Source organism: Hymenobacter coccineus (assembly GCF_001816125.1).
Taxonomy (GTDB): Bacteria; Bacteroidota; Bacteroidia; order Cytophagales; family Hymenobacteraceae; genus Hymenobacter; species Hymenobacter coccineus.
Genome location: NZ_MDZA01000022.1, coordinates 1 through 57,223, shown reverse-complemented (window position 1 = coordinate 57,223; position 57,223 = coordinate 1). Strand labels below are relative to the sequence as shown.

At 61.6% G+C, this 57,223-nt stretch carries 54 protein-coding genes and 2 pseudogenes (1 of these 56 cut by a window edge); 32 read left to right on the top strand and 24 right to left on the bottom strand.

The annotated features are described in order from the left end of the window. Nucleotides 1-479: the 5' portion of a hypothetical protein gene (locus tag BEN49_RS02005; protein ID WP_070740035.1), read on the bottom strand. It extends 307 nt beyond the left edge of the window; only the first 479 of its 786 coding nucleotides appear in the window; its start codon is at nt 477-479; its stop codon lies beyond the left edge, outside the window. 223 nt (nt 480-702) lie between these two features. Between BEN49_RS02005 and BEN49_RS02000 the strand changes: the two genes are divergently transcribed. Then, nucleotides 703-2,238 carry a hypothetical protein gene (locus BEN49_RS02000; RefSeq protein ID WP_070740032.1) on the top strand — a complete coding sequence of 512 codons (1,536 nt, stop codon included), beginning with the start codon at nt 703-705 and terminating at the stop codon, nt 2,236-2,238. Nucleotides 2,239-2,359: 121 nt separating this feature from the next. Here BEN49_RS02000 and BEN49_RS01995 read toward each other — a convergent pair whose 3' ends face one another. Next, the gene (locus BEN49_RS01995) at nt 2,360-2,812 is read right to left on the bottom strand and encodes a hypothetical protein (protein ID WP_070740029.1); all 453 of its coding nucleotides are present in this window, start codon (nt 2,810-2,812) and stop codon (nt 2,360-2,362) included. 158 nt (nt 2,813-2,970) lie between these two features. Between BEN49_RS01995 and BEN49_RS01990 the strand changes: the two genes are divergently transcribed. From BEN49_RS01990 to BEN49_RS01935, 13 genes and pseudogenes are all read left to right on the top strand, one after another. After that, a complete protein-coding gene (locus tag BEN49_RS01990) occupies nt 2,971-3,375 on the top strand; it encodes a hypothetical protein (protein ID WP_070740026.1) in 405 nt (134 codons plus the stop codon). 117 nt (nt 3,376-3,492) lie between these two features. Continuing rightward, nucleotides 3,493-4,506, top strand: a complete 1,014-nt coding sequence (locus tag BEN49_RS01985) for a hypothetical protein (RefSeq protein WP_070740023.1) — start codon at nt 3,493-3,495, stop codon at nt 4,504-4,506. Nucleotides 4,507-4,738: 232 nt separating this feature from the next. Continuing rightward, nucleotides 4,739-7,660 (top strand): 2-oxoglutarate dehydrogenase E1 component, encoded by a 2,922-nt coding sequence (locus tag BEN49_RS01980; protein ID WP_070740020.1) that lies wholly within the window; start codon nt 4,739-4,741, stop codon nt 7,658-7,660. Between the two features lie 74 nt (nt 7,661-7,734). Further along, entirely contained in the window at nt 7,735-8,058 is a 324-nt protein-coding gene (locus tag BEN49_RS01975; RefSeq protein ID WP_070740017.1) for a nucleotidyltransferase domain-containing protein, read from the top strand. Continuing rightward, nucleotides 8,045-8,281 (top strand): HEPN domain-containing protein, encoded by a 237-nt coding sequence (locus BEN49_RS01970; protein WP_070740014.1) that lies wholly within the window; start codon nt 8,045-8,047, stop codon nt 8,279-8,281. The genes BEN49_RS01975 and BEN49_RS01970 overlap by 14 nt, the downstream gene beginning before the upstream one ends. A 21-nt stretch (nt 8,282-8,302) precedes the next feature. After that, nucleotides 8,303-8,452: a hypothetical protein gene (locus tag BEN49_RS27490; RefSeq protein ID WP_158022718.1), complete on the top strand. Its 150-nt coding sequence runs from the start codon at nt 8,303-8,305 to the stop codon at nt 8,450-8,452. A gap of 40 nt (nt 8,453-8,492) precedes the next feature. Continuing rightward, a pseudogene (gene odhB, locus BEN49_RS01965) lies at nt 8,493-9,736 on the top strand (2-oxoglutarate dehydrogenase complex dihydrolipoyllysine-residue succinyltransferase); the annotation flags it as partial. A gap of 102 nt (nt 9,737-9,838) precedes the next feature. Next, nucleotides 9,839-10,387: a DUF4126 family protein gene (locus BEN49_RS01960; RefSeq protein ID WP_083325678.1), complete on the top strand. Its 549-nt coding sequence runs from the start codon at nt 9,839-9,841 to the stop codon at nt 10,385-10,387. Between the two features lie 326 nt (nt 10,388-10,713). Further along, entirely contained in the window at nt 10,714-11,211 is a 498-nt protein-coding gene (locus BEN49_RS01955; RefSeq protein WP_262490167.1) for a Crp/Fnr family transcriptional regulator, read from the top strand. Next, entirely contained in the window at nt 11,199-11,369 is a 171-nt protein-coding gene (locus BEN49_RS27485) for a hypothetical protein (RefSeq protein WP_158022717.1), read from the top strand. The genes BEN49_RS01955 and BEN49_RS27485 overlap by 13 nt, the downstream gene beginning before the upstream one ends. Before the next feature lie 305 nt (nt 11,370-11,674). After that, a complete protein-coding gene (lpdA, locus tag BEN49_RS01945) occupies nt 11,675-13,081 on the top strand; it encodes a dihydrolipoyl dehydrogenase (RefSeq protein ID WP_070740008.1) in 1,407 nt (468 codons plus the stop codon). 70 nt (nt 13,082-13,151) lie between these two features. After that, nucleotides 13,152-13,544, top strand: a complete 393-nt coding sequence (locus BEN49_RS01940) for a HEPN domain-containing protein (protein WP_070740005.1) — start codon at nt 13,152-13,154, stop codon at nt 13,542-13,544. A 17-nt stretch (nt 13,545-13,561) separates the two neighbouring features. Then, the gene (locus BEN49_RS01935; RefSeq protein ID WP_158022716.1) at nt 13,562-13,873 is read left to right on the top strand and encodes a nucleotidyltransferase domain-containing protein; all 312 of its coding nucleotides are present in this window, start codon (nt 13,562-13,564) and stop codon (nt 13,871-13,873) included. 57 nt (nt 13,874-13,930) lie between these two features. Here the strand turns inward: BEN49_RS01935 and BEN49_RS25210 are convergent, their stop codons facing one another. Continuing rightward, complete coding sequence (locus BEN49_RS25210) at nt 13,931-14,344, bottom strand: DUF3805 domain-containing protein (protein WP_158022715.1); 414 nt, start codon at nt 14,342-14,344, stop codon at nt 13,931-13,933. Nucleotides 14,345-14,393: 49 nt separating this feature from the next. On the opposite strand from BEN49_RS25210, the gene BEN49_RS01930 reads away from it, so the two are divergent. After that, complete coding sequence (locus tag BEN49_RS01930; protein ID WP_070740000.1) at nt 14,394-14,702, top strand: transposase; 309 nt, start codon at nt 14,394-14,396, stop codon at nt 14,700-14,702. Next, nucleotides 14,699-15,589: an IS3 family transposase gene (locus BEN49_RS01925; protein ID WP_070739996.1), complete on the top strand. Its 891-nt coding sequence runs from the start codon at nt 14,699-14,701 to the stop codon at nt 15,587-15,589. Before BEN49_RS01930 ends, BEN49_RS01925 begins: the two co-directional genes overlap by 4 nt. A 214-nt stretch (nt 15,590-15,803) precedes the next feature. On the opposite strand, the gene BEN49_RS01920 is transcribed toward BEN49_RS01925, so the two are convergent. Then, nucleotides 15,804-17,294 carry a nicotinate phosphoribosyltransferase gene (locus tag BEN49_RS01920; protein WP_070739993.1) on the bottom strand — a complete coding sequence of 497 codons (1,491 nt, stop codon included), beginning with the start codon at nt 17,292-17,294 and terminating at the stop codon, nt 15,804-15,806. Between the two features lie 103 nt (nt 17,295-17,397). Between BEN49_RS01920 and BEN49_RS01915 the strand changes: the two genes are divergently transcribed. Further along, entirely contained in the window at nt 17,398-18,123 is a 726-nt protein-coding gene (locus BEN49_RS01915; protein WP_070739990.1) for a DUF1345 domain-containing protein, read from the top strand. Between the two features lie 50 nt (nt 18,124-18,173). On the opposite strand, the gene BEN49_RS01910 is transcribed toward BEN49_RS01915, so the two are convergent. The 11 genes from BEN49_RS01910 to BEN49_RS01860 form a co-directional block, all read right to left on the bottom strand. Continuing rightward, entirely contained in the window at nt 18,174-18,836 is a 663-nt protein-coding gene (locus tag BEN49_RS01910) for a response regulator (RefSeq protein ID WP_070739987.1), read from the bottom strand. A 28-nt stretch (nt 18,837-18,864) separates the two neighbouring features. After that, complete coding sequence (locus tag BEN49_RS01905; RefSeq protein ID WP_070739984.1) at nt 18,865-19,197, bottom strand: DMT family transporter; 333 nt, start codon at nt 19,195-19,197, stop codon at nt 18,865-18,867. Between the two features lie 47 nt (nt 19,198-19,244). Then, complete coding sequence (locus tag BEN49_RS01900; RefSeq protein WP_070739981.1) at nt 19,245-20,276, bottom strand: sterol desaturase family protein; 1,032 nt, start codon at nt 20,274-20,276, stop codon at nt 19,245-19,247. 147 nt (nt 20,277-20,423) lie between these two features. Further along, nucleotides 20,424-21,308, bottom strand: a complete 885-nt coding sequence (locus BEN49_RS01895) for an N-acetylneuraminate synthase family protein (RefSeq protein ID WP_070739978.1) — start codon at nt 21,306-21,308, stop codon at nt 20,424-20,426. A 126-nt stretch (nt 21,309-21,434) separates the two neighbouring features. Beyond that, a complete protein-coding gene (locus BEN49_RS01890) occupies nt 21,435-21,929 on the bottom strand; it encodes a KdsC family phosphatase (RefSeq protein WP_070739975.1) in 495 nt (164 codons plus the stop codon). 132 nt (nt 21,930-22,061) lie between these two features. Then, nucleotides 22,062-22,868, bottom strand: a complete 807-nt coding sequence (locus BEN49_RS01885) for an SDR family oxidoreductase (protein ID WP_070739972.1) — start codon at nt 22,866-22,868, stop codon at nt 22,062-22,064. Between the two features lie 108 nt (nt 22,869-22,976). Then, a complete protein-coding gene (locus tag BEN49_RS01880; RefSeq protein WP_239691773.1) occupies nt 22,977-24,326 on the bottom strand; it encodes an aminotransferase class III-fold pyridoxal phosphate-dependent enzyme in 1,350 nt (449 codons plus the stop codon). Nucleotides 24,327-24,448: 122 nt separating this feature from the next. Then, complete coding sequence (locus BEN49_RS01875) at nt 24,449-25,402, bottom strand: transketolase family protein (RefSeq protein WP_070739966.1); 954 nt, start codon at nt 25,400-25,402, stop codon at nt 24,449-24,451. A gap of 103 nt (nt 25,403-25,505) precedes the next feature. After that, nucleotides 25,506-26,363, bottom strand: coding sequence for a transketolase (locus BEN49_RS01870; RefSeq protein ID WP_070739963.1), 858 nt, complete (start codon nt 26,361-26,363; stop codon nt 25,506-25,508). A 129-nt stretch (nt 26,364-26,492) separates the two neighbouring features. After that, complete coding sequence (locus tag BEN49_RS01865; RefSeq protein ID WP_070739960.1) at nt 26,493-27,293, bottom strand: cytidylyltransferase domain-containing protein; 801 nt, start codon at nt 27,291-27,293, stop codon at nt 26,493-26,495. Further along, entirely contained in the window at nt 27,290-28,411 is a 1,122-nt protein-coding gene (locus tag BEN49_RS01860) for a CDP-glycerol glycerophosphotransferase family protein (RefSeq protein ID WP_070739957.1), read from the bottom strand. The genes BEN49_RS01865 and BEN49_RS01860 overlap by 4 nt, the downstream gene beginning before the upstream one ends. Nucleotides 28,412-28,632: 221 nt before the next feature. Between BEN49_RS01860 and BEN49_RS01855 the strand changes: the two genes are divergently transcribed. The 10 genes from BEN49_RS01855 (at nt 28,633) to BEN49_RS01815 (ending at nt 43,570) form a co-directional block, all read left to right on the top strand. Next, the gene (locus BEN49_RS01855) at nt 28,633-31,455 is read left to right on the top strand and encodes a substrate-binding domain-containing protein (RefSeq protein WP_083325677.1); all 2,823 of its coding nucleotides are present in this window, start codon (nt 28,633-28,635) and stop codon (nt 31,453-31,455) included. Nucleotides 31,456-31,840: 385 nt separating this feature from the next. After that, nucleotides 31,841-32,671, top strand: a complete 831-nt coding sequence (locus tag BEN49_RS01850; RefSeq protein ID WP_070739954.1) for a PfkB family carbohydrate kinase — start codon at nt 31,841-31,843, stop codon at nt 32,669-32,671. A 93-nt stretch (nt 32,672-32,764) separates the two neighbouring features. Then, nucleotides 32,765-35,953: a SusC/RagA family TonB-linked outer membrane protein gene (locus BEN49_RS01845; protein ID WP_070739951.1), complete on the top strand. Its 3,189-nt coding sequence runs from the start codon at nt 32,765-32,767 to the stop codon at nt 35,951-35,953. A gap of 21 nt (nt 35,954-35,974) precedes the next feature. Beyond that, the gene (locus BEN49_RS01840) at nt 35,975-37,441 is read left to right on the top strand and encodes a RagB/SusD family nutrient uptake outer membrane protein (RefSeq protein ID WP_070739949.1); all 1,467 of its coding nucleotides are present in this window, start codon (nt 35,975-35,977) and stop codon (nt 37,439-37,441) included. Between the two features lie 281 nt (nt 37,442-37,722). Next, nucleotides 37,723-38,709 carry a glycoside hydrolase family 30 protein gene (locus BEN49_RS01835; protein WP_438831769.1) on the top strand — a complete coding sequence of 329 codons (987 nt, stop codon included), beginning with the start codon at nt 37,723-37,725 and terminating at the stop codon, nt 38,707-38,709. Continuing rightward, nucleotides 38,604-38,951 (top strand): glycoside hydrolase family 30 beta sandwich domain-containing protein, encoded by a 348-nt coding sequence (locus BEN49_RS31135; RefSeq protein ID WP_438831768.1) that lies wholly within the window; start codon nt 38,604-38,606, stop codon nt 38,949-38,951. The genes BEN49_RS01835 and BEN49_RS31135 overlap by 106 nt, the downstream gene beginning before the upstream one ends. A 45-nt stretch (nt 38,952-38,996) precedes the next feature. Beyond that, the gene (locus tag BEN49_RS01825; RefSeq protein ID WP_317040381.1) at nt 38,997-40,142 is read left to right on the top strand and encodes a glycoside hydrolase family 30 protein; all 1,146 of its coding nucleotides are present in this window, start codon (nt 38,997-38,999) and stop codon (nt 40,140-40,142) included. Continuing rightward, complete coding sequence (locus BEN49_RS30380) at nt 40,139-40,477, top strand: glycoside hydrolase family 30 beta sandwich domain-containing protein (protein ID WP_317040380.1); 339 nt, start codon at nt 40,139-40,141, stop codon at nt 40,475-40,477. The genes BEN49_RS01825 and BEN49_RS30380 overlap by 4 nt, the downstream gene beginning before the upstream one ends. A 39-nt stretch (nt 40,478-40,516) precedes the next feature. Beyond that, a complete protein-coding gene (locus tag BEN49_RS01820) occupies nt 40,517-42,043 on the top strand; it encodes a carboxylesterase/lipase family protein (RefSeq protein ID WP_070739942.1) in 1,527 nt (508 codons plus the stop codon). Between the two features lie 42 nt (nt 42,044-42,085). Further along, the gene (locus BEN49_RS01815; RefSeq protein WP_070739940.1) at nt 42,086-43,570 is read left to right on the top strand and encodes a glycoside hydrolase family 30 protein; all 1,485 of its coding nucleotides are present in this window, start codon (nt 42,086-42,088) and stop codon (nt 43,568-43,570) included. 323 nt (nt 43,571-43,893) lie between these two features. Here the strand turns inward: BEN49_RS01815 and BEN49_RS01810 are convergent, their stop codons facing one another. From BEN49_RS01810 to BEN49_RS01780, 9 genes are all read right to left on the bottom strand, one after another. Next, a complete protein-coding gene (locus tag BEN49_RS01810; RefSeq protein WP_158022714.1) occupies nt 43,894-45,432 on the bottom strand; it encodes a right-handed parallel beta-helix repeat-containing protein in 1,539 nt (512 codons plus the stop codon). 181 nt (nt 45,433-45,613) lie between these two features. After that, nucleotides 45,614-47,113, bottom strand: coding sequence for a lipopolysaccharide biosynthesis protein (locus tag BEN49_RS01805; protein ID WP_070739933.1), 1,500 nt, complete (start codon nt 47,111-47,113; stop codon nt 45,614-45,616). A gap of 90 nt (nt 47,114-47,203) precedes the next feature. Further along, nucleotides 47,204-47,719, bottom strand: coding sequence for a glycosyltransferase (locus BEN49_RS01800; protein WP_070739931.1), 516 nt, complete (start codon nt 47,717-47,719; stop codon nt 47,204-47,206). After that, entirely contained in the window at nt 47,716-48,159 is a 444-nt protein-coding gene (locus BEN49_RS25205; protein ID WP_083325675.1) for a glycosyltransferase family 28 protein, read from the bottom strand. Before BEN49_RS25205 ends, BEN49_RS01800 begins: the two co-directional genes overlap by 4 nt. 10 nt (nt 48,160-48,169) lie before the next feature. After that, on the bottom strand, nt 48,170-49,177 hold the full coding sequence (locus BEN49_RS25200; protein WP_125916413.1) for a glycosyltransferase family 4 protein: 1,008 nt from the start codon (nt 49,175-49,177) through the stop codon (nt 48,170-48,172). A 32-nt stretch (nt 49,178-49,209) separates the two neighbouring features. Further along, nucleotides 49,210-50,364, bottom strand: coding sequence for a glycosyltransferase family 4 protein (locus tag BEN49_RS01795; RefSeq protein WP_070739928.1), 1,155 nt, complete (start codon nt 50,362-50,364; stop codon nt 49,210-49,212). Beyond that, complete coding sequence (locus BEN49_RS01790) at nt 50,361-51,725, bottom strand: O-antigen ligase family protein (RefSeq protein ID WP_070739926.1); 1,365 nt, start codon at nt 51,723-51,725, stop codon at nt 50,361-50,363. The genes BEN49_RS01795 and BEN49_RS01790 overlap by 4 nt, the downstream gene beginning before the upstream one ends. Nucleotides 51,726-51,821: 96 nt before the next feature. Then, nucleotides 51,822-54,128, bottom strand: coding sequence for a polysaccharide biosynthesis tyrosine autokinase (locus tag BEN49_RS01785; protein ID WP_083325672.1), 2,307 nt, complete (start codon nt 54,126-54,128; stop codon nt 51,822-51,824). 6 nt (nt 54,129-54,134) lie between these two features. Further along, nucleotides 54,135-54,776: a polysaccharide biosynthesis/export family protein gene (locus BEN49_RS01780; protein WP_204376029.1), complete on the bottom strand. Its 642-nt coding sequence runs from the start codon at nt 54,774-54,776 to the stop codon at nt 54,135-54,137. A 902-nt stretch (nt 54,777-55,678) separates the two neighbouring features. On the opposite strand from BEN49_RS01780, the gene BEN49_RS01775 reads away from it, so the two are divergent. The 5 genes and pseudogenes from BEN49_RS01775 (at nt 55,679) to BEN49_RS01765 (ending at nt 57,136) form a co-directional block, all read left to right on the top strand. After that, nucleotides 55,679-55,903, top strand: a complete 225-nt coding sequence (locus BEN49_RS01775) for a hypothetical protein (protein WP_070739917.1) — start codon at nt 55,679-55,681, stop codon at nt 55,901-55,903. Between the two features lie 84 nt (nt 55,904-55,987). After that, nucleotides 55,988-56,125, top strand: a pseudogene (locus BEN49_RS30720) (esterase); the annotation flags it as partial. A gap of 62 nt (nt 56,126-56,187) precedes the next feature. Beyond that, a complete protein-coding gene (locus BEN49_RS29125; protein ID WP_070739915.1) occupies nt 56,188-56,391 on the top strand; it encodes a hypothetical protein in 204 nt (67 codons plus the stop codon). A gap of 33 nt (nt 56,392-56,424) precedes the next feature. Beyond that, nucleotides 56,425-56,571 carry a hypothetical protein gene (locus BEN49_RS29120; protein ID WP_239691771.1) on the top strand — a complete coding sequence of 49 codons (147 nt, stop codon included), beginning with the start codon at nt 56,425-56,427 and terminating at the stop codon, nt 56,569-56,571. A 292-nt stretch (nt 56,572-56,863) separates the two neighbouring features. Continuing rightward, the gene (locus tag BEN49_RS01765; RefSeq protein WP_125916411.1) at nt 56,864-57,136 is read left to right on the top strand and encodes a hypothetical protein; all 273 of its coding nucleotides are present in this window, start codon (nt 56,864-56,866) and stop codon (nt 57,134-57,136) included. The last annotated feature ends 87 nt before the right edge of the window (nt 57,137-57,223 follow it).

The following is a 57,223-nucleotide window of genomic DNA, read 5'->3' as shown; positions in this document are numbered from 1 at the left end:
TCGAACTGCCACCCAAACTGCGTGAGGAACGGGTTGAGGTCGTGGTAGCCCGCCTCCTGCCGGCCCCGGTTCAGGGGCCCGGCGGTGAGCACGGTGAAGCCAATGCGCGGGCCGCTGAGGTGCACTTCCTCATCGGGGAACACCACGTCGCCGGGCACGTCGGGGCCCGTGTGCGGGGTGGGCGCGGGGGCCGCGGGCCGCGGCGGGCCGGCCAGGTACGGGGCCCCTGGGGCGGGCGCAACCCCAAACACTTCCTTGGCGCCGTTGGCGTAGCGAATCATGAACACCTCGGTTTTGTACACGCTGATGAGCGGGCCGTCGGGGTTGTCGGTGCGGCGGAACTTCACTTCCAGCGGCGTGATTTCCAGGATTTTCACCTGCACCTCGTCGCCGTTGCGCTTGGTGAGTAGGTCTTGGGCGCGGGCCCGGCCGGCGGCGAGCAGCAGGGCCAGGGACAGGAAAAGTAGACGGAGCGACATGGGGGAGGGGGTTAGGTGAAGAGGTAGCCCAAAGGTGTGGGGCCCCCGGGCTCGCTCCGTTCACCAAAAAATCAGGTTGTCGGACTTTTGCACCAGCCAAGCAAGGGTAAAATACCCCATGATTATCAGCTATTTGAATGAATAATATTCGATATTTGGCCAAACCACTATATTCCCGGGCCTCGGTAAAATCGGGCCCGGTTGTGCGCTTCCTTTGCAGCCCATGGACGACCTCCGCACTGCCCTGCTCACCCTCAGCCCCGACGACCGCATTGAGTTCGCGCGCTTTCTGCTGCGCCAGCGCCAGCGGGTGGCCGGCCGGCAAGATGTGCGCCTCTACGAGCTGCTCACCGGCCCCGCCCTGGCGCCCGCCGCCCTGGTGGCGCGCCTCTACCCGGCCGCGCCCAACGCCGGGGCCTACTACGCCGTGCGCAAGCGCCTGCTGCTGCACCTCACCGATTTTTTAGTGCTGCGCCAGCGCCAGCACGATGCCACGGCCGCCGCCGCCGTGCGCGGCCACCTCACCCTGGCCCAGTACCTGTTCGGGGCCGGCGTGCCGCGCCTGGCCTGGGGCACGCTGCGCAAGGCCGAAAAGCAGGCCCGCGACCACGAGCAGTACGAGGCCCTGAACGCGGTGTACAACCTGCAAATCCAGCACGCCGGCACGCCCCACGCCGAGCCCCTGCCCGACGTGCTGCGCCGCCGCCACGCCAACAAAAAAGCCGCCGACGAGGAGGAGCGCGCCAACATTGCCGACAGCCTGCTGCGCCACCGCCTGCGCGAGGCCCGCACCCAGGGCCGCCCGGCGGCGGCGTTCGACGCCATTGTGCAGGAAATCCTGGCCGAGTACGACTTGCAGGAAGCCTTCGCCCGCTCGCCCTCGCTGCTGTGCCGGCTGCTGAGCATTGCGCGCAGCGGCATGCTGGTGCGGCGCGATTTTGCCTCGTTCGCGCCCTTTGCCGAGCGCTGTTACGGGCTGATGGCGCGCCGCCACGGCTTCGCGCCGGCCCAGCGCGGCTACCAGCTGCGGCTGCTCTACATGCTGGCCCATGCCCTGTACCGCACGCGCCACTTCGCCGAGTCGGTGCGTTACCTCGAGCAGGGGCGGGCCGTGCTGGCCGACGGCGGCCGGCCGCTGGCCGAGTTTGGGCCCCGGTTCACGTTTTTGCTGGCCGCCAACTACGCCTTTTTGCAGCGCAACGCCGAGAGCATTGCCCTGCTCGAAGGAGCCCTGCGCGCCGCGCCGGCCCTGCCCGAGCTGGCCGCCCTCACGGCCCGGCTCCAGCTCACGTTTCACTACTTCGCCGAAGGCAGCTTCCAGAAGGCCAACCACGTGCTGCTGCGCCTGGGCCGCACCGACCACTGGCTGGAGCAGCACCTGGGCCTGGAGTGGCTGCTAAACCGCAACCTCGGCGAGCTGCTCATCCAGCTTGAGCTGGGCGCGGCCGATGTGGCCCTGGGGCGCCTGCGGGCCATCGACCGCGGCCTGCGCGAGCGGTTCCCGGCCGGGCCGGATGGGGCCCCGGCGGCCGGCGGCCCCTACCGCTACGTGCTCAGCTACCTGGCCCTGGTGCACGAAATCCTGGAAGACCCCGCCGTGGCCCAGCGCCCCGCCTTTGCCCAAAAAGTGGCCCGCATGCCCGAATTCTGGCCCTTAGAGCGCGAAGACCTGCAAATCCAGAGCTTCTACGCTTGGCTGCGCGCCCGCATGTTGGGCCGCCCCTACTACGAGGTACTGCTGGAAGTAGCCACCAGCTGAGGGGCTGTTTGAATCAGCCAGGAAGTATCGCGGGCGGTCAGTATGACCAATTTTGACACATAAAAAAAGCCTGAACCCCACTGGGGCCCAGGCTTTTGGCGCAGCGGCGCGAGCCGGTTGCTTAGTTGTTCATGCTCTGCTTCATGTTGGCTTTGGTTTCGCGGGCCGACTTGGCGGCGGCGTCACCCATGGCGTCCATGCGGTTGCCGGCTTTGTTCAGGGCGTCTTTGGTGTCGGCTTTGGCTTCGGCAGCATTGGCGCTCATTTTGTCGCCGGCGGCGTCCATTTTAGCACCCATTTTCTCGCCAGCGGCGTCCATCTTGGCACCGGCCTCATTGGCCGTGGCTTCGATCTTGTTGCCAGCGGCGTCCATCTTGGCTTCCATTTTGTTGCCAGCGGCGTCCATCTTGTCACCAGCGGCATTCATGTCGGCCGAAGGCTCCACGCTGGTCGTGGTGGTCGTGGTAGCACCCTCGGGGGTCTGCTCGGTGGTTTTGGTGGTGTCGGTGCTGCAAGCGGTGGCGGACAGGGCAACGGCGGCGGCAGCAATCAGGGTTTTGAAGGAAACTTGCATGGTGCGGTAAGTTTAAATGTTAGTGGAGTGAGAATTCACCCGTTAATCAACCGTACTGCTAAAAGGTAACCCAACCGGGGGAGCGAGTGGTGGCTTTTCAACTTTTTGGGCGGCCGGCAAGTATAGCCCACCACATAATCCCTCTAAATACCCTCCCCATGGATTCTACCGCCGCCACCCCGTCCAACGCCGCCCAGCCCACCCCGCAGCCCATGCCCGTGAGCGACCAGCAGGCCACCGCCGTGCTCGACGATACCATCGCCCTGCTTAGCAACGGCTTGCCCGCCAAAGCCGAAGGCCCCGGCAGCACCGAAATTGAGCGCTGGGCCGCCGTATTGGCCGCCTCCGACCGCCCCGGCCTGGCCAAAATCACCCAGGAAGTGAGCCAGCTTGGCGAACTGCTGAGCAACCCCAACGCCGCTTCGCACGAAGTAGCCGAACTGCTGGCCAGCCTCAGCGCCGAAACCATCAAGGTAGCCGAAACGGCCCCCGGCAGCTACGCCGGCCCGCTCGGCAACCTGGGTCTGCTGCTGCGCAAAGCTGCTAACTCGCTCTCGCGGTAAGCCTAGGTTGCTGGTTGTTAAATAGTAAGACTATTTCGAGCAACCCGGCAACGGACAACTAAAAGCAGAAGCGCGAACTTTGCCGCCCGCCGCGGCTAGGTTCGCGCTTTTGCTTTTATGCCCGATTTCACCCCTGCCGACCTCACACCCTACGACCCGTTTGAGGGCATGCGTTTCGGCCCCGCCACGTGCTTCCTCAGCGGCCAGCCCGTGGGGCCCCACGATACCGTGCCCGTATTTGCCGACTGGCTACAAGCCCGTTACGACCTGGCCGACCGGCCCATTCAGCTGCTCGACCAAAGCACCGTGGCCTTCCGCGACCTGCGCTTGCCGACCAGCGCGGCCGTGCGCCCGCGCTTAGCAGAACTGGAGGAAACTGTGGCCGCCGCCGCTGCCCAGGGCCCCGAAGCCCTGCGCGCCCTGGGCGACGACACGCTGTTTTTGTGGCTAGGCAAAATGTTCTACGGCATCTTCATTACCGAGCTGCTCACCGAGTTCGAGCCCCTCATCCGGCCCCGCTACCCGCTGGCCGAAAACGCGGCGCTGCTGCGCAAGTTCCAGGTGTTTTTCCAGTTGCTCCAGGGCCTGCGCGTGCCCACCGAGTACGCCGACTTCGTGCCCGGCTCGGTGTTCGTGCTGGAAGTGGACCCCGCCGAGGACACCGTGCCGTTTGAGTACGACGACGACCTCAACACCTTGGTGTTCAGCATTAAAATGGGCCGGTCGGTGCTCGTGGCCTGCCTGGCTGATATTGGCCTGATTGGCCAGGCCATGCGCCAGGTGTACGCCGACGCCCGGCGGCCTTTGCACCCGGTGCAGGTGGCCGAGTTCAAGGCCAGGGTGTACTACGCGGCGCACCTGCTGCACATGGTGCCCGACCTCTACCCGCGCCACCCGCGCCCCGGCGATACCCACTTGGTGTTCGATGCGCTGATTGACGACGTGGGCGTGGCCATCTTCAACCCCTGGGAAAACGGGGCCTATGCCCAGGCCCTGGCCGAGCTGTGGCACCGCTGGGGCATCACCCCCGCCGACGTCAACCGCGACCCCGCTCAGCCCCTCAGCCTTTTGTACACGCCCGACGGCGCGCCCCGCACCGTGGCGCACTGGGCCGGCCCGGCAAGGGATTAAGGACCAGCGCAAACCATTTCCGTCGCAATAGGGGCCCCCAAGGGAGCATTAATAAACAAAATGACGTTTTATTAATAGCTTGCCAATACAAAGGGGCATCATCGGTAGTAAAATCGAATCATATTGGTTTGATTAGCAAGCCAATTTGTAAATCCGGTTATAGGTTTGGGCTTTGTTTTCAGGGCTTTTACTTTTGCGCTGCCTCACCCACCCAGCATTAGCACTTCTGCCCATGGATTCCTACTCTTATATCGCCAACGCCGACGCGGTGGCTATCGAAGCCCTGTACCAAGCGTACCAGCAAAACCCCGAATCGGTGGATTTCGGCTGGCGCAAGTTTTTCGAAGGGTTTGATTTCTCGCAGCAATTCCCGCCCGAGGGGGCACCGGCCACCAACGGCAACGGCGCCGCTGCGCCCGCCGGCCCGGTAACCACGCCCGCTGCCCCAGCGGGGCCCCAGCCCAAAGACTACGGCGTGCTGAACACCGTGGCCTCCACCAACAACGCCCCCGCAGGCCTGATTGGCAACGAAGCCGCGCCCAGCGACAAAGAAACGGCCGTCCGCAACCTCATCCACGCCTACCGCAGCCGCGGCCACCTGCGCGCCAAAACCAACCCGGTGCGTGAGCGCAAAGACCGCCAGCCCCACCTCGACCTGTCGGACTTCGGCCTGAGCGACGCCGACCTGGACACGGTCTTCCGCAACGGCGAAACGCTAGGCCTGGGGCCCCAGGCCACGCTGCGCGACATCATCGCGGCGCTGGAAAAGATTTACACCGGCACGGTGGGCTTCGAGTACATGTACATCCGCGACCCCAAGGTGCTAGACTGGCTGCGCGAGAAAATCGAGCGCGAAGCCTTGGCCTTCAACCCCGGCGTGGAGTACAAAACGCGCATCCTAAAGAAGCTGAATGAGGCGGTGGTGTTCGAGAACTTCTTGCACACTAAGTTCTTGGGGCAGAAGCGCTTCTCGCTTGAGGGCGGCGAAACCACCATCCCGGCCCTGGACGCCATCATCGGCAAAGCGGCCGACCTGGGGGTGCAGGAGGTGATGATCGGGATGGCCCACCGCGGCCGCCTGAACGTGCTGGCCAACATCATGGGCAAAACCTACGAGCAGATTTTCTCGGAGTTTGAGGGCACGGCCATCCCCGACCTGACAATGGGCGACGGCGACGTGAAGTACCACATGGGCTACTCGTCGGAGGTGGAAACGGCGAACGGCAAGAAAGTTAACCTCAAGCTGGCCCCCAACCCCTCGCACCTGGAGGCGGTGAACCCGGTGGTGGAAGGCTTCGTACGTGCCAAAATCGAGCACCAGTACGGCGGCGACTACCACAAAATCCTGCCCATCCTCATCCACGGCGACGCGGCGCTGGCCGGCCAGGGCATCGGCTACGAGCTGACCCAGATGTCGCAGCTGGAGGGCTACAAAACCGGCGGCACGGTGCACTTCGTCATCAACAACCAAGTGGGCTTTACCACTGATTTTGAGGATGCCCGCTCGTCGATTTACTGCACCGACCTGGCCAAGATGATTGACGCGCCGGTGATCCACGTGAACGGCGACGACCCGGAGGCGGTGGTATTTGCCGCCCAGCTGGCCGCCGAGTACCGCCAGCAGTTCCACGCCGATTTCTTCATCGACATGGTGTGCTACCGCCGCCACGGCCACAACGAGTCCGACGAGCCCAAGTTCACCCAGCCCACGCTCTACAACATCATCTCGAAGCACCAGAACCCGCGCGAGGTGTACAACGCCACGCTGGTGCAGCGCGGCGACGTGGACGCTGAGCTGGCGAGCCAGATGGACAAGGAGTTCCGCGACACGCTGCAAGCCCGCCTCGATCTGGTGAAGCAGAAGCCGCTGCCGTATAAGTACCAGGCTTTGGAAAACGAGTGGCGTAGCCTGCGCCGCAGCACCAACGAAGACTTTGCGCAGTCGCCCGAAACGGGCATTGCCGAGGAAGTGGTGGCGAAGGTGGCCAAGGCCCTGACCACGATTCCCGACGGCTTCAAGCCCATCAAGCAGATCGACAACTTGCTGCGCGAGCGCCGCAAGATGTTTTACGAAACCCGCGTGCTGAACTGGGCCGCCGGCGAGCTGCTGGCTTACGGCTCGCTGCTGACTGAAAACCACATCGTGCGCGTGAGCGGCCAGGACGTGCAGCGCGGTACGTTCTCACACCGCCACGCGGTGCTGCACGACGCCGAAACGAGCGCTCCCTACAACTCGCTTAACCAGCTGGAAGGCGAGCACGAGCAGTTGTGCATCTTCAACTCGCTGCTGAGCGAGTACGCGGTGTTGGGCTTTGAATTCGGCTACGGCATGGCCAACCCCACGGCCCTGGTGGTCTGGGAAGCGCAGTTCGGTGACTTCGCCAACGGGGCCCAAACCATGATCGACCAGTTTGTGGTGAGCTCCGAGAGCAAGTGGCAGCGCATGAACGGCCTAGTGATGCTGCTGCCCCACGGCTACGAGGGCCAGGGCCCCGAGCACTCCAACGCCCGCCCCGAGCGCTTCCTCCAACTCGCCGCCGAGAACAACATCGTGGTGGCCAACGTGACCACGCCGGCCAACTTCTTCCACCTGCTGCGCCGCCAGCTCACCTGGAGCTTCCGCAAGCCGCTGGTGGTGATGTCGCCCAAAAGCATGCTGCGCAACCCGCTGTGCGTGTCGCCGCTCGACGAGTTTACCAGCGGCCGCTTCCGCGAAGTGCTGGCCGACGACTACGCCGAAGCAAAGAAAGTGAAGCGCGTGCTGCTCTGCTCGGGCAAGGTGTACTACGACCTGCTCGACGAGCAGCGCACTAGCAACCGCACCGACGTGGCCCTGGTGCGCGTGGAGCAGCTGCACCCTTTCCCGCAGCAGCAGCTGCAGGCCGAGCTGGCCAAGTACCCCAAAGCCAAGGTGTACTGGGTGCAGGAAGAGCCCGAGAACATGGGCTACTGGAACTACTTGCTCCGCTTCATGCGCCGCGAGCTGGAGGACGTGGTGGCCCGCAAGCCCTCGGCCTCGCCGGCCACCGGCTACAACAAAATCCACGTAAAGGAGCAAAAAGACCTCGTGGCCCGCGCCTTCAACAAGCCCAAGGAAGCCGTGGCCGACGGCCAAATCAAGGAAACGGCGGAGCTGGCCAAAAAGCAAGACTAGCCCCAGTCGGCTGGGGCCCCAACCAGGGCCCCAGCCGGCGCTTTCCTATTTCTTCCATTCCAAGCTACCCGCTGATGATAACCGAAGCGCAAATCCAGGCCGTGGTGGCCCGCATCGTGGCGGGCTACTCGCCCGACCGGATTATCCTATTCGGCTCCTACGCCTACGGTACGCCCACCGACGACTCGGACCTGGATTTGCTGATCATCAAGCAGAACGCGGAGGCCAAGCGAATTGAGCGGGACCTGACGGTGCGGCACTTGCTTTGGGGGGGGGAGATGCCGCCGATGGATATTTTTATTCGGACGCCGCAGGAATTGGCTGAAGCAGTGGCCCGCATTTACACCGTAGAAGCCGAAGCGGTAGATAAAGGCCGGATTTTGTATGCAGCAGCCTAAGACGCCTATTCAAGCGCAAGTGCTCACTTTTTTGCGTGCGGCCGACCGCGACATGGAAACTGCGGAGTCATTGGCACAGCATTCGCCGCACCTGTACGAGAGCATCGGTTTCAGTTGCCAGCAAGCGGCCGAAAAATATTTGAAGGCTGCGCTGTTAGTGAACAATAAGCCCGCTCCGTTTATCCATGAACTGACCAGCTTGGCCACCGGCTTGGCTGGCTAGGTAGCGTTCAGCCAAGATGATGTGTCGGCGGCCACCATTCTCAACGCTTTTGCCGTAAAGTGGCGCTACGAGAATGACGATGCCCCCGACTTCGCCGTTACTGAATTACTCGGTATGGCGCACCAATTTCGCGATAAGCTCCGGCCGCTGGCCGTAGCTTTTTTACTCTAATTATTCTTCACGTTTTTGCCTCTAGCTTCCCATGCCCACCGAAATCAAAATTCCCGCCGTCGGCGAATCCATCACGGAAGTGACCATTGCCAAGTGGCTGAAAAAAGACGGCGACGCCGTGAAGCGCGACGAGGTAATTGCCGAGCTGGAGTCCGACAAAGCCACGTTTGAGCTGCCCGCCGAGGCCGAAGGCATTCTGCGCCACGCGGCGCAAGAGGGCGAAACCATCGGTATTGGGGCCCTCATTGCCCGCATCGAAGGTGGTGGTGGGGCCCCGGCGGCTGCTCCGGCTGCGGCGGCCCCCGCTGCCCCGGCGGCGGCCGTGCCTATGGCCCAGGCGCCCGCTGCGGCTGGTGCCGCCACGTACGCCACCGGCGTGCCCTCACCGGCCGCTGGTAAAATACTGGACGAGAAGGGTGTGGCTGCCGCCGACGTGGCCGGCTCGGGCCGCGATGGCCGCATCACCAAGGAGGATGCCCAGAATGCGCAGGCCAAGCCCGCGGCCCTGCCGCGCCGCAAGCTGCTCCGGCAGCCCCGGCTCCGGCTCCGGCCGCAACAGCGGCCCCTGGGGCCCCTGCTGGTGGCCGCGGCCAGCGCCGCGAACGGATGAGCAACCTGCGCAAAACGGTGGCCCGCCGCCTGGTATCGGTGAAGAATGAAACGGCCATGCTCACCACCTTCAACGAGGTGAACATGCAGCCCATTATGGACCTGCGCACCAAGTTTAAGGACAAGTTCAAGGAGAAAAACGGCGTGGGCCTGGGCTTCATGTCGTTCTTCACCAAGGCCGTGTGCGTGGCCCTGAAGGAATGGCCGTCGGTAAACGCGCAGATTGACGGTACCGACATCGTATTCAACGACTTCTGCGACATCAGCATCGCCGTATCGGCCCCCAAGGGCCTGGTGGTGCCCGTAATTCGCAACGCCGAGCAGCTCTCGTTCGACGGCATTGAGAAGGAAGTGGTGCGCCTGGCCACGCTGGCCCGCGACAACAAGCTCACCATCGAGCAGATGACGGGCGGCACGTTCACGCTCACCAACGGCGGCATATTCGGCTCGATGCTGAGCACGCCCATCATCAACGCCCCGCAGTCGGCCATCCTGGGGATGCACAACATCATCCAGCGCCCCATCGCCGAGAACGGCCAGGTGGTGATTCGCCCCATGATGTACCTGGCCCTCAGCTACGACCACCGCATCATCGACGGCCGCGAGTCCGTCAGCTTCCTGGTGCGGGTGAAGGAGCTGCTCGAAGACCCCACCCGCCTGCTGTTGGGCGTGTAGGGCCCCCGCGCGGGCAGCGTTATAAAACCAGCCTTCGGGCCGCGGTTTCCGTTAAGGCTACGAGCCGGGCACGTGCGCCCGGTCCGTAGCCTTATCTTTTTTATGAAAGCCAAAAAACTAAAAGCCGCCAAGTTTAAGAAGGATCCCAACTGGCCCAAGCCGGCCCCCACGGCCCGCTTCTGGCCCGTGTTGGGCCTGGGGGCCCTGACTGGTATGCGCGCCACCAGCGGCCCCACCTTCCTCAGCCACTACCTGAGCGGGCAGGCCCGGCCCAAGGGCTTGGCCCAGTCGCCGCTGCGCTTCTTGCAAAACCCTACCGTGGCCAGCACCCTCAAGGGCCTGCTGGGCATGGAGCTGGTGGGCGATAAGTCGCCCAAGACGGGCAACCGCACCGAGCCCCAGCAGGTAGGGGCCCGGGCCGCTTCGGGGGCCCTAGTGGGCGCCACGCTCTACAAAGCCCGCGGGGGCAGCGCCCTGAGTGGGGCCCTGGTGGGCAGCCTGGGGGCGGTGGCCTCCACGTTCCTCACGTTCTGGCTGCGCAAAACCATTAGTGAGCGCACGCACACCAACACGTCGTTGGTGGGCCTGGGCGAAGACGCGCTGGTGGTGGCCGGTGGCTCGGCCTGGGTGGCGACGCAGGCCAAAAAATAGGGCCCTGGCAAGTAGGGCGAAACGTAAAACGCGGCGTGCAAATCTGCACGCCGGGCGTTTTACGTTTGCCGCCGGTTATATAGGTAAAATTGGCAGATGAACAACGGTATATGCCGGTTTAACATTATTTTTCTCGCTTATGTAAAAGCGTCGCGTTAACTTTAGTAAGTTGTATCCATTAGCACTATCCTATGAGCTGCCCTGCCGCACCGACTTGTTCGGATTGCCCCAACCGCAAGGGGGCCCTGTTGGGCTGCTGCCAGCTGGACGAGCTCGGCATGATTGCCGAGAATAAGACGTCGTAGGTGTACCAGAACGGCTAGGCGATTTTTAGCGCGGGCAGCGCCACGCTGGGGATGCACTGCGTGCGCCAGGGCCGCATCAAGGTGACGCGGGTGGGCGGCGACGGCAAGGAGCAGATTGTGCGCCTGTCCAAAGGCGGCAACGTACTGGGCTACCGCTCGCTGTTGACCGAAAGCCGCTACTCGACCTCGGCCGTGGCCCTTGACGACTGCGTGGTGTGCTTCGTGCCGCGCACCGATTTCCTGCGGTTGGTGCACTCCAACGTACCGTTTTCGGTATCGCTGATGCAGTTGATGGCCCAAGGCATGAGCGAGGCTGAGGAACGCATGTTGCACTTGGCCTACAAGCCCGTGCGCGAGCGGCTGGCCGAGGCCCTGCTGCTGTTGCAGCGCACCTACCAAGACGCCGCCGACGCGGCCACGCCGTTCACCATCTCCCCCTCGCGCGACGACCTGGCGGCCCTGGTGGGCACGGCCAAGGAAACGGCCACACGCCTGCTCTCTGAAACTTGCCACAGCTGATGGCGGTGGCGGTGGCGGTGGCGGTGGCGGACACCACGTCGGGCATGAGCCTAGCCTCGCACTCGAACTCGCCGGCCATCAACCCCGACACGGCCGCGGCCTACAACACGGAGGTGGTGAAGCAAAAGCAGAAGGCCATGGCCGCCCTCAAGCTGTAAGGCGAAACGATTGAGGACATCCTGATTTCGCTCACCAACCAACTGCACCTCATCAAGCTGAGCACGAGTGGTAATAAGTTTATCTACTTGGTAGTCAACACGCGCGACACCAACCTGGCCGTTGCCCGCGAAGTGCTGCGCGCCAACGCCGAATGCCTTGATTAGTGGGATAAGGAATGCTGAAAAGCCCAGCCGTATTACGGTTGGGCTTTTTGGATTTTATGGGGCCCCGGGGGGCGCTGGGAGCCTTTGCCACGGCCGGTTTCGCCGTACCTTTAGGCGTTTAACCGACCTTTTCGCTTTATATGAACCAGTACGACGTTACGGTAATCGGTAGCGGCCCCGGCGGCTACGTGGCGGCCATTCGCTGCGCCCAGCTCGGCTTCAAAACCGCCCTGATCGAGAAATACCCCACCCTGGGCGGCACCTGCCTCAACGTGGGCTGCATTCCGAGCAAGGCCCTGCTCGACAGTACCGAGCATTACCACAACGCGCACATCACGTTCAAGGAGCATGGCATTGAGCTGAACGACCTGGCCGTGAACATGAACCAGATGATGGACCGCAAGGGCGGTGTGGTGAAAGCCAACGTGGACGGCATTGCCTACCTGATGAAGAAGAACAAAATCGACGTGCTGGCCGGCGTTGGCTCGTTCATTGACAAGAACCACATCAGCATTGCGCCCACCGGCGGCGGCGAGGCCCAGCAGATCGAAACCAAGAACGTCATCATCGCCACCGGCTCGAAGCCCACGGTGCTGCCGTTCATTCAGCAAGACAAGCAGCGCATCATCACCAGCACCGAGGCCCTCACCATCCGCGAAGTGCCCAAGCACATGGTGGTGATTGGCGGCGGCGTGATTGGCCTGGAAATGGCCTCGATTTACGCCCGCATCGGCGCCAAGGTGTCGGTGGTGGAGTACACCGATAGCCTCATCCCGACGATGGACTTGGCCCTGGGTAAGGAGCTCAAGCGCATTTTGGGCAAAATCGGCATCCAGTTCTACCTCGGCCACAAGGTGACCGGCGCTACCCGCGCCGGCGACATGGTGACCGTGACGGCTACCACGCCCAAAGGCGAGGAGCTGAAGCTGGAAGGCGATTATTGCCTCGTGGCCGTGGGCCGCTCGCCCTACACGGCGGGCCTGAATCTGGAAGCCGCCGGCGTGCAGATGGAAGAGCGCGGCCGCATCAAGGTCGACGCACATATGCAAACCAACGTGCCCGGCATCTACGCCATCGGCGACGTGGTGCGCGGCGCCATGCTGGCCCACAAGGCCGAGGAAGAAGGCACGTTTGTGGCCGAAACCATTGCCGGCCAGAAGCCGCACATCAACTACTTGCTCATCCCGGGTGTGGTGTACACGTGGCCTGAAGTGGCCGGCGTGGGCTACACCGAGGAGCAGCTGAAGCAGGAGGGCAAGGCCTATAAGGTGGGCTCGTTCCCCTTCAAAGCCAGCGGCCGCGCCCGCGCCAGCATGGACACCGACGGCTTCGTGAAGGTGCTGGCCGACAAGACGACCGACGAAATCCTGGGCGTGCACATGATCGGGCCCCGCATCGCCGACCTCATCGCCGAGGCCGTGACGGCCATGGAGTTCCGCGCCTCCGCCGAGGACGTGGCCCGCATGAGCCACGCCCACCCCACCTACGCCGAGGCCATGAAGGAAGCCTGCCTGGCCGCGACGGATAACCGCGCCATCCACATGTAATAGGGCCCCTATAGCACACTAAACGGCCGGAGCTTTTGTAGCTTCGGCCGTTTTTTATTCCTTTACTTTTATGCTAAAGGCTGACCATATCCGGTACTGGAAGGAAACCGCTGAATCGGATTGGTTGGCGGCGCATGACCTTTTTCGTGCCAATCGGCACTTACAATGCCTGTTTTTTGCCCATCTCACGATTGAGAAGCTCAGCAAGGCGCACTGGGTCCAGGACAATGTAGACGACCACCCGCCGCGGACCCACAACATCATTCGGCTGTGGACGGCTACCCAATTGGTAGCTTCTGCGGATCATGAGAATACCGCGGCTGACCTGAACCGTTTTCAGTTAGAAGGCCGTTATCCTGACTATCAGCAAGTCGTTAGCCAGCAGGCAACTGAACAATATACTCGCAGCCTGTTGCAGGAGGCAGAATCACTTCGATTATGGTTACTCAGCAAACTGCCTTAGTTCGTGTCCGGCAATTCTTGGATGAGTTGCAGCAACTGGGTATTCCGCTGCGCCAAGCCATTTTGTTCGGGTCGTTCGCCCGCAACGAACAGCACGAATATTCTGATATTGACTTAGCGTTGGTAGCTGATGGCTTCACCGGAGCGGCATTTATTGACATGAAACCGTTTATCCGCGCTGTTGTCAAGCACGTGGATATCGAGCCGCACACCTTCTCGCCCGAGCAGTTCACGAATTGGAACCCCTTCGTCCAGGAAATCAAGCGCACCGGCATCGTCATTGGCGCTTGGGAACCCAAAGCCACGGATAACCGCGCCATTCACATGTAATAGGGCCCCTGCGGCAAACGCAAAAGCGGCTGAAAATCTAAGAGTTTCAGCCACTTTTTATTGAAGCTTCATGGTATTAATTACTTGCCGTGAGGCGTCGAGGTTCGCATTTTGTGTAGTGGACGCATCTGCAGTGTAGCTACAAAAAGCCTTGCATTTTTTCCCGCCAATTATCCAGATATACAGTAAAGAATCATCTCTGCGCTCAGTATAATAAATTGCTTTCCGATTGGGCAAGGCTACTATTTTGGCTTTGGGATGAATTTCAACTATGCGCTGTAATTCCTCATCAATATCAAAGTTTGGAATGGAATCATTAACTGTTTTATAAGCAGATATTTGGAAGGCCCAACTTGAATCGTCTGCTTTCGTGAGGGTATAAATGCCATCTTCGAATTCTACTTGCCAAGCTTTTGGATAGATTATTCTGAACCATCTATTATCTGATTCGAATTGTCTGGTTTCTTGCATTGAGGTGGTCGGGTAAAAATGGACATGGAGAAAGTAACTTTCCCTTGTCATGGAAGCAGAAAAACCAGCCGGTAGACGGCCGCGAACCAAATATGATGCGGCCTTTCGGACCGAAGCGGTTCGCCGCGTAAACCAGGATGGGCAAGCGGCGACGCGGGTCGCGCAGGCGCTGGGCATGAGCGAGGCCGTGTTGGGCAAGTGGGTGCGGGCAGCTCGCGCCCAAGCCGCTCGTCCAGCAGGTAGCGAGGCGCTGGAGCAGGAAAATAAGCAGTTGCGGGCCCAATTGGCCCGCGCCGAAATGGAGCGCGACATTTTAAAAAAAGCGCTGACCATCTTTTCGCAACCGACGGGCCGATGAAACGCTTCGCTTTCATTGCCTTACACGCTCCCGGTTGGCCCGTACGGCAGCAGTGCCGCTTGCTGGGCGTCAGTCCCAGCGGCTACTACGCGTGGCAAAAGCGCGTCCCCGCTGCGGCAGCCGAACAGGCGTTGCCCGCCTGGCAAGTGGCAGCCCAGCGCGTCTTTGCCACCCACGCCGGCCGCTACGGCCAACGCCGACTGCGCGCCCAACTGCGGCGCGAAGGCCACGCGGTGGGCCGGCAACGTCTGCGCGGTTGGCTCAGCGCCAGTGGCTTACGCGCCCTTTGCACGCGTGCCAGCTCCCGGTCGCCGCGCACTACCCAAGCCGACCCGCAGGCCGTGGCCGCCGCTAACAAGCTCGCCACCTGGCCCGCGGCTACGGGTCCGAACCAAATCTGGGTCGGCGACATCACCTACCTGGCTCTGGCCACCGGGCAGTGGGCCTATTTGGCCTGCTGGCGCGATGCCTTTTCCCGGCGCGTGGTGGGCTGGCACGTGAGCGAGTCGTTGCACACGGACTTGATTCTGACCGCTTTCAACCGGGCCGTGGCCATCTGCCAGCCGCCACCCGGTCTGCTCGTGCACGCCGACCGCGGCAGCCAGTACACCAGCGAGGCGTTTACCACCCTGCTCGACCGTACCCAGGCCATTGCCAGTCTGAGTCGGCCGGGCAATCCCTACGATAACGCCTTGGCCGAGAGCGGCTGGAGCACGCTCAAAACTGAATTGCTACCTCGTGGGGCTTGCTTTACCGATTTGGAAGAGGCCCGCTTAGAATTGGCCGAGTACCTGGACCACTACTACAACACCCAACGCTTGCACTCTGCCCTGGGCTACTGCACCCCACTCGAAATCGAACTCCACTACCTTTTCAACCTACCTTAGCTCGGTGTCCATTTGAACCCGACCACCCCACATATTGGAGCAGTTTGGGAGCATAGCTATAATGAATAATATAGCTGCTAGTAGAATTTTTCGCTCTAGCATCGCAGTACTCTTATTGAATTCTAAAACTACTGGTATTTAGGCCGGTATTCATGTGCCGTGTTCATTCTGGGTGCAACCTGATACCTGCACATTGTTGGGGCCCACAGAGCCCCTACGCCGGGCGCTGGGGGCGCTTGGCCAGGATGAGCTGCGTGCGGTAGTCGTATAGGCTGAGCTCCAGGCCCACGGGGTAGGTATGGGGGTTGAGGAAGCGGCGCACGGTGGGGTCGAGGCTAGCCACTTCCTGGCGGGCGAGGGCGCGGCTTTCAGCCAGAGTGGGCAGGTCGAGTACGCGGCGGCCCTGGCGAAACACGGGCACCAGCAGCTCGCGGAAGGGGGCCCCGGGGCGCACGGGGCGCCGGCGGGTGGCGTCGTTGGGGTCGACGAGCACGAGACGCTCGGGCAGCGGCGCGGCGGTGTTGTAGAGCATGTCGGCCCGCGGGTGGCCCTGCTCGTCGAGGTAGCGGCGCACCTGCAAGATGCCGGGGATGCTGGTTTTGGCAATCTGCTCGCTAAGCTTGATGGTGAAATCCCAGCCGGTACCGTCGGCGGTGCGCAGGGCGGCCAGCTTGTACACGCCCCCCAGGGCCGCCTGGTTGTAGGCCGTCACGAGCTGGGTGCCCACGCCCCAGGTGTCGATGCGGGCCCCCTGCTGCTTGAGGCTGGTGATGAGGTTCTCCTCCAGGTCGTTGCTGGCCACGATGCGCACTTTATCGAACCCAGCCTCATCGAGCAACGCCCGGGCTCCGCGGCTGAGGTAGGCCAGGTCGCCCGAGTCGAGGCGGATGCCGCCCAACTCGTGGCCCTGGGCGCGCATCTTCCGAGCCACTTCGATGGCGTGGCGCACCCCGTCGAGCGTGTCGTAAGTATCCACCAAGAATACCGAATCGTCGGGAAACGCCTGGGCGTAAGCGGTAAAGGCCTCTTCCTCGTTGGCAAACGACATGACCCAGCTGTGGGCGTGGGTGCCGCGCACGGGCAGGCCGTAGCGCTGGCCGGCCAGCACGTTGCTGGTGGCGTCGGCCCCGCCCAGGTAGGCCGCCCGGCTCGCCCCCAGGCCCCCGTCGAAGCCCTGGGCGCGGCGCAGGCCAAACTCCAGCACCTGGTCATCGGGCCCCGCGGCCTCGCGGACGCGAGCCGATTTTGTGGCGATGAGCGTCTGGAAATTGACGAGCGTGAGCAGCGCCGTTTCCAGCAGCTGCGCTTGCAGCAGGGGCCCCTGAATGCGCAGCAGCGGCTCGTTGCCGAATACCACGGTGCCCTCGGGCACGGCGTCCACGTCGCAGGTAAACGTCAAGTCGCGCAGGTAAGCCAGAAAATCGGGCGGGAACAGCGGCGTGCCCTTGCTGCCGCGCAGGCCGCCGAGGTAGGCCAAATCATCGTCCGAAAAGCGCAGGTTTTCCAGCCAGTCCACGGCCAGGGCCAGGCCGGCGGCCACCGCGTAGCCCCCCTGAAACGGCGCCTTGCGGAAGTAGAGGTGGAACACGGCCTCGCGGTCTTGCATGCCCTGGTGCCAGTAGCCGTAGGCCATCGTGAGCTGGTACAAATCGGTGACGAGGGTGAGCGAGGGGGCGTAAAGGCCGGAGAGGGGGGCAGGGTTCATGCCGGCAAAGGAAAGAAAACTTGGGCCGCGGGCCCGCGCCCGGGTCCCACCGGGCCGATAGATTCAGCCAACCCACACCGGCCCGGTCCTACCTTGGGGCCCTATGGCCAAACCCGCTACCCCCGCCGCCCTTACCGAAGCCCTCAGCATCTGGCTGCGCTTGGCGCGCCTGGAGTGGCGCTTTGCCATTGGTGCGGCCGTGGGGGCCCTGGCCGCGTGGCTGGCCCCCGCCTCGATGGGTACCTTAGCCCGCTCCGTAGCCGCCTGGGACGGCTTCGCGGCCGTCAACCTGTTCCTGATTTTGGCGGCCATGCGCACGGCCGATACCGACGACATCCGCCGCGTGGCGGCCAGCGCCGACCTGCCCCGCACGCTGGCTTTTTTGGTGGTGATTGGGGCGGCGCTGGCCAGCCTGGTGGCGGTGGTGGGGCTGCTCGGCACCCTTAAAGACGTGCCCAAGGCGGCCAAAGCCCTGCACCTGGCGCTGGGCCTGGGGGCCGTGGCCCTGGCCTGGACGCTGGTGCACTGCGTGTTCACGCTGCGCTACGCCCATTCGTACTACGACGCTGATGAGCAGGGGCATGACCAAGGGGGCCTGACGTTTCCCGACGACAACGACAAGGAAAAAGATGCGCCCCGGCTCGAACCCAACTACCTCGATTTTGCCTATTTCTCTTTCGTGGTGGGCATGACGGCCCAGACGGCCGACATTGGCATCAGCCGCCGCGAAATCCGCGCCATTGCCCTGCTGCACGGGCTCATCTCCTTCCTGTTCAACACGGCCATCGTGGCCCTCACCATCGGCACCATCGGTGGGGTGCTGAGTTAGGGCCCCGGCCGTTATTCAAAAATAATTAGCTAATTAACAGCGCGTTACTATTAGCTAATAAGGCCCTGTTGGATGGCCAGCTTGATGAGGGCTGCCGTGTTCTTCGCGCCGGTTTTGCCGATGATGTTCTGGCGGTGGGTCTCGATGGTGCGCTTGCTGGTGAAGACTTTGTCGGCGATTTCGCCGTTGGTGAGGCCCTCGGCGATGAGCTTGAGCACCTCCAGCTCGCGGGCTGTGAGGCCCACGCCAGCGGCGGTTTCGGCCAGTTCGCCGCCGGGCCCGGGCATTGGGCCATTGCCCGCGGCCTTGTAAAGCATGCTGAGTCCGATTTCGGTGCACAAAAAACGGTGGCCCATGGCCACGGTGCGGATGGCGTGGGTGATTTCCTGGAAGGCGGCATTCTTCAGCACGTACCCCAGGGCCCCGGCTTGTAGCATGCGCAGTACGTAGTGCTCGTGGTCGAGCATGCTGAGCACCAAAACCTTAACTTCCGGAAAGCGCTCCTGTAGTTCGGGCATGGTTTCGAAGCCGTCGAGTACGGGCATGTTCACATCCATCAGCACCACGTCGGCCGGGGTGGTGGACAGCAGGGCCAGCAGTTCGGCCCCATTAGTGGCTTCGCCCACCAGCTCAATACTGGGCTCGGCGGCGAGCAGCGCCCGCAGCCCATCGCGCAGGATGGCATGGTCATCGGCGAGTATCAGGCGGATCATGGCGGCAGCGAAAAGTGAAATGGGGGCCCTACGCGGAGCGCTTCAGGCCCACGATGCCCACCAGAATGAACCCGATGTACAGCACGTGCCACGCACTGAACGGCTCCTTTAATACGAGGGTATCCACGACTTTGATGCCGACCAGCGCAATGCCCATCCAAACCGCAAAGGCGGTGCTGGCGGGTATCTGGTTCAGGGCCTTGGAGAAGAAAAACACGTTGGCCACGCCAAAGGCCACGTAGCCAATGGCCGGCAGCAGGGCGTAGATGCCGGCCGGAGCCGCGAAAAACTGCGACCAGTCGATGGCCTTGATCTTGGCGACGCTGGTGTATTTCAGGCTGTAGTTCCAGCACACTTCCATCACAGAGGCGATGAATAAGTATACCCAGGCGGAATTAGCAACTAGACTCAAGACAGGGCGTTGACGGGGCGGGAGGACTCGGCCGGGGTAACGGGTGCGGCGGCCGCGGGGTTGTCGTCGGGGCGGCGGGCCACCGTTTCCGGGGCCCCATCGGGTACCTCCCAGCCTTGCAATGCCTTGGCCGCGGGCACGTGCCGGCCCAACCAGCTCAGCACCCGGAAGCGCACGCCGTGGTAGTGCCGGAACAGGGCCGACTTCTCGGCCAGGGCCCCTTCATCGAAGCGGACCACCGAAAAGGCGTGCTGCAAAAAGTAATCTTTCGGAAACGCGTAGGGCAGGCCCCAGCGGATGGGCTTGCGCCCCTCGGGCAGGTAGGCAGTGCCAAACAGCCAATCCCACACCGCAAGCTTGGTGGAGAAGTTGGCGAAGTACACTTCCTCGTGGTCGGCGTGGTGCCACAGGTGCATTTCGGGTCCGTTGATAACGTACTGCAACTTGCCCGAATGCACGTCCACGTTGGCGTGGATGTACATGCCCCACACGGCGTCGATCAGTGCTTTGATGGGCACCACGATGGGGTTGGCCCCCAGCAGGATGATGGGCGCAAACTCGATGGTTTGGTTGATGATGATTTCGACGATGTGCGAGCGGGAGCCGGCCAGCCAGTCCACCTGCTTGCCCGAGTGGTGCGCCTCGTGGGTGCGCCAGAAAAACGCGCTGTTGTGCTGGAAGCGGTGGAACCAGTAGATGTAAAAATCGTGCGTGACCACGAAAAAGCCCACCTGCGCCGCCACCGGCCAGCTGCTCACCCAGTGGAACTGGGCCCCGAAGTGCTTGGCCAGCGGCGCGATGATGAACCCGAAAATGAGGATTTGCAGGAAGTAGCTCTGCACCAGCGTGTACCAGAACAGGTCGAGGAACAACCCTTCGCGGAAGAACGGCAGGCCCTTGCGGTACGGGTACTTGCGCTCGAGCACCAGCAGCACCACTACCGCCAACAGCAAAATGGGCGTGGTGATGACCGTGGTGCGGCCCACCGGGTTCAGGCCTTCGTAAAAGCTGCTTAGCGTCTCCAGCATAACGGGATGGGTTGGGGCGTGGGGCCCTAGAAAAGCGGGCCACTCACTAAAAAAGCGAGCGGCCCGAATAGTTTCAAGTAGTACGGCAGATTGTGGGAAAGGAGTTGAAACCGGACTTGCCTTTTAACTCTTCACTCTTAACTAAGGCTAGGCGGCCGTTACCTCGCGGCGCAGGCGGCGCAGGGGCTCTTTCTCGCTCTCGTACACCACCTTCACGCCATCGCCGAGGCCGGTTTCGGTGTCGCGGATGTCACGCACCATCTTGGCCATGCCGCCGGGCTCTACGCTGGCGGCGTGGTCGGAGCCCCACATGGCGCGGTCGAGGGTGAAGTGGCGCTCCACGAAGCAGGCGCCCAGGGCCACGGCCGTCACAGTGGTGCTCAAACCGGTTTCGTGGCCCGAATAGCCGATGGGCGTACCGGGGAACTGCTGCGTCAGCGTCTGGATCATGCGCAGGTTCAGCTCGGCCGGGGGGCAGGGGTAGGCCGAAGTGCTGTGCGCAATCATCAGGTTGTCAAGGCCCACGTAGGCCACGGCGTCCGTGATTTCGTTTTGGGTGCTCATGCCGGTGCTCAGCATCAGCGGGCGGCCGGTGGCGCGCACGCGGTCGAGCAGGGGCCGGTCGGTGAGCGAGGCCGAGGCCATTTTGTACAGCACGGGCGCAAACTGCTCCATGAAATCCACCGACGGCTCGTCCCAGCACGAGGCAAACCAGTCGATGCCGCGCGCCTTGCAATAGTCGTCGATGGCCGTGTATTCCTCCAAGCCAAACTCGGTTTTGCGCTTGTAGTCAATGTAGCTCATGCGGCCCCAGGGGGTGTCGCGCATCTTCTCCCACTGGTCCTTGGGCACGCACAGCTCCGGGGTGCGCTTCTGGAACTTCACGGCGTCGCAGCCGGCCGCCACCGCCGCGTCAATCAGCTGCTTGGCAATGTCAACGGAGCCGTTGTGGTTGATGCCAATTTCGGCGATGATGTAGCAGGGCTGGCCGGGGCCAATGCTGCGGTTCTTCTTGATTTGGACGGTGCTCATGCCAAAGCGGGTGGGTTGGAGAGGGCCAGGAGCTGGCCGGATAGGAGAAATAATGGTACGAAATAAGCAGGGCCGCGGGATTGTTTAGGGCCCTAGGGCCTCAGACGCGCCACCGGCCGCTTTATTTTAGCGGCTGGCAATAATAAACTCGGCCACTTCGCGGAAGCAGCCGTGCCCGCCGCGCGTTTCGCAGTGGAAATCGGCCACGGCCCGCGCAAAGCTGGTGGCATCGCCAGGGCAAGCCGACAAGCCCACCAGTTTCAAAATTTCCACGTCGTTGGTGTCGTCTCCGATGAAGGCAATTTCCTCGGCCGCCAGGCCCGTGCGGGCCAGAATTTCGTGCAGCCGCGCCGGCTTGTCCTTAATGCCCAGGTGTAGTTCCGTGATGCGCAGCTTGTCGGCTCGCTTTTGCACCGAACCCGAGGTTTCGCCAGTCATAATGCCGCTTTCCACGCCCACGGCCCGCAGGCGCTCTACGGCCATGCCGTCGCGGATGCTGAAGCGCTTCATTTCCTCGCCGCGCTCGGAGTAGTACACGCCGTTGTCGGTGAGCACGCCGTCGCAGTCGGTCAGCAACAGTTTGATGCGCTTGGCGCGGGCTTGGAGGTCGGTTAGGTTCACTTAGGATGAGTTGAAGGCTGTAGCGCGGACTTTGTAGTCCGCGGCGCTGCACGGTGATTGTTGAGCGGTAATCGGTAGTACGAAGCGAGAGCCGCGGACTACAAAGTCCGCGCTACAAGTCGTGGTACAGCGCTAAATGGCCGTCCAACCGCCGTCCACCACCAAGTTGGCGCCGGTCATGTAGGCCGAGGCTTCGGAGGCCAGGAACACGACGGCGCCTTGGTAATCGGTGGCGGCGGCCATACGGCCCAGAGGCGTCTTTGCGCTGTATTGCTTCACGAAAAAAGCGTCCTGGCTGTTTTCCACGCCGCCCGGTGAGAGCGTGTTCACCCGCACGCCCTGGGGGCCCCAGTAGGCGGCCAGGTAGCGGGTAAAGTTCACCACCGCGCCCTTGGTCATGGGGTAAGAGGGTGATTTGTAAAAAGTTTGCTCGCCGGCCTCGTTGCGGTAAATGCTTTGGTCGGGCCCCACAATGCCATAGGTGCTGGCCACGTTGATGATGGAGCCGCTGCCCTGCGCCGCCATCGGCGTGCCGAATACCTGCGCCGCCAGGAACACGCCCGTCACGTTCACTTCCAGCACCTTTTGGAACGTGGCGAGCGGGAAGTTCTCAAACTTGCTGAGGTCGGCGGCCAGCGCCGGGTTCTCGAACATGTCGTTGATGGCCGCGTTGTTCACCAGCACGTCAATGTGCCCGAACTGCTGGATAATCTGGTCGCGCGCCGCCGCCAGTGACTCAGGGCTAGTTACGTCCACCGTCAGCGGCAGGTGGGGGCCCCCGGGCAAGCCGGCCGCCACCGCGTCGGCCGCGGCCTGGTTAATGTCGGCCACCACCACGTTGGCGCCGGCCGCGGCAAGCGCCGCGCAGTGCTGCCGGCCAATCAGCCCGCAGGCGCCGGTGACGATGGCCGTTTTGTCGGTAAGATCGAAGAGGTTCATAAAGGAATTAGGCAAGCTGGCCCGGGGCCCTAAATTGGCCTGGGTTATCTGCATGACGGCCTGGGAGGGAAGGGATTTAGGGCCCCAGCGTTTGGGGGCCCTAAGTCTTTACTTCGCCTTCACCGGCGCAGCGTTGCTCACCTTGCGGAACACGGCTTCCACCGGCTCGCCGTGCAGGCGGGCGGCTACGTCGCCGGCCTCGATGGCCTCTTTCAGCAGAGGCAATACTTCGGCGTACATGGCCAGGGCGTGGGCCACGTCAGCGTCGGTGTGCGAGAAGCACATGTTGTGGAAGCCGCCCCACATGATGCCGCGCTTAAACAGCTCCTGCTGCACGTAGGCCTTCACTTCCAAGGGGTTGCCGGCACTGGCATCGAAGGTGACGATGCTGCGGCAGTCATAGCCGTAGCACTTGGTGTACTGGCTCAGGCCGAGGTCGGCGGCGATTTTATTGTAGCCTTCCTTGAGCTTGTTGCCCTGCTCGGCGAGGCGGGCGGGCACGTTCTGTTCGCGCATCTCGGCGATGGTGGCCATGGCCGCGGCCAGGCTCAGGGCCTCGCCACCGAAAGTGGTGAAGAAGAACACGTCCTGCTCGAAAAGCTGCATCACGTCGCGCCGGCCGGTGAGCAGCGAAATCGGCATCCCGTTGGCAAACGCCTTCGAGAACACCGCCAAGTCGGCCTTGATGCCGAAGTACTCCTGGGCCCCGCCCACGGCGATGCGGAAGCCAGTCCACATCTCGTCGAAAATCAACAGCGTACCGTTCTCTTTGCAGAGGCGGGCCACTTCGTGCAGGAAGTTGTCCTTGGGCGCGTCGAAAATGAACGGCTCCAGAATCACGCAAGCCACCTCGGGCGTCAGCAATTCTTTGAACGAATCGAGGTTGTTGTACTCGAAGGCGTCCACCAAGTCCTTGCTTTCCTGTGGGATACCCTTGTCGCGGCTCGTGGTGCCGATGTACCAGTCGTGCCAGCCGTGGTAGCCGCAGCACAGCACGTGGGGCCGCCCCGTGAAGGCGCGCGCCACGCGCACCGCCGCCGAGCACACGTCGGCGCCAGTCTTGCTGATGCGGATGCTCTCGGCGTTGGGGATAATCTCGTGGATAAGTTCGGCGAACTGCACTTCCAGCTCGTGCATCATCGAAAATGTGATGCCGTCTTCGAGCTGCGCCCGAATGGCGTCGTCCACGCGCGGGTAGGCGTAGCCCAGCGAAATGGGGCCGATACCCATCTGAAAATCAAGGTACTCGTTGCCGTCCACGTCCCAGATGTGAGCGCCCTTGCCGCGCTTCACGTACTTGGGGGCCCCGCCCTTGGTGTACTGCCCGGGGCCCTTGGCCAGGGTCTGGGTCACCGGCGTCATGATGGAAGTGGCGCGGGCGTACAGCGCGTCCGACTCGGTGAAGTCGGGGTAGTTGGCGTTGGAAGAAACGGTGTTGGGCATAGTGGGAATTGTCATCCTGGGCTTGCGAAGGATCTTATCACTCCTGCGCCGCAGTGGTTAGTGGTTCTGGCGAAAGCAGCCACGATAAGATGCTTCCTTCGTCAGCATGACAGGCGATTAAGGCAACGAACGAGTAACTACTCGGCGAATTCGTTTTCCACCACTTCGGTTTTGGTGGTGATGGCGGCGGGGTTGGCGCCGAGCTTTTCGGCGATGCGCTGGGCAATGTGCTGGCCGGTGAAGCCTTCGTATTCGAGCACTTCGCTCAGCAGGCCGGGCTTGTACCACTTCTCGTTCAGGGCGATGGGCAGCACCTTGGCGGTTTGCTCGTTCTTCAGCAGCACCTCGGCCAGGATGGAGTAGAGGCCGCCGGTTTGGAAGTGGTCTTCCAGCGTCACGACCAGGCCGCCGGCCTGCACCACTTGAAGCAGTGCGGCTTCGTCCACGGGCTTGAGAGTGCGCAGGTTCACGAGGCCCACCGATTTGCCCTGGGCTTCGAGCAGCTCGCGGGCGATGAGGGCCTGCTCGAACAGCATGCCGTACACGAGAATGGTGGCGTCGGTGCCGGTGGCCACTACTTCGGCCTTGCCCATTTCGAACGGCGTGTGCTGGTAAGTGCTGGGGCGGGTGTTGATGCGCACGTAGGCGGGGCTGGGCGAAGCCCAAATCTGGGGCAACATGCCCAGCATGTCGGCTTCGTCGGCGGGCGCAAAAACGGTCATGCCGGGGATGCCGCGCATCAGGGCCACGTCTTCGATGGCCTGGTGGGTGGGGCCGTTGCCATCCGACAAAAAGCCGGGCACGAAACTGCTGATTTTCACCGGCAGCTGGCCGATGCCCACGTCGGTGCGGATGAATTCAAAAGCGCGCAGCGTGAGGAACGTGGCCAGCGCGTGCACCACCGGGATGCGCCCGCGCAGGGCGAGCCCGGCCGCCGCCCCAATCAGGGTTTGCTCGGTGATGCCGGTGTCGATGAACCGGGGCCCCAGCACGGCCGGCAGGTTGCGGATGAGGGCGCGGTTTTCGGCTGTCATCACGATGAGGCGGTCGTCGGCGAGGGCCGTTTCTTTGATCAGTTCTTCGTAGTTCATATAGGTTAGAATAGTAGCGTGGACTCTGCGAGTCCGCGTCGTTGAACGGTCATCGGCAGGACGAAGCGAGCGTCGCGGACTCGCAGAGTCCACGCTACAGTACTTAACGCACCGTCAGCGTTTCCGAGGTGAGCGTGGTGGCTTCCTGGCTGTGCAGCTCTTTCAGAAGCTCCACTACCTCGTCCGACGAGAAGTTGCAGAACCAGCGGTCGGCGCGGGCCTCGATGCTGGGCAGGCCGCGGCCGCGCACCGTGTCGCAGATGATGACCGAGGGCTTATCATCGGAGAAGGGCAGGGCCCCGAAGGCGGCTTCGAGTTGCGCGAAGTCGTGGCCGTCGATGCGCTGCACGGCCCAGCCGAAAGCCTCGAATTTGGGCCCCAGCGGCTCCAGCGGAATCAGGTCTTCGGTGGCCACGTTGGCCTGGAAGTGGTTGCGGTCCACGACCAGCGTGAAGTTGCTGAGCTTGTGGGCAGCGGCCACCAGCACAGTTTCCCAGACAGAGCCTTCGTTCAGCTCGCCGTCGCCGGTGATGACGATGGTGCGGTTGGTCAGGCCCCGCATCCGGTTATCCAGCGCTACGCCCAGGCCCACGGAGGGCAGGTGACCCAAGGAGCCCGAGTGGAACTCGACGCCCGGCACCGAGCGGTTGGGGTGCCAGTAGATGGAATCGTTCGATTTCAAGTGGTTGGCCAGGCGCGCTTTGGGCATGAAGCCCAACTCGGCGAAGGTGCCGTAGAGGGCCGGCACGTCGTGGCCTTTGCTCAGGAACAGGAAGTCGCGGTCGGGTGCGTCAAGCGTTTCGGGGCTGATGTTCAGGAAGTCGGCGTAGAGGTACACCAGCAGGTCGGTGCAGCTCAGCGAAGCGCCAGTGAAGCAGCCGCCGTCGGTGCTCAGGCGCACGATGTGCTCGCGCACGCGTAGGGCCAGGGCTTTTAGTTCGTCTTGTTTTTCGGAAGTCATTTCGGGTATTGAGTCGATACGAAAAGAACGTCATGCAGAGCGCAGCGAAGCATCTTTACCGCGTAACTATATGATTACTGGCGTAGTAAAGATGCTTCGCTGCGCTCTGCATGACGTTTAATTGTTATGTTATAAAGCCTTGGTTTGGTCGGCAGCCACGGTTTTTAGCTCGTCCAAATGGTTGCGGTACCAGTTCACGCCGGCCAGGCTGGCGTTCAGGGCGTAAATGTCCGGCCTTTGTTTTAATAAAGCGAGAATATCGTCCAGGCCGAAGGCCGGATTGGCCGGATAAAGGGCCTCAAATACCGCCTTAATGAATTCGTAATCTTCGCGGTAGTCGATGGTGAGGCGGTGCGACATCGAGTAGTCGAGCCCCGTTTCCCAGGCCACGTTGGCGAGGCGGAAGCGGCCGGGGTTTTCCCAGAAGAAGGGCGTGGTGTGCTCGCGCTCCAGCGGGCGCTGGGCCTCGCGCCAAGCCGTTTCCAGGGCCCCCAGCGGCATCACTTCCACGTCGTTGCCGTCGGGGTAGGTGGCGGGGTGCAGGTTGCTCACAAAGTCGTACTGGCCCGCTGTATCTATATAATAGCCCAGCACGCTGTCAATCACGGCGGGGTCGATGAGGGGGCAGTCGGACGGGATTTTCACCACCGCATCCACCGGCCCGAAGGCCAGCGCCGCCTGGTAGTGCCGGTCGAGCAAGTCGGTGGGCGAGCCGCGGAATACGTTGATGCCGTGGGCTTCGCACATTGCCACCAGGGCGTCGTCGGCCGCGTCGGTGGTGGTAGCCACCACAATTTGGCCGGCCAACTTGGCCATTTGCACGCGCTCGACCATGCGCACTAGCAGGGGCTGGCCGGCCAGCGGCAGGGTCACTTTATCGGGGAGGCGTGAGGAGCCGCGGCGGGCCTGAATGACGGTGAGGATATTCACGAGCGGGCGGGTTGGGGTTGGGCAACGGCCGGGGTGGCGCTGGGGGCCCCAGTAGCTGTAGGGGCCCCAGCGGTGGGGGCGGCAAAACCTTCGGGCTGGTACTGTTTCAGGAAAGCCGGGCCACTGCCCGCAAAGCTGGCGTAGCGGCGGCACACGTCGGCGATGCGGCGGGCCGAGGTGCCGTGGTTCTGCCAGGGCAGCTTGCGCTTTAGGTCCTCCACGTCGAAGTACGAGTGCACTGGGATGCCCAGGGCCAGGCCCACGAAGGCCACGGTGCTGTACTGGGTGATGAGCTCTGCGCAGTTGGCAATCATCTCCTCGGTGTTGCCCTCGGCGAAGATGCGGGTGCCGGCGGGGGCCCAGCGCAGCACCTCGGCGGTGGCGCGGGCCATGTTTTCGTTGGGGTGGAATTTGAAGAACATGGGCCGGCCGGCGGCGATGCGCGTGGCCTCGCCGATGAACCGCTTGCGGTTGTCGGGCCGGTAGGTTTCGCGCATGTCGGTGGTGGCTACCAGCACGTAGCTGCGGTGCGGGAAGCTGTTGTGGCGCAGCTTCTCAATGTCGTCGAAGTTCGGGATTCCCGTCACCACGAGCTTGCCCGCGTCCACCCCAACCTGCCGGAAGTGCTCGGCGTATCCGGCCGAGGCCACGCAGTACACGTCGCAGCAATTGTTCATCCCGTTCAGGGCCGTGCTGATGGTGAGCACGGGGTAGCGGGTGAAGCGCTTGACGATGCGGGCCCAACGGTTGAGCGGGTCCGTCATGCCTTCCTGCACGAACACCGACTTGGTTTTGGCTAGCAGGTTCCAGGGCGCGATGATGTCGGAGCAGCACACAATCAGGTCGTACTGATGGCCGTACACGCGGGCCTCGAAGTCGTTGGGCAGGCCGTGGGCGGCCAGGTAGCGGTCGGCCTTGGCCTGGATGTTGCCCGTCACGATGGTGCCCTTCAGCACGTTCGACCAGATGAGGAAGCGGTAGAAGGGGCGCTGCCAGCCGTCGTAGTACAGCTGGCTGAAAAACGGATCGAACTCGTCGCGCAGCAGCTCGGCAATCTGGTGCATTTGCGTGGTCTGGTTGGGCGAGCCAATCAGAAACAAGACTTTTTTGCGCGGCATACGGGTGGGAGGGGAGCAAAAGCCAAACGGGAAGCAAATTTACGGCGGCCGGCCGTAGTGCGCCATTTTCCCATTAACTTGGGGTAAGGTTTGCGCAGTTTCGGGTAAAACCTGCGCAGTACCGGATGGCCCAAGGCGCCGCCGCGAAACGGCCCCCGCCGTGGGGTCCCCACAATCAAACCATATCTTTGGCACAATGGGGAGGCTAGGCATTGGGTAGCATGGCGAAAGCGTTGAATAAGCTGGGGCTTTGGGTGGGGCACTGGGCGCTGGGCCTGGCCCTGCTGGCGGGGTGCGGGGCCCCGGCGCCGCCGGCGCCCGCGTACCGCATCGGGTTTTCGCAGTGCAGCACCAACGGACCCTGGCGGCAGGCCATGCGCGCGGGCATGGACCGCGAGCTGAGCTTCCACCCCGAAGTGCAGCTGCGGATGCTGAACGCCAACGACAACAGCACCTTGCAGCGCCAGCAAATCCGGGAGCTGCTCGACGGTGGCATCGATTTGCTGATTGTGTCGCCCTACGAATCGGCGCCCGTGACGCCGGCCGTGGAGGAAGCCGTGGCCCGCGGCGTGCCCGTGGTGCTGCTCGACCGCCGCACCGCCTCGCCGCGCTACACGGCCTACGTGGGCGGCAACAACCTGGAAGTGGGCCAAACCGCGGCCCGCTACGCGGCGCGCCTGCTGCACGAGCAGGGCGACGTGGTAGAAGTGCTCGGGGGCCCCGGCTCGTCGGCCACCACCGAGCGCCACCAGGGCTTCGCGCGCGAGCTGGGGGCCCACCCCGGCCTGCGCCTGGTAGGACAGGTCACCGGCGATTGGAAGGACCAGGCCCTGCGCCCGGCCCTGACGGCGCTGCTGCGCCAGCACCCCGGCGTGGGCCTGGTGTACGCCCACAACGACGCCATGGGCCACGGGGCCCACGAGGTATGCCGGCAGCTGGGCATTGCCAACCGCGTGAAAATCATTGGCGTAGACGGCCTGGCCGGTCCGGGCGAGGGCATCGACTTTGTGCAGCGCGGCGTGCTCACAGCGTCGGTGCTGTACGCACCGGGCGGGGAGGAAGCCATGCGCACGGCGCTGAAAATCCTGGGCAAGCAGCCCTTCAAGCGCCAAAACACGCTGGGCACCATCGTCATCGACTCGACCAACGTGGTGACCATGCGCCAGCAAACCGAGAAGATGAACAGCCAGCAGGGCGACATCCTGCGCCAGCAGGGCCTGCTGCAAACCCTGCGCGCTACCTACAGCAGTCAGCAAACCATTCTGTACGGGCTGCTGGCCAGCCTGCTGGGAGCCCTGGCGCTGGGGGCCCTGGCGGTGCAGTCGGCCCGCCGCAACCGCCAAATCAACCGGCGCCTGGCCGAGCAGAACGCCGAGAACGACCTCATCAACCGGCAGCTGGTGCGGCAGAACGAGGAAATCCTGCACCAGCGCAACCAGCTGGAAGCCCTGGGCGAGCAGGCCCGCGCCGACACCGAGGCCAAGCTGCGCTTCTTCACTAACTTCTCGCACGAGCTGCGCACGCCGCTCACCCTCATTTTGGGCCCCGTGGAGGAACTGCTCGGCAGCAGCCCCGACCTGTCTGCCGCCCAGCGCCACGACCTGGGCCTAGTGCGCCGCAACACCCAGCGCCTGCTGCAACTGGTGAACCAGCTGCTCGATTTCCGCAAGATTGAAGTGGGCAAGATGGCCGTGCGCGCCACCGAGGGCGACCTAGTCGCCTTCGTGCGCGAGATTCTGGACGCGTTTGAGAAGCCGGCCCGGCTGCGCGACATCCGTCTGCGGCTGGTGGCCGCTGAGCCAGCGTTGACCGGCTGGTTCGACGGCAACATCCTGGACAAAGTGTTTTTCAACCTGCTGTCCAATGCGCTGAAATTCACCCCCGAGCACGGCCAAATCACCGTTAGCCTGCAAGCGGCCAGCGACGGACAAAGCCTGCGCGTGAGTGTGGTCGACACCGGCCGCGGCATCAGCGACCAGGACCGGGCCCACATCTTCGAGTGGTTTTACCAGGGCGACGCGGGGGCCGTGGCCAAGGGCTCGGGCATGGGGCTGGCCCTGGCGCAGGGGCTGGTGCGGTTGCACTTGGGCCAGCTCACCTTCAGCAGTCAGGCGGGCCAGGGCAGCACGTTTGCGGTGGTGCTGCCGCGCGAGCTGCCCGCGGCCCTGCGCGCCACGGGGCCCGTCGAGCCCAGCACGTTTGCCCTCGACGAGCCCGAGCCGCTGCCCGAAGCGGGGCCCCTGGCGCTGGACGCGCCCGCCGCCGAAGCTGCCAGCGAAACCCTGGTGCTCGTCATTGAGGACAACCCCGAGGTGAACGACTTTTTGGCCCGTAAGCTGCGCACCGCGTTCCGCGTCGAAACGGCCACCGATGGCCACACCGGTTTCCGGCTGGCCACCGAGTTGATTCCGGACCTGGTGGTGTGCGACGTGATGATGCCCGGCCTGAGCGGCCTGGAAGTGGTGGCCCAGCTGAAGGCCGACTGGCGCACGAGCCACGTGCCGGTGGTGCTGCTCACCGCCCGCCACGCCGCCGAACAGCAGGTGGAGGGCGTGCAGGCCGGCGCCGACCTCTACCTCACCAAGCCCTTCAACCCCACCTTTCTGCTCGAAAGCGTGCGCACGCTGCTGGCCAACCGTGCCCGCCAGCGTGCCCACTACCGGCGCGAGCTGGCCGTGGACGTGCCCCCCGGAGCCTCCGCCGGCCCCGACCAAAAGTTCCTGGCCGACCTCACGGCCATCGTGGAAGCCAACCTCACCAAAACCGACCTGAGCGTGGAGGACGTGGCCCGCAGCCTGGGCATCTCGCGCATGCAGCTCTACCGCAAAGTGAAGGCCGTGCTGGGCACGGGCGTGACGGACTTCATCCAGGGCCTGCGCCTCACCAAGGCCCGCGAGCTGCTGCTCGACGACGCCCTCACCGTGGCCGAAGTGGCCTACGAGCTGGGCTTCTCATCGCCGTCGTACTTCTCCACCAGCTTCAAGGCGCGCTACCAGCTCTCGCCGTCCGAGTTCCGGGTGCGCCACAGCAGCCCGGCTCGGTAAGCTGGGTGAGGGGGGTGGGTGAGGGGGGTGGGTGGAATCATGGAACGTCGCTTTCGGGTCGTTGCCTTTGGGACGTTATGCATCGCTTTAGAACGTCATGCTGAGCGCAGCCGAAGCATCTCTCCCGCTGAGTAAATGATTGCTGCCGCAGTAGAGATGCTTCGACTGCACTCAGCATGACCGAGGAAGAGGCTTTCGCCACGGTTACAATCTCAAAAGCGACGTTACAAAAGTGAAACCGGACCTGGACAGGATCTGGTTTTTTTGTGGTGGTTTCCAATGTTAATCAATCGGTTGCGTAGTATTTCGCTGGGTGAACGGCGCGTGCAACAAATGAGCAAGGGCTCCCGGGTGGGCCCCGGACATTTGTTGAAACTCCGCCCCCGTGACGCAATCGTTTACCCCCATCATTTGCTTCGGCGAAAGCCTCTGGGATGTGCTGCCGGCCGGCCGCCAGCCCGGCGGCGCGCCCTACTTGGTGGCGGTGCACCTGCACCGGCTGGGCCAGCCCGTGCGGCTGGTGAGCCGGTTGGGGCGCGACGAGCTGGGCACCGAGCTGCTGGCCGCCATGGACGCCCACGGCCTCGACCACAGCCTGGTGCAGCACAGCCCCACCCACCTCACGGGCGTGGTGAAGGCCAACGTGCAGCCCGGCCACGATACCACCTACAAAGTGGTGCAGCCCGTGGCCTGGGATTACATCCGCTTCAGTGAGGAGCTGCGGGCGGCGGTGGCTGGGGCCCCTATGCTGGTGTACGGCTCGCTGGCCGCCCGCACCGCTGCCACCCGCGAAACCCTGTACCGCCTGCTGCAACACGCCACCTTCAAGGTGTTCGACGTGAACCTGCGGCCCCCGCACTACACCCGCGAAGTGGTGAAATACCTGCTCCGGCAGGCCGACTTCGTGAAACTGAACCTGGCCGAGTTGGCCGAAATAATGGCCTGGCTGGGGCAGCCCGCCGCCGAAACCACGGCGCTGCCCTATCTGGCTGCCCACTTCGATCTGCAAGCCTTGTGCCTGACGAAGGGCGCCGCCGGCGCCACGCTCTGGACCGATAACCAATTCTTTTCCAGCGACGGCGGGGCCCCGGCGACGCCGGATACCATCGGCAGCAGCGACGTTTTTCTGGCCGAGCTGCTGGCTCACTGGTCCACGGGGCCCCCGGCCACTTGGTGGCCCCGGCTGTGGGCCGCGCCCGTCCTCGCCACCCCTTGAATCCTGCAACCAGCCGCTGGCCGGGCCCCACCGGCGCCGCTGCTGAGCGCGTCGGTTTCCTTTTTTCATTTACGCCCACCTGTTCCCATTACCATGTCTTCACCCTTACAATCGCCGCGCGGCTTGTGGCCGCTGACCGGCAAGCTGCTGACCCCGGCGCTGAGCAGCCTCCTTCTTACCAACGTGGCCCTGGCTCGTCCCGTGGCCGCCGCGGCTGCTCCTAGCGCAATCGTATCGCTGGCCGCCGTGCCGGTAACCGGCCGCGTGACGGGCCCCGACGGCAGCGGCCTGCCCGGCGTGACGGTGCTCGTGAAGGGCACCACCAACGGCACCTCCACCGCCGCCGACGGCAGCTTCTCGCTGAGCGTGCCCGACGCCGGCGCTACGCTGGTGTTTAGCTCGGTGGGCTTTGTGCGCCAGGAAGTGCCGGTGGGCAGCACCACCACCTTCACCATCAGCCTGGCGGAAGACCAGCAAGCCCTGAACGAAGTAGTAGTAGTGGGCTACGGCACCCAGAACCGCCAGGAAGTAACTACTTCGGTATCCTCCGTTGGTGCGGCGGCGCTGGCCCGCCAGCCGGTGGCCGGCTTCGACCAGGCGTTGCAGGGCCAGGCGCCCGGCGTGCAGGTCACGGCGCCTTCCGGGGCCCCCGGCGCGGGCATCAACGTGCGGGTGCGGGGCAACGCCTCCATCAGCCTGAACGGCTCGCCGCTGTACGTGATTGACGGCGTGCCCGTGCTGCCGAGCTACGACCAGGAGATTACCTCGGGCAACCAGCGCCTCAACCCGCTCAACGCCCTGAACCCGAACGACATCGAGAGCATCGACGTGCTGAAGGACGGCGCAGCGGCGGCCATCTACGGCCTGCGCGCCGCCAACGGCGTGGTGGTCATCACCACCAAGCACGGCAAGGTGGGCCAGGCCCAAGTGGGCCTGAGCGTGTACTACGGCCAGCAGAAGCTGCGCAAGAAGCTCGACGTGCTCAACGCCACGCAGTTTGCCGACGAGTTCAACCAGATTCAGGCCAACGCAGGCCTAGCGCCGGGCTTCCCCACGGGCACCGCGCTGCCTTACAACACCGACTGGCAGGACGAGATTTACCGCCCCGCCAACCTGCAGAGCTACCAGCTGAACGTGAGCGGCGGCACCGAGAAAACGCGCTACTACGTGGCCGGCGGCTACTTCAAGCAGGACGGCATCAGCCTGAACTCGGGCTTCGACCGCTACAACTTCAAAATCAACCTCGACCAGCACGTCAGCAACCGCTTCCGCGTCGGCACCAACCTGAACCTGAGCCGCACCTTCACCAACGGCAGCACGCGCTCGGAGCAGGGCATTGGCAACTCGGGCACGGTGCTGGGGGCCCTGGCCCAAATCCCGACCATCCCGGTGCGCAACGCCGACGGCACCTACGGCATCAACCCGTTCCAGTCGTTTGACAACCCGGTGGGCAACTTGCTGGAAAGCACCAACAAAGCTATTATTTACCAGGTCATCGGCAACGTGTACGGCGAGCTGGACTTGCTCAAAAACCTAACGCTGCGCACCTCGGGCGGCATCGACTTCCGCACCCAGCTCGAAAACCAGTTTACGACCCGCAACTACCCCGGCACGTCGAACTCGGACCCCTCGACGCGCGGCTCGGCCCGCACCACCAGCAACCAGCAGGCCATCTGGCTCTTTGAAAACACGCTGACCTACGTGCCGACCATCGCCGGCGACAAGCACCACCTCACGCTGCTGGCCGGCCAGTCGATGCAGGCCTCCGACCGCTTCACCTCGGGCGGCGGCAGCCAGGGCTTCGCCTCCAACGCTGTGCCCTACGTGAGCGCCGGCGCCATTGCCTCGGGCATTCCGAGCAGCTACCAGGAGCAGTGGTCGCTGCTGAGCTTCTTCGGCCGGGCCAACTACGACTACGAAGGCAAGTACCTGGTGCAGGCCAGCTTGCGCGCCGACGGCAGCAGCCGCTTCAGCGAGCAGAACCGCTTCGGCTACTTCCCGGCCGTGAGCCTGGGCTGGCGCGTGTCGAAGGAATCGTTCTTCCCGCAGGCCCCCGCCGTGTCGAACCTGAAGGTGCGGGCCAGCTTCGGCTCGAACGGCAACCAGGAGATTTACGCCTACCAGCGCTTCTCGCGCTACGCCCCGGGCTCGAACTACCAGGGCGCCGGCTCGACCATCCTGGGCGGCATCACCCAGAGCGACATCGGCAACAACGTGCAGTGGGAAACCACCAACCAGTACAACGCCGGCATCGACCTGGGCCTGCTCAGCGACCGGCTGCTGTTCACTTTTGACATTTATAACAAGCGCACCAACAACCTGCTGACCAACGTGCCCATTCCGGTAAGCACGGGCGTGGGCACGCTCAGCGTGATCCAGAACGTGGGCACGATGGAGAACAAGGGCATCGAAATTGGCCTCGTGACCACCAACGTGGCCGCCAAGGACAACGGCTTCGGCTGGACCACGAACTTCAACGTGAGCGGCAACCGCAACAAGCTGCTCGACCTGGGCACCCAGGCCAACGACGCCGGCGTGGTGGTGAACCGCAGCATCATCGGCGGCTACAGCATCACGCAGGTGGGCAGCCCGTTGGGCGCGTTCTACGGCTACCAGGTGCAGGGCATCTTCCAGAGCGACGCCGCCGGTACGGCCGCCGCCACTCAGAACGGCTCGAAGGGCAAGGCCGGCGACATCCAGTTTCGCGACATTAGCGGCCCGAACGGAGTGCCTGACGGCGTTATCAACGACCAGGACCGCACCGTGATTGGCAACCCCAACCCCAAGGCGTTTGCCGGCGTGACCAACAACTTCACCTACAAGGGCCTGGAGCTGAGCGTGTTCTTCCAGGGCAGCTTCGGCAACGACATCTACAACGCCAACCGCCAAACCATTGAAGGCCAGGCCGACCCGCTGAACCAGAGCACCCGCGTGCTGAACCACTGGACGCCCACCAACACCAATACCGACATTCCGCGCCCCGTGCGCAACGACCCAAACGGCAACAATCGCTTCTCGGACCGCTTTGTGGAAGACGGCAGCTACGTGCGCCTCAAAAACGTGACGCTGGCCTACAACGTGCCGGTTACCCTCAGCCAGCGCGCCGCCATCAAGAGCCTGCGCGTGTACGCCACCGGCCAGAACCTAATTACCTGGACGAACTACCTGGGCTACGACCCCGAAGTAAGCGCCGACCCCTTCTCCTCGACAGGCCTGGGCCGCGACTTCGGCGTGTACCCACAGTCGCGCACCTACACCGTGGGCCTGAACGCTACTTTCTAAGCCGCTCGATTTTCTATTCCCATGAAAAAGATATTCCTACCCCTTTGCGCGCTGACGCTGCTCAGCGGCTGCGACTTCCTGCAAAAAGAACCGCTGCCGAGCATCACGCCCGAAAACTTCTTCCAGACTTCTGACGACGCCGAGGCCAGCCTCACGGCCGTGTACGACGCCTTGCAAGGCACGGGGGCCTACGGCCAGGACCTAAACGTGATGGGCGAAATGCCGTCCGACAACTGCACCAGCGCCAACGGCGATGTGGCGGCGATGGATAAAATCATCTGGGTGCCTACCACCAGCCAGGTCAATAACGTGTACCAGCAGGCCTATCAGGGCATCAACCGGGCCAACATCGTGCTGAAGTACGTGCCTACCGTGGCGATGGACACCACCCGCCGCGGCCAGATTGTGGGCGAGGCGCGGTTCGTGCGCGGCCTGTGCTACTTCAACCTGGTGCGGGCCTACGGCGGCGTGCCGCTGCGCCTCCAGCCCACCGAGTCGGGGGCCCCGGAGGTGGTGAACCTGGCCCGCGCTTCGGCCGCCGACGTGTACGCCCAAGTGGTGGCCGACCTCACCGCTGCCGCCACCCGCATGCCCGCCACCAACCCTAACCGCGCCACCCGCAACGCCGCCAACGGCATTCTGGCCCGCGTGCAGCTCACGCAGCGCAACTGGGCCGCAGCCCAGGCGGCCGCTCAACTGGTGATTGCTGCCGGCGTGCAGCTCAACGCCACGCCCAAGAGCCTGTACCCGGCTGAAAACAAAGGTGTTGAGTCGCTCTTTGAAATCCAGTACGCCGGCACGGCCGACGGCGGCAACCTGCTGCCCGACCTGCTGCTGCCTTCGCCGCTGGCCACTTACTCGTTCCCGAAATTCAACATTCCGACCGCCAACCTGCTGGCCGCCGCCGATACCGTGAACGACAAGCGTTGGGCCTTCAACGGCGTCATCAGCAGCAACAACCAGCGCGTGGGCCGCGACCACGTGAGCTACATCGACGGCAAGAGCGGCAACAGTAACGACCGGGGCCCCTTCGTGTACAAGTGGACCAGCATCGGCAACGGCTTCAACTCGGTAGACAACACCTACGTGATTCGCTTTGCCGAAGTGCTGCTGGCCTACGCCGAAGCCGTGAACGAGCAGAACGGCCCCACTGCCGATGCCCTGGCCAAGCTGAACCTAGTGCGCCAGCGCGCCGGCCTCGCCGCCCTCACCTCGGCCTCGCCGCAGGCCGCCAGCAAGCAGGCTCTGCGCAACCAGATTGACCTCCAGCGCCGCCTGGAGCTGGCCTTCGAAGGCGAGCGGTGGTTCGACCTGCTGCGCTACGCCCGCCACACCGCCGCCGACGCCTCGGCCACCCACGCCGTAACGGCCCTGGACCTGATTGCCCAGCAGCGCAGCGGCGCCCGCGACGTGAATTACCTGCTCTTCCCGCTGCCCCAGAGTGAGCTGAACACCAACCCCCAGGCGCAACAAAACCCTGGCTACTAATGCTTCGTCTGCTACGAGCGGGGCCCCCGGTGGGCCCCGCTCGTTTGCTTTTTGGTCCTTCCTAATTCCCTTTTCGATGCGCTTCGCCGTTCCGTTCGTTTCTAAAGTATTGGCTGGGGGCCCTGGGGCTGGCGGCGGCCGCGCCGGCCCGCGCCCCGCGCCCGGGGGCCCCAAGGCCGAGCTGTGGCTGACCACGCCCCGACCGCACGGCGCTGTTTCAGCGGCAGGCGGGGGCCCTGGCGTTTGGGGCGGCGGGGGCGAAGGCCCAGGCCGGGGGCCCGGTGATTGAGGTGGACGCGGCCCAGAAGTTTCAAAGCATCGACGGCTTCGGGTACTGCCTGACGGGCGGCAGCGCCCAGCTGCTGCGCGCCATGAGCGCCCCGGCGCGGGCCAAGCTGCTGCAAGAGCTGTTCGGCACGGCGGGCTCGGCCATCGGCGTGAGCTACTTGCGCCTGAGCATCGGCGCCTCGGACCTGGACGCGCAGGTGTTCAGCTACGACGACCTGCCGGCCGGCGAAACCGACCCCACGCTGGCCAAGTTCAGCCTGGCGCCCGATGAGAAGGACCTGATTCCGGTGCTCAAGGAAATCCTGGCTATTAGCCCCAATATCAAGCTGATGGGTTCGCCCTGGAGCCCGCCGACCTGGATGAAAACCAACGGCAATTCCAAGGGCGGCAGCCTCAAGCCCGAGTTTTACGACGCCTACGCCCGCTACTTCGTGAAGTATATCCAAGGGATGAAAACGCACGGTATCCGCCTCGACGCGGTGACGGTGCAGAACGAGCCGCTGCACCCCGGCAATAACCCCAGCCTGCTGATGGAGGCCGCCGACCAGGCCGTGTTCATCGGCAAGGCCCTGGGTCCGGCCTTCAAAGCGGCCAAGTTGGATACCAAAATCATCTGCTACGACCATAACGCCGACCGGCCCGATTACCCCATTACGGTGCTCGACGACGCCACGGCCCGGCCCTACGTCGACGGCTCGGCGTTCCACCTCTACCGCGGCGAGATTGGGGCCCTGGAGCAGGTGCACGCCAAGTACCCGAACAAGAACCTGTACTTCACCGAGGAATGGGTGGGGCCCCCGGCAACCTGCCCAAGGACCTGGCCTGGCACACCAAGCAGCTCACCATTGGGGCCACGCGCAACTGGTGCCGCACCGTGTTGGAGTGGAACCTGGCCGCCGACCCGCAGCAGAACCCGCACACGCCCGGCGGCTGCACCGAGTGCCTGGGGGCCGTCACGCTGGCCCCCGGCGACGCCGTGACCCGCAACCCGGCCTACTACATCACGGCCCACGCCAGCAAATTTGTGCGCCCCGGCTCGGTGCGCATTGCCTCCACGCTGCCCGCGGGTCTGCCCAACGTGGCCTTCAAAACCCCCGCCGGCCGCACCGTGCTGGTGGTGCTGAACGAGGGCGCGGGGCCCCAGGCCTTCGCCGTGCGCAGCCAGGGCCGCGTGCTGGCCGCCACCCTGGCCGCCGGCGCGGTGGGCACCTACGTGTGGTAGGGCCCCGGCGCTCGGTTGTTCCCTTCGTTTTTTCTGGTTTGCCCTATGATGCAGTACGTTAAACATTCGTTGCTGGCCGGCGGCTTGCTGCTGCTACTGGCCGGCGGCTGCCAGAAAAAGGGCGACGACACGCCCACGCCCGCCCCGCCCACGCCTGTGAACCCCACGCCGGCCGTGGCCTCGCAGGTGGCCCTGTGGCTGACGACGCCTGACAAATCGGCCCTGTTCCAGCGGGTGCGGCTGCCGCTGAACTTTGGGGCCCCGTTGGCCGGCGACGCCAACCCGGTAATTGCCGTGGACACCACCAAAACCTACCAGGGCATCGACGGCTTCGGCTACACCCTCACCGGGGGCAGCGCCCAGGTCATCCACCAGCTGGGGGCCCCGGCGCGGGCGGCGCTGCTGAAGGAGCTGTTTGCTACCGATAGCACGTCGTTGGGCGTGAGCTACTTGCGCGTGAGCATCGGCGCCTCCGACCTGAGCGCCCAGGTATTTACCTACGACGACCTGCCCGGCGGGCAGACCGACGTGAACCTGGACAAGTTCAGTTTGGGCCCCGACCAGACCGATTTGATTCCGGTGCTGAAGGAAATCCTGGCCGTCAACCCTAGCATCAAAATCATGGGCTCGCCCTGGACAGCGCCCGCCTGGATGAAGGTGAACGCCGACGCCGGCAACCCCGCCAAGGGCGGCAGCCTGGCCCCGCAGTACTACGACGCCTACGCCAAGTACTTCGTGAAGTACGTGCAGGCCATGCAGGCCCAGGGCATCGCCATCGACGCCGTGACGCTGCAAAACGAGCCGCTGAACCCCTTCAACAACCCCAGCATGCTGATGCAGGCCCCCGAGCAGGCCGCTTTCATCAGGAACAGCGTGGGCCCGGCCTTCGCCGCCGCGGGCATCACCACCATAATCATCTGTTACGACCACAACGCCGACCGGCCCGATTACCCCATCAGCGTGCTCGGCGACGCCGGGGCCCGGCCCTACGTCGATGGCTCGGCGTTTCACCTCTACGGCGGCTCGATTGATGCCCTGAGCACGGTGCACAACGCCTTCCCTGCCAAGAACATCTACTTCACCGAGCAGTACGTGGCCGCGCCCGGCAACTTCTCCGCCGACCTGGCCTGGGCCGTGAACAACCTCATCATCGGGGCCACGCGCAACTGGAGCCGCAACGTGCTGGAGTGAACCTGGCCGCCGACCCCTTCAACGGGCCCTACACCAACGGCGGGTGCAGCACCTGCCTGCCGGCCGTCACCGTCAGTAGCGCGGCGGCCCTCACACGCAACCCCTCGTACTACATCATTGCGCACGCCAGCAAATTCGTGCGCCCCGGCTCGGTGCGCGTGGATACCAACGTGCCCGGCAACCTGCAAAACGTGGCCTTCAAAACGCCCAACGGCAAGCGCGCCCTCATCGTGCTGAACACCGGCAGCGCCCTGCAAGCCTTTAACATCCAGTACAAAGGCAAGGTGCTGGCCACCTCGCTGGCCGGCGGCGCGGTGGCTACCTACGTCTGGTAGCGAGGCGTTTTCTTTGCGCTCCAACCAATTGTTTCTCTTATGCTTCGCTGGTTAAAACCCTACGCCTTGGCGGCCGCCTGCTGGCCGCTGCTTGCCCCGCTCACTGCCCAGGCCCAGCCCGCGGCGGCGGGCCCCGGGCCCGTGTGCCAAACCCGCGCCGGCCGCCTGCAAGGCACCCGCGCGGCCGACGGCCTGGTGGTATTCAAGGGCGTGGCCTACGCGGCGGCGCCGGTGGACGCGGGGCGGTTTTTGCCGCCCCGGCCGCTGGCGCCGTGGACGGATGTGCGGCCCGCCACGGCCTTTGGGCCCCGGGCCCCGCAGGGCGGTACGGCGGGGCCCCAGGGCGAAGACAATTGCCTGACCCTAAACGTGTGGACACCCTCGGTGCGGGCCCGGCGGGCCAAGCCGGTGGTGGTGTGGGTGCACGGCGGCGCCTTCACGGGCGGCGCGGGGAGTGATTTCGACGGCGGCAATTTCGCCCGGCACGACAGCATTGTGGCGGTCAGCATCAACTACCGCCTTGGCAGCCTGGGCTTCTTGCAGCTGAGCCAGTTGCTGGGGCCCGCCTACCGGCAATCGGGCAACGCTGGCGTGCTCGACGCGGTAGCGGCCCTGCGCTGGGTACACGACAACATTGCGGCCTTCGGCGGCGATGCCGGCCGCGTGACGGTGATGGGCGAATCGGCGGGGGCCAAGCTGGTGGGCGGCGTTATGGCCACGCCCGCCGCCCGGGGGCTGTTCCAGCAAGTGGTTTTGGAAAGCGGCGGCGTGCAGGCCGTGCGCGATACCGCCACGGCCGCCGCCGTGGCCCTGCGCCTGCTGGGGGCCCTGGGCCTGCGCCCCGACCAGGCCGCCCAGCTCCTGACCCTGCCCACGGCCGACATCATCCGGGCCCAGGAGAAAATTGCGGCGGGCCCCGCGGGCTTGCAATTGTTTGGCCCCGTGCGCGATGGCGTTACCATTCCCGAGGCACCGCTGGCCTACCTGGCCCGGCCCGGCCACGCGCCGCTGCGGGCCCTGGTGGGCACCAACCGCGACGAAGCGGCCCTGTTCATGGGCTTCTGGCCGGAATTTCAACGGCCGAACGCGGAGGTGCTGACCACGCTGTTCGGCGCCAACGGCGGCCAGGTGTGGCAGGCCTACGAGCGCCGCCGCGCCACCGCGCCCACCGACCAGACTTGGCTGCGTAACAACACCGATTACCTCTACCGCCTGGCCTCGTACCGGCTGGCGGGGGCCCTGGCCGGCGCTGGCCAGCCCACCTGGCTTTACCGCTTCGATTACCAAACGCCTGGGGGCCCAGGCCCGGCGCACGCCCAGGAGCTGGGCTACGCCTGGAACGCGCTGGGCCCCGTGGCCCGCCAAAGCGCTCCTGCCCGCGCCCTGGCCACCCAAATGCACCAGCGCTGGGTGGCCTTCATCGCCACCGGCACGCCGGGGACTGCCTGGCCCGCCTACCGCCCCGCCCAGCGCCAGGCCATGGTGTTCGACTCGGTGAGCCGCGCCCGGCCGCTGCCCGCTCCTTACGAGGACGCGGCCTTTCCCACCCAGGCCTTTCGGCTCTGATATTCTACTGTTTCTTCTTCCTACTGCGTTCTGTTTGCGTTCATGACCAATTCTTTATCTAAGCTGCTCCCCGCGCTGCTACTGGCGGCGCTGGGCACGGCCGACGCTGCGGCCCAATCGGCGCCGAAAGTTGGGGCCGCTGCTCCGTACTCGGCCGCGGGCCGCCAAGCCCGCGCCTTCACCACTGCCCAGGGCACCGATTTGCGCCTCACGGCCGCCGCGGCGCCGCTGGCGTTTCAGCCCGCCGGGCAGCCGCTCGAAACCCAGGTGTGCGTGTTCGTGGACCCCAACCACAGCTTCCAAACGCTGCTCGGCATCGGCGGGGCCCTCACCGATGCCTCGGCCGAAACCTTCTTCAAACTGCCCAAGCCCCAGCAGCAGGAGTTCATGAAGGCCTACTACAGCCCCACCGACGGCATCGGCTACACGCTGGCGCGCACCCACATTGGTAGTTGCGACTTTTCGAGCGGCAGCTACACCTACGTGGCCGACAACGACGAGGCACTGAAGACCTTCAGCGTGAAGCACGACGAGCAGTTCCGCATCCCGTTCATCAAGCAGGCCCAAGCCGCGGCCGGCGGCAAGCTGACGATGTTCGTGAGCCCCTGGACGCCGCCGGCTTTCATGAAAACCAACCACGACCTGCTGCACGGCGGCAAGCTGCTGCCGCAGTTCCGCCAGGCCTGGGCCAACCACTACGTCAAGTTCATCAAAGAGTATGAGCGCCAGGGGATTCCGGTGTGGGGCCTCTCGGTGCAAAACGAGGAAATGGCCACCCAAACCTGGGAGTCGTGCCTGTACACGGCCGAGGAGGAGCGCGACTTCATCAAGAACTTCCTGGGGCCCACGCTGGCCAAGGGCGGCCTGGGCAGCAAAAAGCTTATCGCCTGGGACCACAACCGCGACCTGCTGTTTCAACGCGCGAGTACGGTGCTGGATGACCCCGAAGCGGCCAAGTACGTATGGGGCATCGGCTACCACTGGTACGAAACCTGGACCACCAGCGCCATGCTCTTCGACAACGAGCGCCGGGTAAAGGAGGCCTTCCCGAACACCAACCTGATCTTCACCGAAGGCTGCGTGGAAAAATTCAGCTTCGACCACGTGAACGACTGGGCCCTGGGCGAACGCTACGGCGCCTCGATGATCGGCGACTTCAACGCCGGCACCGTGGGCTGGACGGACTGGAACGTGCTGCTCGACGAAACCGGGGGGCCCAACCACGTGGGTAACTTCTGCTTCGCCCCGGTCATTGCCGACACCAAGGCCGGCAAGCTCATCTACACCAACGCCTACTACTACATCGGCCACTTCTCGAAGTTCGTGCGGCCCGGCGCCAAGCGCGTCACCAGTTCCTCAAACCGCGACTGGCTGCAAACCACCGCCTTCCGCAACCCCGATAGCAAGCTGGCCGTGGTGGTGATGAACAGCAGCGACAAAAAGCAGGACTTCCAGCTCTGGCTCAACGGCCAGGCCGCCCCCACCACCAGCCTGCCCCACTCCATGATGACGTTCGTGGTGGACTGATTAGTAGTGCATAAGTAAATGTACAGTGTCTATGAGCGTACCTTTTGCCTGTGCACTTGGCCCCGCTTACCTTAACTGGCACCGCTTCAAGCACTACTGGGTGCGCCCCGAAGACTACCAAATCGACGACGGCTGAGCCTCGAGCACGTGTTGCAACGGGTCGGTTCTGACTGTACAGTTACTTTTGCCTGGCTACTTAACACGTGAAACAGCCACCCGGTAGCAGGTAATTACCACTACTGTGGTTAAGCGTCGGAATGTTTGGACCTCCGTTGCTAAGTGACCCGATATATAAGTGAAGGCCAAGTTTTAGATGTGCCTTCTTATTGCTTCACCTGTCGGTTATCCCGTAACGTTGCGTAGCCTGGCTGCACGGGGCATTCCATAACTATTCCGCGGGCCATGTTCGCCGCTGTGTTGTACTCTATAGTGGGTGCACGTTCACTATGGTTATAGCCAACAAGTTCGACGGCGTAGCTTGTCGGATTACTGGGCCCCTGCTTGGTGCCACGCACAGTATTATGTGCGATAAGCACACTATCGCAGTCGCCACTAACCTGGATGCCGACCGCTGGTGCCAATGCGGTGCCGATACCAGTAAGGCTGTTGTACGATACAGTGGCAGAACTATGAATTAGCTGAATACCTGCCAGTTGCCCCCCCACAATAATATTGCGGAGCGCCGTGGCACGGGTATAGTTGTTGAAGACAATACCGCTGCCAGGCATTTGCGAGCGGATGGTATTGCCCTCGACGCGCACATTGGCCAAGCCGGTGGTAACGCGGGCATCGGCTACGAGGATGGCGTGCGGAGTGAGGTAGGCTACCCCAGCCACGTCTTCGTAGTCATTCGCGAACGTGTTGTGGGCGATGGTCACGTCGGTGTGGCCGTAGCAATCTAGCTGCCCCTGGTAAATAGTGTTGTCGTGCACCTCGTGCCCGCTACTGCGGCCGTCGGCTACGCCCTGCGGATAGCCAGCGTAGAAGTAACCCATCGTCACGGCCCGGCGGTAGTGCACCCGCCTGGGGCCCCGCTCAATGGGGCCGAGCCCCTGGCGGAAATCAAACACATTTTGGTACACCGCCACCCGGCGTACCGTCTCATTGGCGCTGTGGCGTTCGATGTCGACGCCGCCCACGAGGTAGCCCGCCCCGGACACCCGGTTGCGGTAAAAGGCGGCATCTTCGGTGCAGCAGAACATGCAGCCCTCGCGGTAGATGTCGTAAAACTCGTTGTCGTGCACCCGCACGTGGCGCGTAATGCGGGCGTCCCGCGTCAGCTCGTCGGTATCGCCAAATAGCAAGCCATCGCCCCGGAAGCTCATAAATTTGCAGTTGCGCACCTCGATGTGATGCCCGTTGTTGATGCTCAGCGCGTGGCAAAACTCGTAGCTCGCGTCGAACTGCTGCTGACCCAGGCTCCCATCAAAGGTCAGCCCCTCAATGCACACGTTGCTGACCTCGGGCTCGTGCTGCCAATCCTGGTAAAAAAGCGCCGCGGGGTTGCGCGGCCCCGCCGCCAGCTTGAGCACGCAGCTGGTGCGGCCGGCGCCGCGCAGGCTCACGCCATTGGCCAGCTTAATGGTGCCCGGCCCGCCGTGGACAGCCTGCACCAAGTAGCGGCCACTCGGAAAATAAACGGTGTGGAGGCCCTGGGCCCGCGCATAGGCAATGGCCCGCTGAATAGCCGGGCTATTGTCGTGTCGGCCATCGCCCACCGCCCCAAACTTCAGCACATTGACAACCCGCGCAGCAGCCGGCGCCTGGCTGGCTGGCGCCGACGCTTTTTGGGGTGGCGCAGGCTGCTGGGCGGGGGCTACCCTTGGGCAGCCCAGCCAGGCCAGCAGGGCAAGGGCAAGCAAGCAGTTCGACATAGAGCGGTTTCCAGGTTGGTGTATTGCTTGGCCGTGGTCTCCGGTCCGCCGGCGCTAGCCGGCCGACCGGTTGTCGTGAAGCGACGGGGGCTGAGCAGCGTCAACCGGTCAGCCGGCTAGCGCCGGCGGACCAGACAGCAACCCATAAATGCCTCTAAGACCACGCCAGTTAGGGAGTTTCGCCAATGGCGGGGCTGGCGCCAGTACCCACCGGCACTAGCTGCACTGCGGCTTCTGCTTTGGGGTCAAGCTGCCGGCGATACTTTAGCAGCCAGAGCAGGCACACGCCCCAGCCCACGCTAAAAACCAACGGGCCCGGCGCCACAGTGCTCAGGCCAATGAAGGCGCCTACCGCCAGGCTGGTGATAGCATAAAAGCCCAGCACGTGCCCAATGGAGGTGATTTTTCGGCGCACGAGCAGGACATCCTGCAATAGCCGGAACACCAGAAACGACGCGAATATGGAGTAGTTGACGATGGCCAGCGATTGCACGTAGTACAGGCCCACCAGGCAGGTGAGTACATTCACGAGCAGGGCCCCGATGTTGAGCCACATATCCTGCTTCTCCAGCTTCAGCGCCACCAACACGTTGGCTTGCAGCAGCACGGTTGGAAACACCAGAATGGTCAGAAACATCTGCTTGGTGTAGCCGCCGGCCAGCGCGTACTTGGCCCCGAAGGCCAGCGGCAGCAGCCCATCTACGAAGGTGTACACGAAGGTGTAGGCCAACAGGCCAAAGAGCAAGTAGTACAGGTGCGCTTGCCGGTAAAAAGCCCGGAACTGCTCCGGCCCCTCATTTGTCAGCAGCTTGACCAGCAGCGGGAAAACCGTGGTGGAGATAATGATTGGCAGAATCTGTGCGATGGAGAACAGCTTAAACGATATTTCGTAGGTGGCAACGTCGGCCGCTGTCAGCGCCTTAGCAATAATGATGGCCGCAATGCGCCAGTTGATAATCGAGACGCCGCCGATGATGATAAACGGCCAGTTGGCCAGCAGTAGCGCGCTCACATCGCGCCGGTTGATGCGGCTTTGCCAAAGCGAGGTCAGGTTTACCTGATTGGCCGACCCATACCGCAAAAACAGGTTGAGCGTGATAAAGCGCACCCCAATCAGAATGACCGAAAACGTGACCACTGAGAGCGGGTACACGAACAACAGGCAGGCCACTAGAAGCCGCAAAAAAGCCTCCAGGGTGAGAATAAGGAAGGTTTTTTTCTGCTCGAAGTCCGCTACGTTCAGGCTGCGGATGGCATTGATAATGTTATCAAATATGATGTTGACCCCAAACACGATAATCAGCAGCCGCACGAAGCCATCGCTGTAAAACAGGTAAGCCAGCAGCAGATTGCCGAGGTAAAAGGCAACCCCGAAGTAGACCTGCATCTTCAGGAAGCGATTGATGAAGCCGCTGCGGTCGGAGGCCTGCACCACCTCCCGGATAAACCACTGCCCCAGCCCCATGCCCGAGAAAGCTGCCACCAGCTGATACACCGAAGAAGCGACGATGTAATTGGCGAAGGTGACCGTGGAATACTGCCGCGCAATAATGACAAAGAACAGGCTGGTAAAGAGCGTCTGAAAACCCTGCGAAACAATGCCCCAGCTACTATTCTTGAAGAGATTATTAGTAAATAACGATAGAATTTTAGATGGAATTATTTTCATCTCACAACAATAACTTATAAGAAAAAAATGTGTATTAGAAAGCTAATAAGTGCAAGTATATAAAGTATTAATCATTGCATGATATAGCGCTTATTTATTCGGATTAACTCTAGGCGTTTCAAAATTTGCAATAAATTGCTTTAAAGAATTGATTAGTTCTACGGAGGCATAATGACCCATCTTATGCAGAACTTTAGCGCTCTCTGTATCAAGAATTTTATTTAACATAGCTGACATCTCCTGTTCGTCCTGCGCCACATGGACGTATTTCAATGTTTGAAATCTGGTGGCAGTCATAAGTTGATGATCATTTCTATGCTCCCCAAACTCGGCTTTGCGAGGCATTATAAGTAACGGCTTATGTTTTGCGAGAGCCGAAATAATAGTACCGATTCCTGCATGGCTGACAATTAATTCCGCGCTATCAAAAAGGGTATCGAATTCCTTAGGCTCTAAAAAGTCCACTGTTTTCAGATTAATTGGCTTGTATTCGCTCATAAGCGTTTGAGCTACAAACTCCTTGGCAGGGTATATACCTGCTATTTTATCAATCGTCTCCAACAGCCTGTCGAACGGGGCTTGAGTACCTACTGTAATAAATATCATGAAAGTATATTTCCGGCGTAAGTGACTCTCTTAGACGCTAGTTCAGGCCATTGGGTGTACATCTTATGAGCTACCACCCTGGCTATTCTTCCACTCATGGACAATTCTTCTGTTTGGGCAATCGAGTCTAGCCAGACAGTAGGTATTCCTAATAGCCTACCCGAAAAAATTGCCATTAGGCCAGGCGCTGCGCCCGTACTGATAATAATAGCCGGCTTTATTAGCCTTACGAGCTTATAAATCATCAAGAAGCTTCTTATTAAATCAGCTTTATTCCACCTGCTGGAATCGGGAATACAAAAGAATTCATTCTCCGCAACCGTTTTTCGAAAAGATTCTCTGGTACAAACGTAAACAATCTCTTGATTTTCGAAGGCTGGACTTATTCTCATTAATTCTATCCAGTGTCCTCCGGCGGATGCAATGGCAAGGATTTTCATGTGGGCGGGATTAGGTTAAATTATGAATGAGGTCAACGTACTTCGTAATCATTTTTCTTCTGGTAAATCTTGCCTCATAATGCTGCCTACTATTGCAAGCATATAAGTGATATTGTTCTTCAGAAAAGTTAACAAGATTATTGAGTTGAGAGATAAGAGTATCAGGAATCTCTGAAAGTTCGAATCCATTAAAACCAGGAATACCTATTTCCAGGTTGCCACCCACATCATTCACCAGCAAGGGTTTACTGTGCATCGTGCCTTCAATAAGCGATAAAGGCAAGCCTTCTTGCGCTGAGTAAAGCATTAGGTAGTCATAATTGGGAATGATGCTATTCATGTCTTCAACAAAACCTAAAGCCACGAAATTTTGACTTTTTTCACAAGCTCTAACAAGCTCATCATGCTCCTCACCAATTCCTGCAAAATGAATTTCTATTTGTGGTAGCAAGCCACCTGCTAAAGCGCGCACTACATGTAATTGCCTTTTGACTTTATTTACCCTGGCAGAATATAATATCCTGATTTTAGCAGGCGTGTATTGATGAACTATCTTGCTAGGTAAACAACTAGTATCTTCTAGCCCATTATATATCAATTTTATATTTTTATTATCAATTCGAAAATAATTTATCATGTTTTGAGTTACTTTATTAGATATGGATATTATTGTTTTTGGGAAAAAAGTAAAATACCGAAGCGAATCATACACATTATGGGAAATATAAATTACAGTTGTATTCAAAAACAAAAACCTTTTTAATAAAACGATAAATGGTATAATATTCCGAGCATGAACTATAATTATCTTATTTCTTAATAAAAATGGATTGGTAAATTTTACGTACTCGTTTGCGGTTATTCCTAATTTGGGATGTAAATCCGCAAAATTTTGAAAGCCGGTGATTTTAGCAGGAAAGATTTCTTTTAATCCATTGTGCACGTCTACAAGAACCTTTTCAGCACCACCATAGATTGTGAGGTTTGTTATAATGGAGAGTATCGTTTTATCTTTCATATAGAAGGAAATAACTTTCGGAAGCAAAAACACTAAGCTGGCTTCGTCTCTTGTTTCTGAATCGGTGAAAAAGAGAGCATATCATATGCTTGCTGAAGCTGATTCTTCAGTGCCGATACACCGTAAAATTCAGTGTAGTTTTCGTAACCCCTAGACATAACCTTACTCAAATCTTCTGTCTGAATATGCACTAATTTTTGACCTAAGGCGTCACTATCAGTGCTATCAAACAAGAATCCGGTGACGCCTTCCTCTACTAATTCTTGCAAGAATGGAATATTTGAAACGACAGCGGGAACCTGAAAGTAAAATGCCAACGAAAGCACGCCAGATTGAGTAGCAGAGGTATAAGGAAACACAATGCAATGAGCTTTAGAAAACAACTGTTTTATCTCATTATCGTTAATGTATCTGTTAATGAAAATTATGTTTTGCTCTTGTTCAAGCTGTCGGTCAAAATAAATGTGTCCGCTGCCCGCGATTACTAACGGTTGCTGTTGAAGCGAATTAGTCTTGAGGTAGGCATCGTATAAAACCTCCAGCCCTTTGTATTTCTCAATTCGCCCAAAAAACAGCGTGTAATTTGGAACATCTACTAATTCCGGTACTACCGCCGTGCCTTCGGTAATGCTATTAGTAACGAGAGTAGGAAATGCGTGGGAAAAAATCCGTTTTTCGGGGAAATGCTTTACCATCCATTCGTACTGCGTTTTGCTGCACGTAATTAGATTGGTAGCGTGCGCCAGTAAGTAGTCGACGCGCTTCTTAACTAGAAAATGCCGCATGGCCCAGGCCAACGCGTGGCGGTGCTGCGCCGGGTGGGGAAATAGGTCGTGTACGGTGTAGAGCACCGGCGCCAGCTTTTCGAGCCGACCTAGGTAGTAAGCCAGCGAGGTATCCTCGGTGAGGAGGTGAATGAGGTCGATGCCCTGTGTGCGGCAGGTGTGCTCAATGGCCCGCAGCAATTGAGCGGGGTAGAGCTTGGCCAGCAAGCCGGTCAGTTTATTGGCCGGAAAATCTATAAAGACGCAGTGAGACGGCGGCAGCTGAATGGTCTGGCGGTAGTCGCACTGCGGCGTGCACACAAACACGCCGTAGGTAGTGGCGGCGGGCATCGCATTCACGATGGACGTGGCGAAGGGCAGCATCCCCGCATAAAATTCCGAGCACACGTAGAGTACTTTCATAGCGTGCTGGTAGCCAAGGTGGACAGTGAGTCGGTAACCAGTGCCGGCGGGCCTACCGATGCTAGCCGCGCCAGCGCCTGGGGCGCTAGGCTGTACTTATAGGCGAAAAAGGTTAGGAGCAGAAAAAGGGGAAATATGGAGTGCGACAGCGGCGACCAATCGGTGATGCCGTAAAACGTGAAGCAGAGCACCACGCCAATGTGGGTTAGCGAAAACACGACGTTGTTGCCGGCCGCCACGTTGGCCTTGGCCCGATAGATAGAATGGCCCAGGAACAGCAGCCACAGCCCGGCGCCCACCAGGCCTGCCTCAGCCAGCACCACGATGTGGATGTCGTGAATGGGATTGGTGGTCAGAAAGTCGTTGTGGATGAGGCGGCTCAGGGCCGCATCGTGTGCCACGTATTCGAGGTGGGTGTTGAGGCCGACGCCTAGCAGCGGGGCGCGCTGAAAGATGCTCAGGCCGATAAGCCAATGGTCGAGGCGGGCCTGAAACATCTCCTGCGCATCGCTGGCGAGGAAATTGCTGCTGAGCGGCGACAGAAATACCAGCCAGCCTACCACCAGCGTAGTGGGCAGCACTACCCGCAGCAGGGTTTTTAGCGACAGGAGCGGCTTGTGGGCGTTGTGGTAGATATAGTAGATGGCGACCAGCACCAGCACCACCGTGAGGTAAGACGTGCGGGAATACGTCAGCACAATGGTCATCGCATTGAGCAGCAGCAGCCCTAGGCTCAGCTTGCGGTGCTGCCCGGTGAGGTAGCAAGCCAGAAAAAACCCGGAAGCCATCATGGTGAAAAGCGCCAGGTTGCCGGGATGCACAAACACGCCCACCGCGCCGGGCCGTGAGCCGTTGCGGGTTGACCACTCGGCGCCCCCCACCTGAAACAAGGTCGTCACGCTCGTGAGGCCGAGCAAGGGAAAGCACACGGCTAGGATGGCTTGTAAGCCGCACAGTACCACAAAGCTTTCGTAAAAGCCCGCCAGAATCTCGGTGGGGTTGAGGTTGGCGGCTACCAGCCGGGCAAAGACTACGCACGTAATAAAGAGCCAGGCAAACGCCCCGGTAGCCCACAGGGCGTAGTTATTGGGGTTGCAAAACGACACCAGCAGCAGCAGCAGCACGGCAGTTACCCACCGCTCCTCCCGAGCTAGGTAAAAAATCCGGGTATTCTGCTCACGGGCCAGCATGAGGAGGCTCGCCAGCAGCGGGATGGTAAAAAAAAGTTTGGCCGTGAACGTCCCCGCAATGGTCTGGTAGGTCGGCGTCAGCAGCGGAATAGCAATCTGAAAGGGAATAGTAGTGAGCACAAAGCTCAACAGCAGGTGGCGGGTGCGCTGGCGCCGGGCACGCAGAAACACATACCTTCCTATATAAAAAGATACTAATACAAAAAAGATGAGTACTTTCTGATTCATAGCGCTTCCTTACTTAGGAATGTTGCTCAGTGCCTGGGGCTAGGCCGGGCGTAAGTACTGATTATCGTACTGATACCCGTAGCCAAACTTCTGGCTGTCAATGCCATTGAAAATGAGCCGCAGCTTTGGCAGCTGCTCCTGTTGGCGCAGCTCTTCAATGAAGCCCAACTCTTCCTGGTTCGTCACGCCCTGCCGCACCACGTACAGCGTGCAGTCGCTGGCCTGCGCTAGCAGCAGCGCGTCGGCCACCAGGTGCAAGGGGGGGCTGTCGAGCACAATGTGGCGGTACGCGCCGCGCAGCTCCGCCAGCAGCTTGGCAAGCTGGGGGCCCTCCAGCAGGTCAGGGGTGGCGAGCTGGGTGCCACTCCCGATAAAGCTGAGGTTGGGTGAAATAGCCGTGGGCTGCACGGTGGCGGGCCAGTCAGCTTGCCCAGCCAGAAAGTCGCTGGCCCCCAAATGGCTGCCGGACAAGCCCAGGCGGTGCGAAAGCTTGGGGCGGCGCAGGTCCAAATCGACCAGCACGGTGGCGTGGCCTGCCTGGGCAAATGAAGCCGCCAGGTGCGCGCTCAAAAAGCTCTTGCCCTCGCCGCTGACGCTGGACGTGACCAGCACCACCTGGCTCGCCGCTGGCCCTGAGGGCGGCGCGAGCATTAAACGTGTGCGCAGGCCGCGCAGCTGCTCGGCTAGCACGGAGGGCGCTTGGAGCGCGCCTAGGCCAACTTGGTCGCGCTCGTCGAGGGCTAACTCGGCCAAGACGGGCACGCGGGTAGCCGCCTCAATTTCGGCGCGGGTTGTCAGCCTGGTACTCAGGCCCGCCTGCGCTTGCAGCAAGCCCGCGGGCACTACCAGGCCCAATACCAGCGCCACTAGGTAGCTGAGCCAGCGGCTAGCCAACCGCGAAGGCAGCACGTAGGCACTGTCGATGGTGCGGGAATTGGTGAGGGTAGCGGCGTAACTCAGGGCGGCCTCCTCGCGTTTTTGCAGCAGGTAGTTGTAGAGGTTTTCCTTGATGGTAAGCTGCCGCTTGCGGTTGACGAGCTGCTGCTCCTGGCCGGGCATGCTTTTGATGGAAGACTTGAAGCCCGAGTTGAAAGACCGCAGCTCGCGGATGGTCGTCAATAGCGACGCCTTGATGTTCTGCACGCTGGTGCGAATGGCGAGTTGCGTGGTCTGTATCTCTGAGTCCAGCGGCTTGAACAGCGGGTTGCCGGCCGGGGTGGTGGTGAGGAGTGTTTCGCGTTGCAACTGCAAGCTGGTCAGCCGCCCGACCAAGTTGTTTAGCGCTTCATCGGTGATACCTAGGGTGGTGGGCACGGTAGCTGCGGGCTGCGGGTTGCGCAGGTAGCGCTCGATGCTTTCGACCACTGCCAGCTGCACCTGGGCCGTATTCAGGCGGGTGTCGTTGGCCTGTGTGTTTTCCAGCACTATTTGCGACTGCGAGGCCACATCCGCTAAGCCCTGCTGGCTGCGGTAGCCCGTCACGGCCGATTCGGCTTGGTTCAACTCGCCGCGCAGCGACCCCAACCGCGAGTCGATAAACTGCAATGCATTGGCCGTAAGCTTGTTTTTTTCCGTTGCCGACGCATTGTTGTAGGCTGCTATCAGTTGGTTTAGCACATCGATGCCGCGCTGGGGCACCTGGTCTTTGATTTGCAAGCGAATGGCGGGCGCCACCTTGTTTATCAGCTCTATGTCCAGCAGTTTCTGGTAGGCCTGCACCACTGCCTCGGGGCTGCTGGTGCGGATGCGCACTTCCCCTCCCTCGAAGCCTCGCAGACTAGCGGTGGCATTGAGCTGCCAGGTACCTAAGCTATCCGAAATGGGTCGGCCAAAGGCGTGCCGGGTCAGGGTGCCGTCGGCCGCCCGCACCGCAAACGATGCCGTGTCCTGTAGCACTATATTCAGCACGTGCTGCCCGCGCAGGGTGTGCAGAAAGGTGAGCTGCACGGGGCTTTTCCCGTACAAATCTTGGGCGCTGAAACGGCCCGGCCGCTGGTACACCGTGCTCAGACCGAGGGTTTGCACCACCTGCTGCATCAGCCGCCGCGAACGCAGAATTTCCATCTCACTTTCCAGCACGTTGTTGCCATTCGCAAAGTCAAGCTCTTGAAGCGCTGACCTTTCGCCGGGCTGCTTATTGCCCTCTTCCACCAGTATGCTGGCTTGCACCTCGTAGGTGGGTTGCGCCAGTTGGTTGTAGGCGTAGGCCGCCAGCAGCGCCAGTGCTACGCCCACCACAAACCAAGGCCAGTGGTGCCGGTAGCGCGCTAGTATTCCGCGCACGTTGAGCGGGGGCGGGGCAGTAGGCGTGTAAAAAGTAGAGAGCCGACCAGTAGAAATTTCCATAGTGACTTACCGGTAGACGGTGGCAAAAACGATGGCAATAATGGATAGCGCCGAGAGCACTAGCGATAAGTTGCGGTAGCCCCGGTCTACCGGCGCATATTTCGCTTTATCGGGCTGCACGTACAGCACGTCGTTGTTCTTCAAATAATAGTAGGGCGACGTAAACAATACCTTCGAAGTCAAGTCGATAGAAATGTACTGCCGCTGCCCATTCTGCTCCCGAATCAGGAGCACGTTCGTGCGTTGGGCCGTGATGGTGAGGTCGCCGGCCAGGCTGAGCGCCTGCAACAGGGTGATGCGCTCATTATTTACCACGTACACGTCAGGCTTCGCCACGTCGCCCAGCACCGATATTCGAAAATTCAGTAGCCGAATATTAACGACCGGTTCCCTTAAATAAGCCAGCAGTTGCTGGCGAAGCCGGGTGCGAATTTGAGCGGGCTCCAACCCGGCTACTGTCATTGCCCCCACCAGCGGCAGCTGAATAGTGCCTTGCTGGTCAACAAGATATCCGTACACTGGATTGCCCGGTGAGTTGTCGTAGTTATTGCCGTTGACGCGGCTGAGGTTATAATTAAAAACAGCGGAAGCCTCTGGGTTTAAGCTGCTGACATTGATTCCCAGAATATCACCGCTCTGAATGAGCACAGATGATTGGTTATCAATTGCTTCGGAAGTAGTAGTGGTTCGGTCGATATTTTGAAAGTATGGGACTTTGCGATAGCTGCTGCAAGAAAATGTGCAAACTATTATAATAAAAATTATGCTATTAGCTACTAGTTGTCTCATTGCAGAAATAAAGGGGCCTGTAATAGGAGGAAAAAGAGGTGTGTGGAGTAAGCTAAGCCTACTTTATAAATAGCGGTAAGAGTAGCGCGGTTTCGGGGTTGCACCGTTCGAATGCTGTAGGGAGCGGAGCCTGCCCCGCCAGTCGTGGCCTGCAACCGGGGAACGGGCGCGAACGTCCGGGCAAGGGTAAGCCCCGCCTACTACAGCTATTAATTCCGAAAATGCGCTAAGTTGTAGCTATATAATAAATAGTCAGCTAGAATAGTCGAGTAATAATAATACGGCTTTTATATGTAACCAAAATAATTGAGCCAATACTTTAATTGTTTATATAATAGACTTTATAACTTATAACTGTACTGCTTATAAATTGTTTTCAAAATATCAAGGATATATTTTAAGTACGCTAAACTGCATACAAATGGATTTCACTTGCTCCTTAAAACTCGCGCCCGCCGGGAAAGCCATTATGGGTTCTGCTGTTTGTGTCTTGTTTAGCATGTAGTTTTTGCAGTCGCTGTCATGCGGAAATCCTGGCCTATCCATACTCGCCGCTGGGTGTGCTGGCCCTCAGCGCTTACCACCAGCTTGCCCCGATCCACGATGACGTTCGTGGTGGACCAAAGCTGCCTTTAATAGTTTTGTAGCGGCCACAATGCTGCCCAGCTACCCCGTTGCTCCATGCCAATGTGTTTCGGCGACCGTTCCCTACCTGTGTTGACAATGCATTCTGTGTTGACGCGTATTAAGCGCTTTGGCCGGTGTGGCTGGCTGGCGGTACTACTGATGGGGTGCAGTTTAGGGGCCCGGGCGTAGGCACCGGCGGCGGGTCGGGGGTGGTCACGTACCTCGACTCGAAGCTGCTGCGCGGCAACCCCGGCGGTGAAAACCCGCTCCGCCGCATGAGCGTGTGCTTGCCGCCGGGCTACGACGAGCGCGCCGCGCGGCGCTACCCGGTACTGTACTATTTGCACGGCTTCGCCTAGAACGACAGCCTGTTGTTCCACGCCGATGGCCTGGGCACGCTGCTCGACCAGGCCATTGCCGCCGGGCAAATTCGCCCGCTCATCGTGGTGGCGCCCAACGAGCAAACCTTGTTTCAGGGCAGCTTCTACGCCAACTCGGCCACCAACGGGCCCTGGGCCGACTTCACGGCCCGCGAGCTGGTGGCCTTTGTGGACCAGCACTTCTGCACCTTGGCCCGGCCCGCGAGCCGGGGCCTGGCCGGCCACTCCATGGGCGGCAACGGTACGCTGCGGCTGGCCATATTGTGGGCCAGGCCCGCGCGTTTTCGCCCACGCCCGGCCGAGGCACGTTTGGGGCGGCGCTGCCGTGGGCGGCCGGGGCCGACAGCCTGGCCCACCGCGACGTGGTGCTGGCCCAGTGGATCGCCGCCTCGCCCTACGAACTGGTGCCGAAGCACTTGGCCGGTTTGCGCCAGCTCCGGGGCGTGGCCTTCGACTGGGGTGAGTAGGACCAGTTCCAGCACATTCCGGTGGCGTGCCGCATGCTCAGCGCTCAGCTCGCGGCCTACGGGGTGCCGCACTCGGCCGAGCCCTACGCGGGCAACCACAGCAACCACGTGATGGGCCGCGACGGCCGCTTCTACCAAAAGCTGCTGCCCTTCTTCAGCCAGCGGCTGCAGTTCGAGTAGGGCCCCGGCGTAGTCAAAACAGAAACCCTTTCGCTGCCTAAAGCAAGGCCAGTTAGGCGGAGTTTGTCAGCGGGTAAGTGCTCAAAGCGGAGGCTTTAACCCAAAAATAGGTGGCTATGAGCAATAAATTTTGCTGCAATAATTGTGCCTCTGAGGACCAAAAGGAGGGAAAAAGGTGAATAGTTGTGAAATATTAGTGAATAAAGGCAATACTTTTTTAACCTATTCCGTTAAAGGCATCTCAACCCCGCGTTTCAGTGGCGCGGGTTCGTTCACCAAATTCTTCATTCCCTTGAAAAAGCAACTCATTCTCCTCGCCCTGTTGTGCGTCGCCGGTGGCTATTCGGCCAGCGCCCAGACCACGACCACCACGACCCAGCAAACGACCGCACCCGCTACGCCCGCTGCTCCGGCCATGACGCCCGCTCCGGATATGACCCCCGCGCCGGCCACGACGACGACCACGGTAGAGTCGACCACGACGGACCCCAACACGGTAGTAGTGCCCAAGGATGCTAAGGTAAAAGGCAAGCGCAACAAAATGAAAGTGAAGCCGAAAGACTAATTTTTAGTCGATTTTAAGCTTCCATTTAAAAGCCCTGTCGCAGTACTGTCGAACGGGCGTTTTGCCGCTGGGGGCCTTGGCGGCCGG

Bases quoted from the DNA above. Each gene is read 5' to 3' on its own strand.
- BEN49_RS02000 (WP_070740032.1), top strand. From the start codon at position 703: ATGGACGACCTCCGCACTGCCCTGCTCACCCTCAGCCCCGACGACCGC.
- BEN49_RS01995 (WP_070740029.1), bottom strand. From the start codon at position 2,812: ATGCAAGTTTCCTTCAAAACCCTGATTGCTGCCGCCGCCGTTGCCCTG.
- BEN49_RS01990 (WP_070740026.1), top strand. From the start codon at position 2,971: ATGGATTCTACCGCCGCCACCCCGTCCAACGCCGCCCAGCCCACCCCG.
- BEN49_RS01985 (WP_070740023.1), top strand. From the start codon at position 3,493: ATGCCCGATTTCACCCCTGCCGACCTCACACCCTACGACCCGTTTGAG.
- BEN49_RS01980 (WP_070740020.1), top strand. From the start codon at position 4,739: ATGGATTCCTACTCTTATATCGCCAACGCCGACGCGGTGGCTATCGAA.
- BEN49_RS01975 (WP_070740017.1), top strand. From the start codon at position 7,735: ATGATAACCGAAGCGCAAATCCAGGCCGTGGTGGCCCGCATCGTGGCG.
- BEN49_RS01970 (WP_070740014.1), top strand. From the start codon at position 8,045: ATGCAGCAGCCTAAGACGCCTATTCAAGCGCAAGTGCTCACTTTTTTG.
- BEN49_RS01960 (WP_083325678.1), top strand. From the start codon at position 9,839: ATGAAAGCCAAAAAACTAAAAGCCGCCAAGTTTAAGAAGGATCCCAAC.
- lpdA (WP_070740008.1), top strand. From the start codon at position 11,675: ATGAACCAGTACGACGTTACGGTAATCGGTAGCGGCCCCGGCGGCTAC.
- BEN49_RS01940 (WP_070740005.1), top strand. From the start codon at position 13,152: ATGCTAAAGGCTGACCATATCCGGTACTGGAAGGAAACCGCTGAATCG.
- BEN49_RS25210 (WP_158022715.1), bottom strand. From the start codon at position 14,344: ATGCAAGAAACCAGACAATTCGAATCAGATAATAGATGGTTCAGAATA.
- BEN49_RS01930 (WP_070740000.1), top strand. From the start codon at position 14,394: ATGGAAGCAGAAAAACCAGCCGGTAGACGGCCGCGAACCAAATATGAT.
- BEN49_RS01925 (WP_070739996.1), top strand. From the start codon at position 14,699: ATGAAACGCTTCGCTTTCATTGCCTTACACGCTCCCGGTTGGCCCGTA.
- BEN49_RS01920 (WP_070739993.1), bottom strand. From the start codon at position 17,294: ATGAACCCTGCCCCCCTCTCCGGCCTTTACGCCCCCTCGCTCACCCTC.
- BEN49_RS01915 (WP_070739990.1), top strand. From the start codon at position 17,398: ATGGCCAAACCCGCTACCCCCGCCGCCCTTACCGAAGCCCTCAGCATC.
- BEN49_RS01910 (WP_070739987.1), bottom strand. From the start codon at position 18,836: ATGATCCGCCTGATACTCGCCGATGACCATGCCATCCTGCGCGATGGG.
- BEN49_RS01905 (WP_070739984.1), bottom strand. From the start codon at position 19,197: ATGGAAGTGTGCTGGAACTACAGCCTGAAATACACCAGCGTCGCCAAG.
- BEN49_RS01900 (WP_070739981.1), bottom strand. From the start codon at position 20,276: ATGCTGGAGACGCTAAGCAGCTTTTACGAAGGCCTGAACCCGGTGGGC.
- BEN49_RS01895 (WP_070739978.1), bottom strand. From the start codon at position 21,308: ATGAGCACCGTCCAAATCAAGAAGAACCGCAGCATTGGCCCCGGCCAG.
- BEN49_RS01885 (WP_070739972.1), bottom strand. From the start codon at position 22,868: ATGAACCTCTTCGATCTTACCGACAAAACGGCCATCGTCACCGGCGCC.
- BEN49_RS01880 (WP_239691773.1), bottom strand. From the start codon at position 24,326: ATGACAATTCCCACTATGCCCAACACCGTTTCTTCCAACGCCAACTAC.
- BEN49_RS01875 (WP_070739966.1), bottom strand. From the start codon at position 25,402: ATGAACTACGAAGAACTGATCAAAGAAACGGCCCTCGCCGACGACCGC.
- BEN49_RS01870 (WP_070739963.1), bottom strand. From the start codon at position 26,363: ATGACTTCCGAAAAACAAGACGAACTAAAAGCCCTGGCCCTACGCGTG.
- BEN49_RS01860 (WP_070739957.1), bottom strand. From the start codon at position 28,411: ATGCCGCGCAAAAAAGTCTTGTTTCTGATTGGCTCGCCCAACCAGACC.
- BEN49_RS01855 (WP_083325677.1), top strand. From the start codon at position 28,633: ATGGCGAAAGCGTTGAATAAGCTGGGGCTTTGGGTGGGGCACTGGGCG.
- BEN49_RS01845 (WP_070739951.1), top strand. From the start codon at position 32,765: ATGTCTTCACCCTTACAATCGCCGCGCGGCTTGTGGCCGCTGACCGGC.
- BEN49_RS01840 (WP_070739949.1), top strand. From the start codon at position 35,975: ATGAAAAAGATATTCCTACCCCTTTGCGCGCTGACGCTGCTCAGCGGC.
- BEN49_RS01825 (WP_317040381.1), top strand. From the start codon at position 38,997: ATGATGCAGTACGTTAAACATTCGTTGCTGGCCGGCGGCTTGCTGCTG.
- BEN49_RS01820 (WP_070739942.1), top strand. From the start codon at position 40,517: ATGCTTCGCTGGTTAAAACCCTACGCCTTGGCGGCCGCCTGCTGGCCG.
- BEN49_RS01815 (WP_070739940.1), top strand. From the start codon at position 42,086: ATGACCAATTCTTTATCTAAGCTGCTCCCCGCGCTGCTACTGGCGGCG.
- BEN49_RS01805 (WP_070739933.1), bottom strand. From the start codon at position 47,113: ATGAAAATAATTCCATCTAAAATTCTATCGTTATTTACTAATAATCTC.
- BEN49_RS01800 (WP_070739931.1), bottom strand. From the start codon at position 47,719: ATGATATTTATTACAGTAGGTACTCAAGCCCCGTTCGACAGGCTGTTG.
- BEN49_RS25205 (WP_083325675.1), bottom strand. From the start codon at position 48,159: ATGAAAATCCTTGCCATTGCATCCGCCGGAGGACACTGGATAGAATTA.
- BEN49_RS25200 (WP_125916413.1), bottom strand. From the start codon at position 49,177: ATGAAAGATAAAACGATACTCTCCATTATAACAAACCTCACAATCTAT.
- BEN49_RS01795 (WP_070739928.1), bottom strand. From the start codon at position 50,364: ATGAAAGTACTCTACGTGTGCTCGGAATTTTATGCGGGGATGCTGCCC.
- BEN49_RS01785 (WP_083325672.1), bottom strand. From the start codon at position 54,128: ATGGAAATTTCTACTGGTCGGCTCTCTACTTTTTACACGCCTACTGCC.
- BEN49_RS29120 (WP_239691771.1), top strand. From the start codon at position 56,425: ATGCTCAGCGCTCAGCTCGCGGCCTACGGGGTGCCGCACTCGGCCGAG.